Origin of the sequence: Streptomyces sp. NPDC093225 (assembly GCF_044753805.1) — a bacterium.
Taxonomy (GTDB): Bacteria; Actinomycetota; Actinomycetes; order Streptomycetales; family Streptomycetaceae; genus Streptomyces.
Map to the genome: position 1 here is coordinate 56,599 of NZ_JBIVNX010000031.1, position 42,499 is coordinate 99,097.

49 protein-coding genes and 1 pseudogene (1 of these 50 cut by a window edge) are annotated in these 42,499 nt (G+C 69.2%); 46 read left to right on the top strand and 4 right to left on the bottom strand.

The window, feature by feature from the left end; all coding sequences use genetic code 11:
• Window positions 1-2,486 carry the 3' portion of a DNA-directed RNA polymerase subunit beta' gene (locus tag ACIQCH_RS25505; protein WP_402584493.1) on the top strand. Its footprint begins 1,414 nt before the window's first position, so only the last 2,486 of its 3,900 coding nucleotides appear in the window; the start codon falls outside the window, past its left edge; it ends in the stop codon at window positions 2,484-2,486.
• 78 nt (window positions 2,487-2,564) lie between these two features.
• Here ACIQCH_RS25505 and ACIQCH_RS25510 read toward each other — a convergent pair whose 3' ends face one another.
• Window positions 2,565-5,105, bottom strand: a complete 2,541-nt coding sequence (locus ACIQCH_RS25510; RefSeq protein ID WP_402584495.1) for a YfhO family protein — start codon at window positions 5,103-5,105, stop codon at window positions 2,565-2,567.
• Between the two features lie 314 nt (window positions 5,106-5,419).
• Between ACIQCH_RS25510 and rpsL the strand changes: the two genes are divergently transcribed.
• From rpsL to truA, 35 genes are all read left to right on the top strand, one after another.
• Window positions 5,420-5,791 carry a 30S ribosomal protein S12 gene (rpsL, locus tag ACIQCH_RS25515; RefSeq protein WP_030201594.1) on the top strand — a complete coding sequence of 124 codons (372 nt, stop codon included), beginning with the start codon at window positions 5,420-5,422 and terminating at the stop codon, window positions 5,789-5,791.
• A gap of 2 nt (window positions 5,792-5,793) precedes the next feature.
• Window positions 5,794-6,264 (top strand): 30S ribosomal protein S7, encoded by a 471-nt coding sequence (gene rpsG / locus ACIQCH_RS25520; RefSeq protein WP_030201589.1) that lies wholly within the window; start codon window positions 5,794-5,796, stop codon window positions 6,262-6,264.
• A 41-nt stretch (window positions 6,265-6,305) separates the two neighbouring features.
• Entirely contained in the window at window positions 6,306-8,435 is a 2,130-nt protein-coding gene (gene fusA, locus ACIQCH_RS25525; RefSeq protein WP_402584498.1) for an elongation factor G, read from the top strand.
• Between the two features lie 151 nt (window positions 8,436-8,586).
• Complete coding sequence (gene tuf, locus ACIQCH_RS25530; RefSeq protein WP_402584500.1) at window positions 8,587-9,780, top strand: elongation factor Tu; 1,194 nt, start codon at window positions 8,587-8,589, stop codon at window positions 9,778-9,780.
• A 516-nt stretch (window positions 9,781-10,296) separates the two neighbouring features.
• A complete protein-coding gene (rpsJ, locus tag ACIQCH_RS25535) occupies window positions 10,297-10,605 on the top strand; it encodes a 30S ribosomal protein S10 (RefSeq protein ID WP_003948644.1) in 309 nt (102 codons plus the stop codon).
• A 14-nt stretch (window positions 10,606-10,619) separates the two neighbouring features.
• Complete coding sequence (gene rplC / locus ACIQCH_RS25540; RefSeq protein WP_030201586.1) at window positions 10,620-11,264, top strand: 50S ribosomal protein L3; 645 nt, start codon at window positions 10,620-10,622, stop codon at window positions 11,262-11,264.
• Between the two features lie 5 nt (window positions 11,265-11,269).
• Window positions 11,270-11,920 (top strand): 50S ribosomal protein L4, encoded by a 651-nt coding sequence (rplD, locus tag ACIQCH_RS25545; RefSeq protein WP_030201584.1) that lies wholly within the window; start codon window positions 11,270-11,272, stop codon window positions 11,918-11,920.
• Window positions 11,920-12,243: a 50S ribosomal protein L23 gene (gene rplW / locus ACIQCH_RS25550; protein ID WP_030201581.1), complete on the top strand. Its 324-nt coding sequence runs from the start codon at window positions 11,920-11,922 to the stop codon at window positions 12,241-12,243. Before rplD ends, rplW begins: the two co-directional genes overlap by 1 nt.
• A 39-nt stretch (window positions 12,244-12,282) precedes the next feature.
• Window positions 12,283-13,119, top strand: coding sequence for a 50S ribosomal protein L2 (gene rplB, locus ACIQCH_RS25555; RefSeq protein WP_030201578.1), 837 nt, complete (start codon window positions 12,283-12,285; stop codon window positions 13,117-13,119).
• 12 nt (window positions 13,120-13,131) lie between these two features.
• Entirely contained in the window at window positions 13,132-13,413 is a 282-nt protein-coding gene (gene rpsS, locus ACIQCH_RS25560; protein ID WP_007265903.1) for a 30S ribosomal protein S19, read from the top strand.
• Window positions 13,414-13,456: 43 nt separating this feature from the next.
• Window positions 13,457-13,804 carry a 50S ribosomal protein L22 gene (gene rplV, locus ACIQCH_RS25565; protein WP_030201575.1) on the top strand — a complete coding sequence of 116 codons (348 nt, stop codon included), beginning with the start codon at window positions 13,457-13,459 and terminating at the stop codon, window positions 13,802-13,804.
• Window positions 13,804-14,634, top strand: a complete 831-nt coding sequence (gene rpsC, locus ACIQCH_RS25570; RefSeq protein WP_402584503.1) for a 30S ribosomal protein S3 — start codon at window positions 13,804-13,806, stop codon at window positions 14,632-14,634. The genes rplV and rpsC overlap by 1 nt, the downstream gene beginning before the upstream one ends.
• Before the next feature lie 5 nt (window positions 14,635-14,639).
• On the top strand, window positions 14,640-15,059 hold the full coding sequence (rplP, locus tag ACIQCH_RS25575; protein ID WP_030201570.1) for a 50S ribosomal protein L16: 420 nt from the start codon (window positions 14,640-14,642) through the stop codon (window positions 15,057-15,059).
• Window positions 15,059-15,283, top strand: coding sequence for a 50S ribosomal protein L29 (gene rpmC / locus ACIQCH_RS25580; protein WP_030201568.1), 225 nt, complete (start codon window positions 15,059-15,061; stop codon window positions 15,281-15,283). The genes rplP and rpmC overlap by 1 nt, the downstream gene beginning before the upstream one ends.
• On the top strand, window positions 15,283-15,567 hold the full coding sequence (gene rpsQ / locus ACIQCH_RS25585; protein WP_135338455.1) for a 30S ribosomal protein S17: 285 nt from the start codon (window positions 15,283-15,285) through the stop codon (window positions 15,565-15,567). The genes rpmC and rpsQ overlap by 1 nt, the downstream gene beginning before the upstream one ends.
• A gap of 96 nt (window positions 15,568-15,663) precedes the next feature.
• Window positions 15,664-16,032: a 50S ribosomal protein L14 gene (gene rplN, locus ACIQCH_RS25590; RefSeq protein WP_003956455.1), complete on the top strand. Its 369-nt coding sequence runs from the start codon at window positions 15,664-15,666 to the stop codon at window positions 16,030-16,032.
• A gap of 2 nt (window positions 16,033-16,034) precedes the next feature.
• The gene (gene rplX / locus ACIQCH_RS25595; protein WP_402584506.1) at window positions 16,035-16,346 is read left to right on the top strand and encodes a 50S ribosomal protein L24; all 312 of its coding nucleotides are present in this window, start codon (window positions 16,035-16,037) and stop codon (window positions 16,344-16,346) included.
• A complete protein-coding gene (gene rplE / locus ACIQCH_RS25600; protein ID WP_030201560.1) occupies window positions 16,346-16,897 on the top strand; it encodes a 50S ribosomal protein L5 in 552 nt (183 codons plus the stop codon). Before rplX ends, rplE begins: the two co-directional genes overlap by 1 nt.
• A 5-nt stretch (window positions 16,898-16,902) precedes the next feature.
• The gene (locus ACIQCH_RS25605) at window positions 16,903-17,088 is read left to right on the top strand and encodes a type Z 30S ribosomal protein S14 (protein WP_003956452.1); all 186 of its coding nucleotides are present in this window, start codon (window positions 16,903-16,905) and stop codon (window positions 17,086-17,088) included.
• Between the two features lie 221 nt (window positions 17,089-17,309).
• Entirely contained in the window at window positions 17,310-17,708 is a 399-nt protein-coding gene (gene rpsH, locus ACIQCH_RS25610; RefSeq protein WP_030201558.1) for a 30S ribosomal protein S8, read from the top strand.
• 20 nt (window positions 17,709-17,728) lie between these two features.
• On the top strand, window positions 17,729-18,268 hold the full coding sequence (gene rplF / locus ACIQCH_RS25615; protein ID WP_030201556.1) for a 50S ribosomal protein L6: 540 nt from the start codon (window positions 17,729-17,731) through the stop codon (window positions 18,266-18,268).
• 4 nt (window positions 18,269-18,272) lie between these two features.
• Window positions 18,273-18,656: a 50S ribosomal protein L18 gene (rplR, locus tag ACIQCH_RS25620; RefSeq protein WP_402584509.1), complete on the top strand. Its 384-nt coding sequence runs from the start codon at window positions 18,273-18,275 to the stop codon at window positions 18,654-18,656.
• Between the two features lie 45 nt (window positions 18,657-18,701).
• Window positions 18,702-19,307 carry a 30S ribosomal protein S5 gene (gene rpsE, locus ACIQCH_RS25625; protein WP_030201551.1) on the top strand — a complete coding sequence of 202 codons (606 nt, stop codon included), beginning with the start codon at window positions 18,702-18,704 and terminating at the stop codon, window positions 19,305-19,307.
• Window positions 19,307-19,489: a 50S ribosomal protein L30 gene (rpmD, locus tag ACIQCH_RS25630; RefSeq protein ID WP_005313525.1), complete on the top strand. Its 183-nt coding sequence runs from the start codon at window positions 19,307-19,309 to the stop codon at window positions 19,487-19,489. Before rpsE ends, rpmD begins: the two co-directional genes overlap by 1 nt.
• A 2-nt stretch (window positions 19,490-19,491) precedes the next feature.
• The gene (gene rplO / locus ACIQCH_RS25635; RefSeq protein WP_030201548.1) at window positions 19,492-19,947 is read left to right on the top strand and encodes a 50S ribosomal protein L15; all 456 of its coding nucleotides are present in this window, start codon (window positions 19,492-19,494) and stop codon (window positions 19,945-19,947) included.
• A 186-nt stretch (window positions 19,948-20,133) separates the two neighbouring features.
• Complete coding sequence (secY, locus tag ACIQCH_RS25640) at window positions 20,134-21,447, top strand: preprotein translocase subunit SecY (protein ID WP_402584512.1); 1,314 nt, start codon at window positions 20,134-20,136, stop codon at window positions 21,445-21,447.
• The gene (locus ACIQCH_RS25645) at window positions 21,447-22,103 is read left to right on the top strand and encodes an adenylate kinase (RefSeq protein ID WP_402584514.1); all 657 of its coding nucleotides are present in this window, start codon (window positions 21,447-21,449) and stop codon (window positions 22,101-22,103) included. The genes secY and ACIQCH_RS25645 overlap by 1 nt, the downstream gene beginning before the upstream one ends.
• 171 nt (window positions 22,104-22,274) lie before the next feature.
• The gene (map, locus tag ACIQCH_RS25650; protein ID WP_402584516.1) at window positions 22,275-23,126 is read left to right on the top strand and encodes a type I methionyl aminopeptidase; all 852 of its coding nucleotides are present in this window, start codon (window positions 22,275-22,277) and stop codon (window positions 23,124-23,126) included.
• Window positions 23,127-23,299: 173 nt separating this feature from the next.
• Window positions 23,300-23,521 carry a translation initiation factor IF-1 gene (gene infA, locus ACIQCH_RS25655; protein WP_003956442.1) on the top strand — a complete coding sequence of 74 codons (222 nt, stop codon included), beginning with the start codon at window positions 23,300-23,302 and terminating at the stop codon, window positions 23,519-23,521.
• A 72-nt stretch (window positions 23,522-23,593) separates the two neighbouring features.
• Window positions 23,594-23,707, top strand: a complete 114-nt coding sequence (gene rpmJ / locus ACIQCH_RS25660; RefSeq protein ID WP_003956441.1) for a 50S ribosomal protein L36 — start codon at window positions 23,594-23,596, stop codon at window positions 23,705-23,707.
• Between the two features lie 182 nt (window positions 23,708-23,889).
• Window positions 23,890-24,270 carry a 30S ribosomal protein S13 gene (rpsM, locus tag ACIQCH_RS25665; RefSeq protein ID WP_030201533.1) on the top strand — a complete coding sequence of 127 codons (381 nt, stop codon included), beginning with the start codon at window positions 23,890-23,892 and terminating at the stop codon, window positions 24,268-24,270.
• A 66-nt stretch (window positions 24,271-24,336) separates the two neighbouring features.
• Window positions 24,337-24,741, top strand: a complete 405-nt coding sequence (rpsK, locus tag ACIQCH_RS25670; RefSeq protein ID WP_003948617.1) for a 30S ribosomal protein S11 — start codon at window positions 24,337-24,339, stop codon at window positions 24,739-24,741.
• Window positions 24,742-24,917: 176 nt separating this feature from the next.
• Window positions 24,918-25,940 (top strand): DNA-directed RNA polymerase subunit alpha, encoded by a 1,023-nt coding sequence (locus ACIQCH_RS25675; protein WP_030201531.1) that lies wholly within the window; start codon window positions 24,918-24,920, stop codon window positions 25,938-25,940.
• A gap of 117 nt (window positions 25,941-26,057) precedes the next feature.
• Complete coding sequence (gene rplQ / locus ACIQCH_RS25680) at window positions 26,058-26,522, top strand: 50S ribosomal protein L17 (protein WP_402584518.1); 465 nt, start codon at window positions 26,058-26,060, stop codon at window positions 26,520-26,522.
• 86 nt (window positions 26,523-26,608) lie between these two features.
• Window positions 26,609-27,463, top strand: a complete 855-nt coding sequence (gene truA, locus ACIQCH_RS25685; protein ID WP_402584520.1) for a tRNA pseudouridine(38-40) synthase TruA — start codon at window positions 26,609-26,611, stop codon at window positions 27,461-27,463.
• A 752-nt stretch (window positions 27,464-28,215) separates the two neighbouring features.
• On the opposite strand, the gene ACIQCH_RS25690 is transcribed toward truA, so the two are convergent.
• A complete protein-coding gene (locus ACIQCH_RS25690; RefSeq protein ID WP_402584522.1) occupies window positions 28,216-29,025 on the bottom strand; it encodes a hypothetical protein in 810 nt (269 codons plus the stop codon).
• 209 nt (window positions 29,026-29,234) lie between these two features.
• Between ACIQCH_RS25690 and ACIQCH_RS25695 the strand changes: the two are divergent.
• The 6 genes and pseudogenes from ACIQCH_RS25695 to glmM all read left to right on the top strand — a co-directional run.
• Window positions 29,235-29,639: pseudogene (locus tag ACIQCH_RS25695) on the top strand (ATP-binding cassette domain-containing protein); the annotation flags it as partial.
• Window positions 29,640-30,167: 528 nt separating this feature from the next.
• Entirely contained in the window at window positions 30,168-30,758 is a 591-nt protein-coding gene (locus tag ACIQCH_RS25700; protein ID WP_402584546.1) for an ATP-binding cassette domain-containing protein, read from the top strand.
• A 25-nt stretch (window positions 30,759-30,783) separates the two neighbouring features.
• Complete coding sequence (locus ACIQCH_RS25705) at window positions 30,784-32,028, top strand: glycosyltransferase family 87 protein (protein WP_402584523.1); 1,245 nt, start codon at window positions 30,784-30,786, stop codon at window positions 32,026-32,028.
• Window positions 32,029-32,272: 244 nt separating this feature from the next.
• Window positions 32,273-32,716: a 50S ribosomal protein L13 gene (rplM, locus tag ACIQCH_RS25710; RefSeq protein ID WP_402584524.1), complete on the top strand. Its 444-nt coding sequence runs from the start codon at window positions 32,273-32,275 to the stop codon at window positions 32,714-32,716.
• Between the two features lie 43 nt (window positions 32,717-32,759).
• Entirely contained in the window at window positions 32,760-33,269 is a 510-nt protein-coding gene (rpsI, locus tag ACIQCH_RS25715; RefSeq protein WP_402584526.1) for a 30S ribosomal protein S9, read from the top strand.
• 127 nt (window positions 33,270-33,396) lie between these two features.
• A complete protein-coding gene (gene glmM, locus ACIQCH_RS25720; protein WP_402584528.1) occupies window positions 33,397-34,755 on the top strand; it encodes a phosphoglucosamine mutase in 1,359 nt (452 codons plus the stop codon).
• A 52-nt stretch (window positions 34,756-34,807) separates the two neighbouring features.
• Here the strand turns inward: glmM and ACIQCH_RS25725 are convergent, their stop codons facing one another.
• Both ACIQCH_RS25725 and coaA read right to left on the bottom strand, forming a co-directional pair.
• The gene (locus tag ACIQCH_RS25725) at window positions 34,808-35,755 is read right to left on the bottom strand and encodes a DUF389 domain-containing protein (RefSeq protein WP_402584530.1); all 948 of its coding nucleotides are present in this window, start codon (window positions 35,753-35,755) and stop codon (window positions 34,808-34,810) included.
• Window positions 35,756-35,807: 52 nt separating this feature from the next.
• Window positions 35,808-36,797 carry a type I pantothenate kinase gene (gene coaA / locus ACIQCH_RS25730; protein WP_402584532.1) on the bottom strand — a complete coding sequence of 330 codons (990 nt, stop codon included), beginning with the start codon at window positions 36,795-36,797 and terminating at the stop codon, window positions 35,808-35,810.
• Between the two features lie 318 nt (window positions 36,798-37,115).
• Here coaA and ACIQCH_RS25735 point away from each other — a divergent pair, with 318 nt between their 5' ends.
• From ACIQCH_RS25735 to ACIQCH_RS25750, 4 genes are all read left to right on the top strand, one after another.
• Window positions 37,116-37,922, top strand: a complete 807-nt coding sequence (locus tag ACIQCH_RS25735; protein WP_402584534.1) for a hypothetical protein — start codon at window positions 37,116-37,118, stop codon at window positions 37,920-37,922.
• Window positions 37,923-38,184: 262 nt separating this feature from the next.
• Entirely contained in the window at window positions 38,185-40,032 is a 1,848-nt protein-coding gene (glmS, locus tag ACIQCH_RS25740) for a glutamine--fructose-6-phosphate transaminase (isomerizing) (RefSeq protein ID WP_402584535.1), read from the top strand.
• A gap of 198 nt (window positions 40,033-40,230) precedes the next feature.
• On the top strand, window positions 40,231-40,599 hold the full coding sequence (locus ACIQCH_RS25745; protein WP_402584537.1) for a holo-ACP synthase: 369 nt from the start codon (window positions 40,231-40,233) through the stop codon (window positions 40,597-40,599).
• Between the two features lie 127 nt (window positions 40,600-40,726).
• Window positions 40,727-42,307, top strand: coding sequence for an NAD(P)H-hydrate epimerase (locus ACIQCH_RS25750; RefSeq protein WP_402584538.1), 1,581 nt, complete (start codon window positions 40,727-40,729; stop codon window positions 42,305-42,307).
• The last annotated feature ends 192 nt before the right edge of the window (window positions 42,308-42,499 follow it).

Sequence of the window (42,499 nt, forward strand, 5' to 3'; positions counted from 1 at the left end):
CCAAGCGCATGGTCGAGCGCGGCCGCACCGTCGTGTACGACGTCCTCGAAGAGGTCATCGCCGAGCACCCGGTGCTGCTGAACCGTGCGCCCACGCTGCACCGCCTCGGCATCCAGGCCTTCGAGCCGCAGCTGGTCGAGGGCAAGGCCATCCAGATCCACCCGCTCGTCTGCACCGCGTTCAACGCGGACTTCGACGGTGACCAGATGGCCGTCCACCTGCCGCTCTCCGCGGAGGCGCAGGCCGAGGCCCGCATCCTGATGCTGTCCTCGAACAACATCCTCAAGCCCGCCGACGGCCGTCCGGTGACGATGCCGACCCAGGACATGGTCCTCGGTCTGTTCTTCCTCACCACCGACGGCGAGCTCCGCGACGTCAAGGGCGAGGGCCGTGCCTTCGGCTCCACCGCCGAGGCGATCATGGCCTTCGACGCCGGCGAGCTGTCGCTGCAGTCGCAGGTCGACATCCGCTTCCCGGTGGGCACCATCCCGCCGCGCGGCTGGGTCGCCCCGGTCGCCGAGGAGGGCGAGCAGGAGTTCCAGCCGGGTGACAGCTTCCGTCTGAAGACCACGCTGGGTCGTGCGCTCTTCAACGAGCTGCTGCCGGAGGACTACCCGTTCGTCGACTACTCGGTGGGCAAGAAGCAGCTCTCCGAGATCGTCAACGACCTGGCCGAGCGCTACCCCAAGGTCATCGTGGCGGCGACGCTCGACAACCTGAAGGCGTCCGGCTTCTACTGGGCGACCCGTTCCGGCGTCACCGTGGCCATCTCCGACGTCGTGGTCCCCGAGGCCAAGCGCGAGATCGTCGCGGGCTACGAGGCCCAGGACGAGAAGGTCCAGAAGCAGTACGAGCGCGGTCTGATCACCAAGGACGAGCGCACGCAGGAGCTCATCGCGATCTGGACCAAGGCGACCAACGAGGTCGCCGAGGCGATGAACGCGAACTTCCCCAAGACCAACCCCATCTTCATGATGGTTGACTCGGGTGCCCGAGGAAACATGATGCAGATGCGACAGATCGCCGGTATGCGTGGTCTGGTGTCGAACGCGAAGAACGAGACCATCCCGCGTCCGATCAAGGCCTCGTTCCGCGAGGGCCTCTCCGTGCTGGAGTACTTCATCTCCACCCACGGTGCCCGTAAGGGTCTCGCCGACACCGCCCTGCGTACCGCCGACTCGGGTTACCTGACCCGTCGTCTGGTGGACGTCTCGCAGGACGTGATCATCCGCGAGGAGGACTGCGGCACCGAGCGCGGTCTGAAGCTGAAGATCGCGTCCCGCGACGAGACCGGTGTGCTGCGCAAGGCCGACGACGTCGAGACGTCGGTGTACGCGCGCATGCTCGCCGAGGACGTCGTCGTCGACGGCAAGGTCCTGGCCCCCGCCAACGTCGACCTGGGCGATGTCCTCATCGACCAGCTCGTCATCGCGGGCGTCGAGGAGGTCAAGACCCGCTCCGTGCTGACCTGTGAGTCCGCCGTCGGTACCTGTGCGTACTGCTACGGCCGCTCGCTGGCCACCGGCAAGCTGGTCGACATCGGTGAGGCGGTCGGCATCATCGCCGCCCAGTCCATCGGTGAGCCCGGTACCCAGCTGACGATGCGTACCTTCCACACCGGTGGTGTGGCCGGTGACGACATCACCCAGGGTCTGCCGCGTGTCGTCGAGCTCTTCGAGGCCCGTACCCCGAAGGGTGTCGCCCCGATCTCCGAGGCCGCCGGCCGCGTGCGGATCGAGGAGACCGAGAAGACCAAGAAGATCGTCATCACGCCGGACGACGGCTCCGACGAGACCGCCTTCCCGATCTCGAAGCGTGCGCGCGTCGAGGTCGCCGAGGGCGACCACGTCGAGGTCGGCCAGAAGCTCACCGCCGGTGCGACCAACCCGCACGACGTGCTGCGCATCCTCGGCCAGCGTGCGGTCCAGGTCCACCTGGTGGGCGAGGTCCAGAAGGTCTACAACTCGCAGGGCGTGTCGATCCACGACAAGCACATCGAGATCATCATCCGGCAGATGCTGCGCCGCGTGACGATCATCGAGTCCGGCGACGCCGAGCTGCTCCCGGGCGAGCTCGTCGAGCGTTCGAAGTTCGAGACCGAGAACCGTCGCGTGGTCACCGAGGGCGGTCACCCCGCCTCCGGCCGTCCGCAGCTGATGGGTATCACCAAGGCCTCGCTCGCGACGGAGTCCTGGCTGTCGGCCGCCTCCTTCCAGGAGACGACCCGAGTCCTGACGGATGCGGCGATCAACGCCAAGTCCGACAGCCTCATCGGCCTCAAGGAGAACGTCATCATCGGTAAGCTCATCCCGGCCGGTACGGGTCTGTCCCGCTACCGCAACATCCGGGTCGAGCCCACCGAGGAGGCGAAGGCCGCGATGTACTCGGCCGTCGGCTACGACGACATCGACTACTCGCCCTTCGGCACCGGCTCCGGCCAGGCGGTCCCGCTGGAGGACTACGACTACGGCCCGTACAACGGCTAAGAGTCACCGAGAAGCCCCCCGTCGCTCCGTGGAGCGGCGGGGGGCTTCCGCGTACCCGGAGGTCCCGGGCCGCGGCGGTCAGGGCAGTCGGGCCGCGCGTCGGCGGCGCAGCAGCGGGGCCGCGGCCACGGCGGTGAGGGCCAGCAGGCCGAGGGCGGCGCCGGCGAGGGCGGGGGCGAGGCCGGGCGGGGTGAAGGAGCAGGAGACCCGGTCGGTGCCGGGGGCGAGGCGCACGGCGAGGAGGCCGTGGAAGGGGGTGGCCGGGCCGGAGCAGTGCCAGCCCGGTACGGCCGTGGTGGCGACGACCGCGACGGCCGGGGCGGACGCGGGGCGGGCCGCGGTGACGGCGGTACGGGCGGGCACGGCCGTGCTGCCGGCGGTCCGCGGCGGCAGCGTCGCGGTGAGGGAGTGGCCGGCGACGGCGACGCGGGTGGCGCCGGTGGCGGTCAGGTGCCGGACGGCCCGCCCGAGCGCGGCCGGGTCCAGGCAGGCCAGCGGGTGCGCGGGGGTCCCGCCGCGGGCCCGTACGGAGACCACCACGCGGCCCGAGGCCGGCACCGTGCCCAGCCGCAGGACGCCCGTCTGCCGGGCGGCGAGCGGGTGGGAGGCGCCGGCCGCGGTCAGGGTGCCGGTCAGGCCGGGGGAGTACCAGAAGGCCTCGGTGCCGGGGGCGCAGCGGGCGGTGTACGCCGGCAGGTGCGCGGGGCCCGCCGGGACCTCGTAGACCGTGGCGCCCAGGACGTCCTCCCGGCGGGACCAGACGCCCGCCGGGTGGGGGGAGGCGTACGGGGCGGCGCGCACGGTCACCAGCGGGGGAGCGGGGAAGACCGAGCCGGTCCAGGCCTCCGGGGCGCCGGCCGCGGGACGGACCCGGGCGCCGATCGAGAAGACCGCGTCCAGGACGGGGTCGTCGGCGCCGAAGAAGGTGCGCCCGTCGTTCTTGAAGCCGTAGCCCAGCGGCTCCAGCGCCCGGTACGTGGCCGAGGAGAGGTAGCTGCTGTAGTACTGCGGCCCCTCCGCCCGGAAGGCGAGGGCGTCGTTGTACGCGCTCTGCGGCAGGCCCGAGTCGGTCCGGTAGCGCGGCCAGCCGTCGACCCGGTCCACGGCGGCCAGCCGGTGGTCGAAGGAGGCCCCGGCGGTGGCGGCCGGCTGCGCCCACCGCTCCCGCGCCCGGCGGGTGTCCGCCTCGGTGGCCGCGAGGGCGGACTCGGCCAGCACGACCGCGGCCATGAGGACGGCGGCGACCGGCAGCAGCCGCCGCCCCCCGCGCAGGTACAGGAGCAGTGCGGCCAGCGAGAGCGCGCCGCCGCCGAGCACCGCGACCCAGGTGGCGGACCCGAAGTCGTCCGTGCGGCGGAGCAGGACGGTCGCGCCGACGAGGACGCCCAGGCCGGCCGCGAGCTGCGCGGGGCGCGGCCGGCCGGCCAGGGCCAGCCAGGCCACGATCACGACCAGGGCGCTGAAGACGAAGGCCTCGCGGTACGGGTTGCCGTTCGGCACCGCCAGTCCGTGCCACACGAACTGGGTGGGCGGGAACTGGAAGGAGGCGGCGACCAGCACCAGCGCCGCTCCCCAGACCAGCCGGGTGCGGCCGGCCGTGCGCCGGTCGAAGAAGAACGAGAGGGCCAGGACCAGCGCGAGCGAGGCGACGTACAGCCGGGGCCGGCCGCCCCACAGGTGGGTGGCCGGCAGCATCCCGGTGAGGAAGACGTCCAGGGGCTGCGGGTCGAAGCTGCCGACCCGGGTCGGCTGGGAGGCCTTGCTGGCGAGGTAGGAGGGCAGCAGCAGCGGCAGGACCAGCAGGATGCCGGTGCCGGCCGCGGTGTACGCGCGGACGAGCGCCCGGCCCCGCTCGCGCCCGGTCAGCGGCAGCGTCAGCAGGCGGACGGCCAGCAGCACGGTGGCGGCGATCGTGGCCATCATCCCGGTGTAGAAGTTGCCGGCCCAGGCGAGCGCCACCAGCAGTGCGGCGGCCGGCCAGCGCCGGCCCTCCACGCACCACTCGACGGCGATGCCCAGCAGCGGGAGCGCGGCCAGGCCCCAGAGCCACATGGGGATGTACGAGGCGTCGCTGAGCGCCCAGCCGCACAGGCCGTAGCAGGCGCCGAGGACGCCGCGCTGCCACCAGGAGCCGGGAGCGAGGCGGCCCAGGTAGACGGCCATCAGGGCGGCGGCCAGGCCCATGGTCAGGGGGCTCAGGGCGAAGACGGCGACGTCGACGTGGCGGCGGGGGACCAGGACGGTCAGCCACGAGAAGGGGTTGCCCAGGTAGGTGGCGTAGTCGGCCAGGTACTGCTGGCCGAAGCCGCCGCGCCAGTTGAGGAACAGGTCTCCGGCGCCGTGGCCGTGGACGAGGTCCCACAGCCCCTTGTGGAACGGGACGTACTGGTTCGCCTGGTCGTTGACGGCGCGCGGCCGGGAGCCGAAGGGGGTCTGGCCGCGCAGCGCCCAGGAGGTGCAGAAGGCGGCCGTGGTGAGCACGAAGGCGAGGGCGGGGGCGTACAGCGGCTCCGCCGCCGGGGGTGACCAGCGGCGGCGGGGATCGTTGGGTCTTGTCGGGAGGGCCGGATCCAGCGGTGCGGACCCGGCCCGACGGGCCCCTGACGTCGTGATCCCCACGATGTTCCCCTCCGTAGCCCTTTATGGCATGCGATAGGGGAGTCTAGGGTGTTATGTCCGGCGGACGCTGTGGCTCCTGTGGGGCGTGGGCATTTGTTTTGACCGGAGTGGATGGGATAGGTACGCTCAGACCTTGTGCCTGGGGTGTGCCTGGGCTCCTGTGCGTGTCCATCACCGCACACGAGGAGCCGCAGCCACCGCGATCTGTACGTCCCCGCCACCTGCGGAGACCTACAGCATTCGACACGCCCGACCGCGTGGGTCGGAGATGTTCCAGGTTAGTTTTACGACGGCACACAGAAACCGGAGAAGTAGTGCCTACGATCCAGCAGCTGGTCCGAAAGGGCCGGCAGGACAAGGTCGAGAAGACGAAGACGCCCGCGCTGAACGCCTCGCCGCAGCGCCGTGGCGTCTGCACGCGTGTCTTCACCACCACCCCGAAGAAGCCGAACTCGGCCCTCCGTAAGGTCGCGCGTGTGCGTCTGACCTCGGGCATCGAGGTCACGGCCTACATCCCGGGTGAGGGTCACAACCTGCAGGAGCACTCGATCGTGCTCGTGCGTGGTGGCCGTGTGAAGGACCTGCCGGGTGTTCGTTACAAGATCATCCGCGGTGCGCTTGACACGCAGGCTGTCAAGAACCGCAAGCAGGCCCGCAGCCGCTACGGCGCCAAGAAGGAGAAGTAAGAATGCCTCGTAAGGGCCCCGCCCCGAAGCGCCCGGTCATCATCGACCCGGTCTACGGCTCTCCTCTGGTGACGTCGCTGATCAACAAGATCCTGCTGGACGGCAAGCGCTCCACCGCCGAGCGCATCGTCTACGGCGCCATGGAAGGCCTCCGTGACAAGACCGGCAACGACCCGGTCATCACGCTGAAGCGCGCGCTGGAGAACGTCAAGCCGTCCCTCGAGGTCAAGTCCCGCCGTGTCGGTGGCGCGACCTACCAGGTCCCGGTCGAGGTCAAGCCGGGTCGCCAGTCGACCCTGGCCCTCCGCTGGCTCGTGGGTTACTCCCGCGCCCGCCGCGAGAAGACCATGACCGAGCGCCTCATGAACGAGCTGCTGGACGCCTCGAACGGCCTCGGCGCTGCGGTCAAGAAGCGCGAGGACACGCACAAGATGGCCGAGTCCAACAAGGCCTTCGCGCACTACCGCTGGTAGTCGCAACCCACATCGAGAGACCGAGAGAAGACTGAAGCCTTATGGCTACCACTTCGCTTGACCTGGCCAAGGTGCGCAACATCGGCATCATGGCCCACATCGACGCGGGCAAGACGACCACCACCGAGCGCATCCTGTTCTACACCGGTGTGTCTTACAAGATCGGTGAGGTCCACGACGGCGCCGCCACGATGGACTGGATGGAGCAGGAGCAGGAGCGCGGCATCACCATCACGTCCGCCGCGACGACCTGCCACTGGCCGCTCGAGGACGTCGATCACACGATCAACATCATCGACACCCCGGGCCACGTGGACTTCACGGTCGAGGTGGAGCGTTCGCTCCGCGTCCTCGACGGTGCCGTCACGGTGTTCGACGGTGTTGCCGGTGTCGAGCCGCAGTCCGAGACGGTGTGGCGCCAGGCCGACCGTTACGGCGTCCCGCGCATCTGCTTCGTCAACAAGCTCGACCGCACCGGTGCCGAGTTCCACCGCTGCGTCGACATGATCAAGGACCGCCTGGGCGCGGTTCCGATCGTGATGCAGCTTCCCATCGGTGCCGAGGCCGACTTCCAGGGTGTCGTCGACCTCGTCACGATGAAGGCGTTCGTCTGGTCCGCCGAGGCGACCAAGGGCGAGATGTACGACATCGTCGACATCCCGGCCACGCACGCCGAGGCCGCCGAGGAGTGGCGCGGCAAGCTGGTCGAGACCGTCGCCGAGAACGACGACGAGATCATGGAGCTGTACCTGGGCGGCGAGGAGCCGTCCGTGGAGCAGCTGCACGCCGCCGTCCGTCGCATCATCCTCAGCTCGGGCAAGGGTGGCGGCACGACCGTCACCGCGGTGTTCTGTGGCACGGCGTTCAAGAACAAGGGTGTTCAGCCCCTGCTCGACGCCGTCGTCCGCTACCTGCCGTCGCCCCTGGACATCGAGGCCATCGAGGGCCACGACGTCAAGGACGCCGAGGTCGTCGTGAAGCGCAAGCCGTCCGACGAGGAGCCCCTCGCGGCGCTGGCGTTCAAGATCATGAGCGACCCGCACCTCGGCAAGCTCACCTTCGTCCGGGTTTACTCGGGCCGCCTGGAGGCCGGCACCTCGGTGCTGAACTCCGTCAAGGGCAAGAAGGAGCGCATCGGCAAGATCTACCGCATGCACGCGAACAAGCGTGAGGAGATCGACTCGGTGGGCGCCGGCGACATCGTCGCCGTCATGGGCCTGAAGCAGACCACCACCGGTGAGACGCTGTGCGACGAGAAGCAGCCGGTCATCCTGGAGTCCATGGACTTCCCGGCGCCGGTCATCCAGGTCGCCATCGAGCCCAAGTCCAAGGGTGACCAGGAGAAGCTGGGTGTCGCCATCCAGCGTCTCGCGGAGGAGGACCCCTCCTTCCACGTTCACTCGGACGAGGAGACGGGCCAGACCATCCTCGGCGGTATGGGCGAGCTGCACCTCGAGGTGCTGGTCGACCGTATGAAGCGCGAGTTCAAGGTCGAGGCCAACGTCGGCAAGCCGCAGGTCGCGTACCGCGAGACGATCCGCAAGGCCGTCGAGCGCATCGACTTCACCCACAAGAAGCAGACCGGTGGTACCGGTCAGTTCGCCAAGGTGCAGATCGCGATCGAGCCGATCACGGACGCCGATGGTCCGGCGTACGAGTTCGTGAACAAGGTCACCGGTGGCCGCATCCCGAAGGAGTACATCCCTTCGGTCGACGCCGGTGCGCAGGAGGCCATGCAGTTCGGCATCCTGGCCGGCTACGAGATGACCGGCGTCCGCGTCATCCTCCTCGACGGTGGCTACCACGAGGTCGACTCCTCCGAGCTCGCCTTCAAGATCGCCGGTTCGCAGGCGTTCAAGGAGGGTGCGCGCAAGGCCAGCCCCGTGCTGCTCGAGCCGATGATGGCCGTCGAGGTCACCACGCCCGAGGACTACATGGGTGAGGTCATCGGCGACATCAACTCCCGCCGTGGCCAGATCCAGGCCATGGAGGAGCGTCACGGCGCCCGTGTCGTGAAGGGCCTCGTGCCGCTTTCGGAGATGTTCGGCTACGTCGGCGACCTCCGCAGCAAGACCTCGGGTCGCGCAAGCTACTCGATGCAGTTCGACTCCTACGCCGAGGTTCCGAGGAACGTCGCCGAGGAGATCATCGCGAAGGCCAAGGGCGAGTAACTCTTCCGAGTACACGCTTTAGGCTTGTCACCGGAGTCCCTGGGGCAACAACGGCAACCGTCGACGTTGCCCCGGGGGAGCCGGCATCCCAGCAAAGATCACCTGGCGCCGATGAGTAAGGCGTACAGAACCACTCCACAGGAGGACCCCAGTGGCGAAGGCGAAGTTCGAGCGGACTAAGCCGCACGTCAACATCGGCACCATCGGTCACATCGACCACGGTAAGACGACCCTCACGGCCGCCATTACCAAGGTGCTGCACGACGCGTACCCCGACCTGAACGAGGCCTCGGCCTTTGACCAGATCGACAAGGCTCCTGAGGAGCGCCAGCGCGGTATCACCATCTCCATCGCGCACGTCGAGTACCAGACCGAGGCGCGTCACTACGCCCACGTCGACTGCCCGGGTCACGCGGACTACATCAAGAACATGATCACCGGTGCCGCGCAGATGGACGGCGCCATCCTCGTGGTCGCCGCCACCGACGGCCCGATGCCGCAGACCAAGGAGCACGTGCTCCTGGCCCGCCAGGTCGGCGTTCCGTACATCGTCGTCGCCCTGAACAAGGCCGACATGGTGGACGACGAGGAGATCCTGGAGCTCGTCGAGCTCGAGGTCCGTGAGCTGCTCTCCGAGTACGACTTCCCGGGCGACGACCTTCCGGTCGTCCAGGTCTCCGCGCTCAAGGCCCTCGAGGGCGACAAGGAGTGGGGCGAGAAGCTCCTCGGCCTCATGGCGGCCGTGGACGAGTCCATCCCCACCCCGGCGCGCGCGACCGAGCTGCCCTTCCTGATGCCGGTCGAGGACGTCTTCACCATCACCGGTCGCGGTACGGTCGTCACCGGCCGCATCGAGCGTGGTGTCCTGAAGGTCAACGAGACCGTTGACATCATCGGCATCAAGCAGGAGAAGACCACCACCACGGTCACCGGCATCGAGATGTTCCGCAAGCTGCTCGACGAGGGCCAGGCCGGTGAGAACGTCGGTCTGCTGCTCCGCGGCATCAAGCGCGAGGACGTCGAGCGCGGCCAGGTCATCATCAAGCCCGGTTCGGTCACGCCGCACACCGAGTTCGAGGCCCAGGCCTACATCCTGTCCAAGGACGAGGGTGGCCGCCACACGCCGTTCTTCAACAACTACCGTCCGCAGTTCTACTTCCGTACCACGGACGTGACGGGCGTTGTGACCCTCCCCGAGGGCACCGAGATGGTCATGCCGGGCGACAACACCGAGATGTCCGTCCAGCTGATCCAGCCCATCGCCATGGAGGAGGGCCTGAAGTTCGCCATCCGTGAGGGTGGCCGGACCGTCGGCGCCGGCCAGGTCACCAAGATCACGAAGTAATTCGTGCTCTGACCTGGTAGCTCCCCGGAGCATCCACCGAGGGCCCCGGCCCACCGCGCGAGCGGTGGACCGGGGCCCTTCGGCATGTCGCATGCGCCTGCGAAATGTGACTTGGAGTACCCTTCCCGCTTGCGATTGGCGCCCTCTGCGTCATGTATGGCAGACTGTTCAAGTTGCTCGGTTGAGTACCGATGCTGCGCGCCTCCCGCCGGGAGGACCGGAAGCGAGTCCCACAGTACTCGTCGCCTTTATCTGCCCCAGGGCAGCAATGGGGCGGACGTACGGGAATCTTCCGGGAAGCGTGGGCGGGGTGCACACCAGGCACTCGGTGGGTGTTTCTCCCCCGAAGCGTGATCCGGGAAAGGATCGCAAACCCTCAAGCAGGGAATTTCCGTATGGGAATTTTCGAAGAGGGGGCGCGACACGCCCGACCGCGTGGGTCGGAGAGAAGCCGCGGAAACGCAAGCGCACCGAGTACCAGAGCGTTCCATTGAGACAAAGGACTACGAAGTAGCCATGGCGGGACAGAAGATCCGCATCCGGCTCAAGGCCTACGACCACGAGGTCATCGACTCCTCGGCGAAGAAGATCGTCGAGACGGTGACCCGCACTGGTGCGTCGGTCGCGGGCCCGGTGCCGCTGCCCACTGAGAAGAACGTGTACTGCGTCATCAAGTCGCCGCACAAGTACAAGGACTCGCGCGAGCACTTCGAGATGCGCACGCACAAGCGCCTGATCGACATCCTCGACCCGACCCCCAAGACCGTTGACTCGCTGATGCGCCTGGACCTTCCGGCCGGCGTTGACATCGAGATCAAGCTCTGAGAGGCGTCGAGAAGATGGCTAAGCAGATCAAGGGCGTCCTGGGCGAGAAGCTCGGCATGACCCAGGTCTGGGACGAGAACAACCGTGTCGTCCCGGTGACCGTCGTCAAGGCCGGACCCTGCGTTGTCACCCAGGTCCGTACGAACGACATCGACGGCTACGAGTCGGTCCAGATCGCCTTCGGCGAGATCGACCCGCGCAAGGTGAACAAGCCCCTCAAGGGCCACTTCGCCAAGGCCGACGTGACCCCGCGCCGCCACCTGGTGGAGATCCGCACCTCCGACGCCAGCGAGTACACGCTGGGCCAGGAGGTCACTGCCGAGGTGTTCGAGTCCGGCGTCAAGGTTGACGTCACGGGCACGAGCAAGGGCAAGGGCTTCGCCGGTGTCATGAAGCGCCACAACTTCCGTGGTGGCAAGGCTTCGCACGGTGCCCACCGCGTGCACCGCAAGCCCGGTTCGATCGGTGGCTGCGCCACCCCGGGCCGTGTCTTCAAGGGCATGAAGATGGCCGGCCGCATGGGTAACGACCGAGTCACCACCCAGAACCTGACCGTTCACGCCGTTGACGCGGAGAAGGGCCTGCTGCTCATCAAGGGCGCGGTTCCTGGTCCGAACGGCGGCCTCGTCCTGGTCCGCACTGCGGCCAAGGGGGCCTGAGGACTATGAGCACCATTGACATTCTGTCGCCTGCCGGCGACAAGACCGGGACCGTTGAGCTCCCGGCCGAGATCTTCGACGCCAAGGTCAGCGTTCCGCTGATCCACCAGGTCGTCGTCGCGCAGCTGGCCGCCGCCCGTCAGGGTACGCACAAGGTCAAGTCGCGTGGCGAGGTCCGCGGTGGTGGTAAGAAGCCGTACCGCCAGAAGGGCACCGGCCGCGCCCGTCAGGGTTCGACCCGTGCGCCGCAGTTCGCCGGCGGTGGCGTCGTGCACGGCCCCGTGCCGCGTGACTACTCGCAGCGGACCCCGAAGAAGATGAAGGCCGCCGCCCTCCGCGGTGCCCTCACCGACCGGGCCCGTCACTCCCGCATCCACGTCGTCTCCGGCGTGGTCGAGGGTGCCGCTTCCACCAAGGCCGCCAAGACGCTGTTCGGCAAGATCTCGGAGCGCAAGAACCTGCTCCTGGTCGTCGACCGTGCCGACGAGGCCGCGTGGCTGTCCGCCCGCAACCTGCCCCAGGTGCACATCCTGGAGCCGGGCCAGCTGAACACGTACGACGTGCTCGTCTCGGACGACGTGGTCTTCACCCAGGCCGCCTTCGAGTCCTTCGTGTCTGGCCCCAAGGCCGCTGAGACCGAAGGGAACGAGGGCTGATGTCTGAGGCCACGATCACCAGCAAGACCTTCACGGACCCGCGCGACATCCTTGTCCGCCCGGTCGTCTCCGAGAAGAGCTACGCGCTGCTGGACGAGAACAAGTACACGTTCATCGTCGACCCCCGTGCCAACAAGACCCAGATCAAGCAGGCCGTCGAGGCGGTCTTCTCGGTCAAGGTCACCGGGGTGAACACGATCAACCGCCAGGGCAAGCGCAAGCGCACCCGCACCGGTTTCGGTAAGCGCGCCAACACCAAGCGCGCCATCGTCACCCTTGCCGAGGGCGCCCGTATCGACATCTTCGGCGGCCCGGTCTCCTAACGGAGTCCGAGTCGTCCGGAATCGGACGAGGACTGAGAAATGGGTATCCGCAAGTACAAGCCGACGACCCCGGGCCGTCGTGGCTCCAGCGTCGCCGACTTTGTCGAGATCACGCGGTCCACGCCGGAGAAGTCGCTGGTCCGCCCCCTGCACAGCAAGGGCGGCCGTAACAACGCCGGTCGTGTGACCGTTCGCCACCAGGGTGGTGGCCACAAGCGCGCCTACCGCGTGATCGACTTCCGTCGTCACGACAAGGACGGCGTGCCGGCCAAGGTCGCTCACATCGAGTACGACCCCAACCGCACCGCCCGCATCGCCCTCCTGCACTACGCGGACGGCGAGAAGCGCTACATCATCGCTCCGCGCGGCCTGAACCAGGGCGACCGGATCGAGAACGGCCCGACGGCCGACATCAAGCCCGGTAACAACCTGGCGCTCCGCAACATCCCGGTCGGTACCACGATCCACGCGATCGAGCTCCGTCCCGGTGGCGGTGCCAAGTTCGCCCGTTCTGCGGGCGCCTCCGTGCAGCTGCTGGCGAAGGAGGGCACGCACGCCCACCTTCGTATGCCGTCCGGTGAGATCCGCCTGGTCGACGTGCGCTGCCGCGCCACCGTCGGCGAGGTCGGCAACGCCGAGCAGTCGAACATCAACTGGGGCAAGGCCGGCCGCATGCGCTGGAAGGGCGTTCGCCCGACCGTCCGCGGTGTCGCGATGAACCCGGTTGACCACCCGCACGGTGGTGGTGAGGGCAAGACCTCCGGTGGTCGCCACCCGGTCTCCCCGTGGGGTCAGAAGGAGGGTCGTACTCGTTCGCCGAAGAAGGCTTCGAACAAGTACATCGTCCGCCGCCGCAAGACGAACAAGAAGCGCTAGGAGCGGGTTTAGATGCCGCGCAGTCTCAAGAAGGGGCCCTTCGTCGACGACCACCTCGTAAAGAAGGTGGACGCCCAGAACGAAGCCGGCACCAAGAACGTCATCAAGACCTGGTCCCGTCGCTCGATGATCATCCCCAGCATGCTGGGTCACACCATCGCGGTGCACAACGGCAAGACCCATGTCCCGGTGTTCGTCACCGAGTCCATGGTCGGCCACAAGCTCGGCGAGTTCTCGCCGACTCGCACCTTCCGCGGCCACGTCAAGGACGACCGGAAGTCGAAGCGCCGCTAATCGCGGGGTGGGAACGACTATGACTTACACCGAAGGGACAACCATGGAAGCCAGGGCCCAGGCGCGGTACATCCGCGTCACGCCCATGAAGGCCCGCCGTGTGGTGGACCTCATCCGTGGCATGGACGCCACGGAGGCCCAGGCGGTCCTGCGTTTCGCCCCGCAGGCCGCATCTGTGCCGGTCGGCAAGGTGCTCGACAGCGCCATTGCCAACGCCGCGCACAACTACAACCACACGGACGCCTCCTCGCTCTTCATCAGCGAGGCGTTTGTTGACGAGGGCCCGACCCTGAAGCGGTTCCGTCCGCGTGCCCAGGGCCGTGCCTACCGGATCCGCAAGCGGACCTCCCACATCACCGTGGTCGTCAGCAGCAAGGAAGGAACCCGGTAATGGGCCAGAAGGTAAACCCGCACGGGTTCCGGCTCGGCATCACCACCGACTTCAAGTCGCGCTGGTACGCCGACAAGCTGTACAAGGACTACGTCAAGGAAGACGTCGCCATCCGTCGGATGATGACGTCCGGCATGGAGCGCGCCGGCATCTCGAAGGTTGAGATCGAGCGCACCCGTGACCGTGTCCGCGTGGACATCCACACCGCCCGTCCGGGCATCGTCATCGGCCGTCGTGGCGCCGAGGCCGACCGCATCCGCGGCGACCTCGAGAAGCTCACGGGCAAGCAGGTCCAGCTGAACATCCTCGAGGTCAAGAACCCCGAGGTCGACGCTCAGCTCGTGGCCCAGGCCGTTGCCGAGCAGCTCTCCTCCCGCGTCTCCTTCCGTCGGGCCATGCGCAAGAGCATGCAGTCCGCCATGAAGGCCGGCGCCAAGGGCATCAAGATCCAGTGTGGTGGCCGTCTCGGCGGCGCCGAGATGTCCCGCTCGGAGTTCTACCGCGAGGGTCGTGTGCCGCTGCACACGCTGCGCGCGAACGTCGAGTACGGCTTCTTCGAGGCCAAGACCACCTTCGGCCGCATCGGCGTGAAGGTCTGGATCTACAAGGGCGACGTCAAGAACATCGCCGAGGTCCGCGCCGAGAACGCTGCCGCCCGTGCCGGCAACCGTCCGGCCCGTGGCGGCGCTGACCGCCCGGCCGGCCGCGGTGGCCGTGGTGGCGAGCGTGGCGGTCGCGGCCGCAAGCCGCAGCAGAACGCCGCTGCCGAGGCCCCCAAGGCCGAGGCCGCTGCCGCTGCTCCGGCCGAGAGCACCGGAACGGAGGCCTGACCGACATGCTGATCCCCCGTAGGGTCAAGCACCGCAAGCAGCACCACCCGAAGCGCAACGGTATGGCCAAGGGCGGTACTGAGGTCGCATTCGGCGAGTACGGCATCCAGGCCCTCACCCCGGCCTACGTGACGAACCGTCAGATCGAGTCCGCTCGTATCGCGATGACCCGTCACATCAAGCGTGGCGGCAAGGTCTGGATCAACATCTACCCGGACCGTCCGCTGACGAAGAAGCCCGCCGAGACCCGCATGGGTTCCGGTAAGGGTTCCCCGGAGTGGTGGATCGCGAACGTCAAGCCCGGCCGGGTGATGTTCGAGCTGTCCTACCCGAACGAGAAGATTGCGCGTGAGGCTCTGACTCGTGCGGCCCACAAGCTGCCGATGAAGTGCCGGATCGTCAAGCGCGAGGCAGGTGAGTCGTGATGGCGGCCGGTACCAAGGCGTCGGAGCTGCGCGAGCTGGGCAACGAGGAGCTCGTTGCCAAGCTTCGTGAGGCCAAGGAAGAGCTGTTCAAGCTCCGTTTCCAGGCGGCCACGGGTCAGCTGGAGAACAACGGTCGGCTCAAGTCCGTCCGTAAGGACATCGCCCGGATCTACACCCTGATGCACGAGCGCGAGCTCGGCATCGAGACGGTGGAGAGCGCCTGATGAGCGAGAACAACGTGACTGAGAACAAGACCGAGCGCGGCTTCCGCAAGACCCGCGAGGGTCTGGTCGTCAGCGACAAGATGGACAAGACCGTCGTCGTCGCCGTCGAGGACCGCGTGAAGCACGCCCTGTACGGCAAGGTCATCCGCCGTACGAACAAGCTCAAGGCGCACGACGAGCAGAACGCTGCGGGCGTCGGCGACCGCGTCCTCCTCATGGAGACCCGGCCGCTGTCCGCGACGAAGCGCTGGCGCGTCGTCGAGATCCTCGAGAAGGCCAAGTAATTACCTGAGGGGTTTCCCTCAGGTCAGTTCCGCCAGGCTCGGCAGGGGCTTCGCTGAAGCCCCTGCCGGGAACCGGCAGACAAACAGGAGATAGACGTGATCCAGCAGGAGTCGCGGCTTCGTGTCGCCGACAACACTGGTGCCAAGGAGATCCTTTGCATCCGTGTTCTCGGTGGCTCCGGCCGCCGCTACGCGGGCATCGGTGACGTCATCGTCGCCACCGTCAAGGACGCGATCCCCGGTGGCAACGTGAAGAAGGGTGACGTCGTCAAGGCGGTCATCGTTCGCACCGTCAAGGAGCGCCGCCGCCAGGACGGCTCGTACATCCGCTTCGACGAGAACGCCGCCGTCATTCTGAAGAACGACGGCGACCCTCGCGGCACCCGCATCTTCGGCCCGGTCGGCCGTGAGCTGCGCGAGAAGAAGTTCATGAAGATCATCTCGCTCGCGCCGGAGGTGCTGTAAGCATGAAGATCAAGAAGGGCGACCTGGTCCAGGTCATCACCGGTAAGGACAAGGGCAAGCAGGGCAAGGTCATCCAGGCCCTGCCGACTGAGAACCGCGTCCTGGTCGAGGGTGTCAACCGGGTCAAGAAGCACACCAAGGCTGGTCCGAACCAGGCCGGCGGCATCGTGATCACCGAGGCCCCCGTCCACGTTTCGAACGTCCAGCTGGTCGTGGAGAAGGACGGCAAGAAGGTCGTCACCCGCGTCGGTTTCCGCTTCGACGACGAGGGCAACAAGATCCGCGTTGCCAAGCGCACGGGTGAGGACATCTGATGGCTACCACTCCGCGTCTGAAGACGAAGTACCGCGAGGAGATCGCGGGCAAGCTGCGTGACGAGTTCAAGTACGAGAACGTCATGCAGACGCCCGGCCTCGTGAAGATCGTGGTCAACATGGGTGTCGGCGACGCCGCCCGTGACTCGAAGCTGATCGAGGGCGCTGTCCGCGACCTCACCACGATCACCGGTCAGAAGCCGGCCGTGACCAAGGCCCGCAAGTCCATCGCGCAGTTCAAGCTGCGTGAGGGTCAGCCGATCGGCTGCCACGTCACCCTCCGCGGTGACCGCATGTGGGAGTTCCTGGACCGTACGCTGTCGCTCGCGCTGCCGCGCATCCGCGACTTCCGTGGTCTGTCGCCGAAGCAGTTCGACGGCCGTGGCAACTACACCTTCGGTCTCACGGAGCAGGTCATGTTCCACGAGATCGACCAGGACAAGATCGACCGTACCCGGGGTATGGACATCACCGTGGTCACCACGGCGACCAACGACGCTGAGGGCCGCGCGCTCCTTCGTCACCTCGGCTTCCCCTTCAAGGAGGCGTGAGCGAGATGGCGAAGAAGGCTCTCATCGCGAAGGCTGCCCGCAAGCCCAAGTTCGGCGTGCGCGCGTACACCCGCTGCCAGCGCTGCGGTCGTCCGCACTCCGTGTACCGCAAGTTCGGCCTGTGCCGCGTGTGCCTCCGTGAGATGGCTCACCGTGGCGAGCTGCCGGGCGTGACCAAGAGCTCCTGGTAAATCCCTTCACCCACTGGGTGTTGAGGGTTTCCGAGCGCTCTCGGTAAGCAACTGGTCGGCGGACCGCCCGTCCCGCATGCCGTAGGCTTGTGGGGTTGGGCGTCCGCCGCCCTACCGACTTACTACGCCGTAGGTCCCCGCGCCGCACCCGTCCCGCCTCTGAGTGGGGAGAGGGATGGCGCATACAGGAAACCCCGGCGAGAGAGGCCGAAGGCCAATTCATGACCATGACTGACCCCATCGCAGACATGCTCACGCGTCTGCGTAACGCTAACTCGGCGTACCACGACACCGTCGTGATGCCGCACAGCAAGATCAAGTCGCACATCGCGGAAATCCTCAAGCAGGAGGGTTTCATCACCGGCTGGAAGGTCGAGGACGCCGAGGTCGGTAAGAACCTCGTTCTCGAGCTGAAGTTCGGTCCGAACCGCGAGCGCTCGATCGCCGGCATCAAGCGCATCTCGAAGCCGGGTCTGCGCGTGTACGCGAAGTCCACCAACCTGCCGAAGGTCCTCGGCGGCCTGGGCGTGGCGATCATCTCCACGTCCCACGGTCTCCTGACCGGCCAGCAGGCGCAGAAGAAGGGCGTGGGTGGGGAAGTCCTCGCCTACGTCTGGTAGTCGGGAACGGAGGAAAAGCTATGTCTCGTATTGGCAAGCTCCCCATCCCGGTTCCCGCCGGCGTGGACGTCACCATCGAGGGCCGCACGGTCACCGTCAAGGGCTCCAAGGGCTCCCTGACCCACACCGTTGCCGCTCCGATCGAGATCGTTAAGGGCGAGGACGGCGTTCTCAACGTCACCCGCCCGAACGACGAGCGTCAGAACAAGGCCCTTCACGGCCTGTCCCGCACGCTGGTGGCCAACATGATCACCGGTGTGACCCAGGGATACACCAAGGCGCTCGAGATCAGCGGTGTCGGTTACCGCGTGGCCGCGAAGGGCTCCGACCTGGAGTTCCAGCTCGGCTACAGCCACCCGATCCTGGTGGAGGCCCCCGAGGGGATCTCCTTCAAGGTCGAGTCGCCGACCAAGTTCTCGGTCGAGGGCATCGACAAGCAGAAGGTCGGCGAGGTCGCCGCCAACATCCGCAAGCTGCGGAAGCCCGACCCGTACAAGGCCAAGGGTGTCAAGTACGCGGGCGAGGTCATCCGCCGCAAGGTCGGAAAGGCTGGTAAGTAAAGCCATGGCATACGGTGTGAAGATCGCCAAGGGCGACGCTTACAAGCGGACCGCTAAGCAGCGCCGCCACATCCGCATCCGCAAGACCATCTCCGGTACGGCCGAGCGTCCGCGCCTGGTCGTCAACCGGAGCAACCGCGGCATCACCGCCCAGGTGATCGACGACATCCAGGGCCACACCCTGGCGTCGGCGTCCCACCTGGACGCGTCGATCCGCGGTGGCGAGGGTGACAAGTCCGCGCAGGCCAAGCAGGTCGGTGCCCTGGTCGCTGAGCGCGCCAAGGCCGCCGGCGTCGAGGCCGTCGTGTTCGACCGTGGTGGCAACAGGTACGCCGGGCGCATTGCCGCTCTGGCTGACGCCGCCCGCGAAGCCGGGCTGAAGTTCTAAGCCCCGGTTCCGGGACTAACGGACGTAACAGAGAGAGGTAATCCAATGGCTGGACCCCAGCGCCGCGGAAGCGGTGCCGGTGGCGGCGAGCGGCGGGACCGGAAGGGTCGCGACGGTGGCGCTGCTGCCGCCGAGAAGACCGCGTACGTTGAGCGCGTAGTCGCGATCAACCGCGTCGCCAAGGTTGTCAAGGGTGGTCGTCGTTTCTCCTTCACCGCGCTGGTCGTGGTGGGTGACGGTGACGGCACCGTGGGTGTCGGTTACGGCAAGGCCAAGGAGGTGCCGGCCGCCATCGCCAAGGGTGTTGAGGAGGCCAAGAAGCACTTCTTCAAGGTCCCCCGCATCCAGGGCACCATCCCCCACCCGATCCAGGGTGAGAAGGCTGCGGGCGTCGTCCTGCTGAAGCCTGCTTCCCCCGGTACCGGTGTTATCGCCGGTGGCCCGGTGCGCGCCGTCCTGGAGTGCGCCGGCGTTCACGACATCCTGTCGAAGTCGCTCGGCTCCGACAACGCGATCAACATCGTGCACGCGACCGTGGAGGCCCTGAAGGGCCTGCAGCGTCCCGAGGAGATCGCGGCCCGCCGCGGTCTGCCGCTCGAGGACGTCGCCCCCGCGGCCCTGCTTCGTGCGCGTGCGGGAGCGGGTGCGTAATGGCTCGCCTCAAGATCACGCAGACGAAGTCGTACATCGGTAGCAAGCAAAACCACCGCGACACCCTGCGTTCGCTCGGGCTCAAGCGCCTGAACGACGTGGTCGTCAAGGAGGACCGCCCCGAGTTCCGCGGCATGGTGCACACCGTCCGCCACCTCGTGACGGTTGAGGAGGTCGACTGATCATGGCGGAGAACAACCCGCTCAAGATCCACAACCTCCGTCCCGCCCCGGGCGCCAAGACCGCCAAGACCCGTGTGGGTCGTGGTGAGGCGTCGAAGGGTAAGACGGCCGGTCGTGGTACCAAGGGCACGAAGGCCCGTTACCAGGTTCCGGAGCGCTTCGAGGGTGGCCAGATGCCGCTCCACATGCGCCTCCCGAAGCTGAAGGGCTTCAAGAACCCGTTCCGCACCGAGTTCCAGGTCGTGAACCTGGACAAGCTCGCGGCCCTGTACCCGCAGGGTGGCGAGGTCACCGTGGCCGACCTGGTCGCCAAGGGTGCCGTGCGCAAGAACCAGCTCGTCAAGGTCCTGGGCCAGGGCGAGATCTCCGTGGCGCTGCAGGTTTCGGTTGACGCCGTTTCCGCCTCCGCCAAGGAGAAGATTGCCGCCGCCGGCGGCACCGTCACCGAGCTCGTCTGAGACGAGTTCCGTGGCTAGAAGCTAGAAACTCCGACCGGGGATGCCTCACATATGGGGCATCCCCGGTTGGTCGTTCCTAGGGGGGCGCTGTCGCCGGTAAGGTGGCCTGCACCTTTGCTTGTACACATACGTCGATCCTCAGACCGTCACCTCTGACGCAGTAGCGCGGGGGTCGCAGGAGGCACCGTGCTCACCGCGTTCGCCCGGGCGTTCAAGACGCCCGACCTGCGCAAGAAGCTGCTCTTCACGCTCGGCATCATCATGCTGTTCCGGCTCGGGTCGCACGTACCCGTCCCGGGCGTGGACTACAAGGCCGTCCAGTTCTGCGTGAACCAGGCGGGTTCGAGCAACAGCCTGTTCGGGCTGGTCAACATGTTCAGCGGCGGCGCGCTGCTGCAGATCACGATCTTCGCGCTCGGCATCATGCCGTACATCACGGCGAGCATCATCCTGCAGCTGCTGACCGTGGTCATTCCCCGGCTGGAGAACCTCAAGAAGGAGGGTCAGGCCGGCACTGCCAAGATCACGCAGTACACCCGGTACCTGACCGTCGCGCTCGCGATCCTGCAGGGCACCGGCCTCGTCGCCACCGCCCGCAGCGGCGCGCTCTTCTCCGGCTGCGCCCAGGCGGGCCAGATCGTTCCTGACCAGTCGATCTTCAGCACCGCCGTCATGGTCATCACGATGACCGCCGGTACCTGTGTCGTCATGTGGCTCGGCGAGCTCATCACCGACCGCGGCGTCGGCAACGGCATGTCGATCCTGATGTTCATCTCGATCGCGGCCGGCTTCGTCGGCGCCCTCTGGCAGATCAAGCTCCAGGGCAAGATCGCCGACGGCTGGGTCGAGTTCGGCGTGGTGATCCTCGTCGGCCTCGCGATGGTGGCCCTCGTGGTCTTCGTCGAGCAGGCCCAGCGCCGCATCCCGGTCCAGTACGCGAAGCGCATGATCGGTCGCCGCGCGTACGGCGGCACCTCGACCTACATCCCGCTGAAGGTCAACCAGGCGGGTGTGATCCCGGTCATCTTCGCTTCGTCGCTGCTCTACATCCCGGCACTGATCGTCCAGTTCTCCGGCTCGACCGCGGGCTGGGCCACCTGGATCCAGAAGCACTTCGTCAAGGGCGACCACCCGTACTACATCGCCGCCTACTTCCTCCTGATCGTTTTCTTCGCGTTCTTCTACGTGGCGATTTCTTTCAACCCCGAGGAAGTAGCCGACAACATGAAGAAGTATGGTGGCTTCATCCCGGGCATCCGGGCTGGCCGACCTACTGCCGAGTACCTGAGCTACGTGCTCAACCGGATCACCTGGCCGGGGTCGCTGTACCTGGGTCTCATCGCTCTTGTGCCGACGATGGCGTTGGCGGGCTTCGGCGCGAACCAGAACTTCCCGTTCGGCGGGACGAGCATCCTCATCATCGTGGGTGTGGGCCTGGAGACCGTGAAGCAGATCGAGAGCCAGCTCCAGCAGCGCAATTACGAAGGGTTCCTCCGCTGATGCGTATCGTCCTCGTCGGGCCGCCTGGTGCGGGCAAGGGAACGCAGGCCGCGTTCCTCGCGAAGAATCTGTCGATCCCGCACATCTCCACGGGCGACCTCTTCCGCGCCAACATCAGCCAGGGCACCGAGCTCGGCAAGAAGGCGAAGGCGTACATGGACGCCGGCGACCTGGTGCCGGACGAGGTCACCATCGGCATGGCCAAGGACCGCATGGAGCAGGCGGACGCCGTGAACGGCTTCCTGCTCGACGGCTTCCCGCGCAACGTGTCGCAGGCCGAGGCCCTCGACTCGATGCTGCAGGGCGCCGACATGAAGCTGGACGCCGTGCTCGACCTGGAGGTCCCCGAGGACGAGGTCGTCAAGCGCATCGCCGGCCGCCGGATCTGCCGCAACGACTCGGCGCACGTCTTCCACGTGTCGTACAAGGCGCCGAAGACCGAGGGCGTCTGCGACGCCTGCGGCGGCGAGCTGTACCAGCGTCCGGACGACACCGAGGACACCGTGCGCAACCGGCTGGACGTGTACCACACCCAGACCGAGCCGATCATCGACTACTACAAGGCCCAGGGCCTCGTCGTCACGATCTCGGCGCTGGGCGAGGTCCAGGACGTCACGCGGCGCGCGATGGGCGCCCTGAACAAGTCCGAGGGCTGATCTCGCGATCGCCCGACCGGGTGAGCTCCCGGTGGTGCGGTCCGCGACCGGAGTACCCGCTCGCCTCCGATCGCCCGTAGTACCCCGTACGGCCGCGGTGTCCGCTGGACGCCGCGGCCGTACTGTTGAGCAGAGCAGCCGAGACACCCGTCACACCCGGAAGGCAAGGGCATGGTCCAGATCAAGACCCCGGAGCAGATCGCGAAGATGCGCGAGGCGGGGCTGGTCGTCGCCGCCATCCACGCGGCCACCCGTGAGGCGGCCGTGCCCGGCGCCACCACGAAGGACCTGGACGAGGTCGCCCGCAAGGTGATCGCCGATCACGGCGCGAAGTCGAACTTCCTGGGGTACGGCGGCTTCCCCGCGACCATCTGCACCTCCGTGAACGAGGTCGTGGTCCACGGCATCCCCGACGAGAAGACCGTCCTCAAGGACGGCGACATCATCTCGATCGACTGCGGCGCGATCGTGGACGGCTGGCACGGCGACGCGGCGTACACCGCCTTCGTGGGCACGGGCCACGCGCCGGAGCTGATCGAGCTGTCCCGGGTGACCGAGGAGTCCATGTGGGCCGGCATCGCGGCCATGAAGCTGGGCAACCGGCTGGTGGACATCTCCAAGGCCATCGAGTCGTTCATCAAGCGCCAGCCGCGGCCGGCCACCGGTGACCACAGCCTCGGCCGGTACGGGATCATCGAGGACTACGGCGGCCACGGCATCGGTTCCGAGATGCACATGGACCCGCACCTGTTGAACTACGTCTCGCGCAAGCGGGGCAAGGGCATCAAGCTGGTCCCGGGCGTGTGCCTGGCCATCGAGCCGATGGTCTCGCTGGGCACCGCGCAGACCGAGGTGCTCGCGGACGACTGGACCGTCATCACCACGGACGGCACCTGGTCCTCGCACTGGGAGCACTCGATCGCCCTGACCGAGGCCGGCCCGATCGTCCTGACCTCGCCCGACTGCGGCAAGGCGAAGCTGGCGGAGTACGGCGTGACGACCGCGCCCGATCCGCTGGGCTGAAGCCCGCCCCGCCGGGCCGAGCAGGCCGCTTAGTGATCTATGTTGGTGGGCAAACTCTCCGGATTCGTCTTTCTGGGTGCCCTGACGTAGACTGACTCGTCGGCTCCTTTGCACCCGCATGTCCGCATGCGTCGCGAGGAGCTGATCAAGGTAGCCGATTCGAAAGGCGAAGCGTGGCCAAGAAGCAAGGTGCCATCGAGATCGAGGGCACCGTGATCGAGTCTCTCCCGAACGCCATGTTCAAGGTGGAGCTCCAGAACGGTCACAAGGTCCTCGCGCACATCTCCGGAAAGATGCGGATGCACTACATCCGAATCCTCCCGGACGACCGGGTCGTGGTGGAGCTCTCTCCCTACGACCTGACGCGTGGCCGGATCGTCTACCGGTACAAGTAGATCTTGTCGCACTCCCGTGCGGGCATTCGCCCCTGCGGGGTGGTGGCACTGACCCGGAGAACCTCACATCCCATGAAGGTCAAGCCGAGCGTCAAGAAGATCTGCGACAAGTGCAAGGTGATCCGCCGTCACGGCCGGGTCATGGTCATCTGCGACAACCTGCGCCACAAGCAGCGCCAGGGCTGACGCACGCCGACCTGCACTTCGCAGTTCTTCGCGCGACGTAAGTAACAACGTAAAAACGCAGAGCCCGCCCAGCCCGCAAGGGTCGGCGGCACCTCCGGCGGGGGCCGGGGACCCGATACGTACCTCATACGGCGGTCGGGAGCGGCTCTGTGGCAGACCCCCGAACACACAGGAGCCATTGAATGGCACGCGTTTCCGGTGTTGACATCCCGCGCGAAAAGCGTGTGGAGATCGCACTCACCTACGTCTTCGGTATCGGGCGCACCCGGTCCAAGGAGATCCTCGCCTCCACCGGCGTGGACCCGAACACCCGCGTTCGCGACCTGGCCGAAGAGGACCTCGTCAAGATCCGCGAGTACGTGGACGCCAACCTCCAGACCGAGGGTGACCTCCGCCGCGAGATCCAGGGCGACATCCGCCGCAAGATCGAGATCCAGTGCTACCAGGGCATTCGGCACCGCCGTGGCCTGCCGGTCCACGGTCAGCGCACCAGCACGAACGCCCGTACCCGCAAGGGCCCGCGTCGCGCCATCGCCGGTAAGAAGAAGCCGGGCAAGAAGTAGTCCTCAGCGGACTCGCTTTCCAGCGGTCTTGCTATAGGACCGACCACCTCCCTGTAGGAGTAAGAGATGCCCCCCAAGGGTCGTCAGGGCGCTGCCAAGAAGGTGCGCCGCAAGGAAAAGAAGAACGTCGCTCACGGCCACGCCCACATCAAGAGCACGTTCAACAACACGATCGTGTCCATCACGGACCCGACCGGCAACGTGATCTCCTGGGCCTCCGCCGGCCACGTCGGCTTCAAGGGCTCGCGCAAGTCCACCCCGTTCGCCGCGCAGATGGCCGCCGAGTCGGCCGCCCGTCGCGCGCAGGAGCACGGCATGCGCAAGGTCGACGTCTTCGTCAAGGGTCCCGGCTCCGGCCGTGAGACCGCGATCCGCTCCCTCCAGGCCACCGGCCTCGAGGTGGGTTCGATCCAGGACGTCACCCCCACCCCGCACAACGGCTGCCGCCCGCCGAAGCGCCGCCGCGTCTGACCCCGTTCTGCGGGTTCGACCAGCGCGTTTCGACGCACTGAGCTGAGTGTTCGGGCGGTACGGCCCCTCCGGGGGGTGTACCGCCCGTACGCTTGCAGTACCGCTGTCGCGCCGTACGGCGCGCAGCGACCCGTCGGACGTCAAATAGTGGGCGTCCACGACTGAAGGAAACAGACATGCTTATCGCTCAGCGTCCTTCGCTGACCGAAGAGGTCGTCGACGAGTACCGCTCGCGGTTCGTGATCGAGCCGCTGGAGCCGGGCTTCGGCTACACCCTCGGCAACTCCCTGCGCCGTACCCTCCTGTCCTCCATCCCGGGTGCCGCCGTCACCAGCATCCGCGTGGACGGCGTCCTGCACGAGTTCACCACCGTGCCGGGTGTCAAGGAGGACGTCACCGACATCATCCTGAACATCAAGCAGCTGGTCGTCTCCTCGGAGCACGACGAGCCCGTCGTGATGTACCTGCGCAAGCAGGGCCCCGGTCTGGTGACCGCCGCCGACATCGCGCCCCCGGCCGGTGTCGAGGTGCACAACCCGGACCTGGTCCTCGCCACGCTGAACGGCAAGGGCAAGCTGGAGATGGAGCTGACCGTCGAGCGCGGTCGCGGCTACGTCTCCGCCGTCCAGAACAAGCAGGTGGGCCAGGAGATCGGCCGCATCCCGGTCGACTCCATCTACAGCCCCGTGCTCAAGGTCACCTACAAGGTCGAGGCGACCCGTGTCGAGCAGCGCACCGACTTCGACAAGCTGATCGTCGACGTCGAGACCAAGCAGGCCATGCGCCCGCGCGACGCCATGGCGTCCGCCGGTAAGACCCTGGTCGAGCTGTTCGGTCTGGCCCGCGAGCTCAACATCGACGCCGAGGGCATCGACATGGGCCCGTCCCCGACGGACGCCGCCCTGGCCGCCGACCTGGCGCTGCCGATCGAGGAGCTCGAGCTCACGGTCCGCTCGTACAACTGCCTCAAGCGCGAGGGCATCCACTCCGTGGGTGAGCTCGTCGCCCGCTCCGAGGCCGACCTGCTCGACATCCGCAACTTCGGTGCGAAGTCGATCGACGAGGTCAAGGCGAAGCTGGCCGGCATGGGCCTGGCCCTGAAGGACAGCCCGCCCGGGTTCGACCCGACGGCCGCCGCCGACGCGTTCGGCGCGGACGACGACGCCGACGCCGGCTTCGTCGAGACCGAGCAGTACTGATTCACGCTTGCGGGAGGCCCGGGCGCTGTCCGGGCCCTCCGTACACCCGCCGGCAAAAGTCGGTAGGGACTGCCACCGGTACCTGATACGGCCGGTGCAGCACAGAGGAGAAACACCATGCCGCGTCCCGCTAAGGGCGCCCGCCTCGGCGGCTCCGCCGCGCACGAGAAGCTGCTGCTCGCCAACCTGGCGAAGTCGCTCTTCGAGCACGGCCGCATCACCACGACCGAGGCCAAGGCCCGCCGCCTGCGTCCGGTCGCCGAGCGCCTGATCACCAAGGCGAAGAAGGGCGACATCCACAACCGTCGCCTGGTGCTGCAGACGATCACCGACAAGGGCATCGTCCACACGCTCTTCACCGAGATCGCGCCGCGCTACTCGGAGCGTCCGGGTGGTTACACCCGCATCACGAAGATCGGCAACCGTCGTGGCGACAACGCCCCGATGGCCGTGATCGAGCTGGTCGAGGGCGAGATCGCCAAGAAGGCGACCGTCGCCGAGGCCGAGGCCGCCACCAAGCGCGCCGTCAAGGAGGCCGACGAGGCCACCGAGACCGCCGCTGAGGAGACCACGGAGGCCTGAGCCCCCTAGGTCGCCGCGAGGCTGGTGAACGGGCCCGTCCCCCTTCCGGGGGCGGGCCCGTTCCGCTGTTCTGAGAGGATTCAGGGGTGAGTGACGAGGTGGAGCCCGGTTTCGTCCGGGTGCGGCTGGACCTGTCGTACGACGGCAAGGACTTCTCCGGCTGGGCGAAGCAGGCGACGCGCCGGACGGTGCAGGGCGAGCTGGAGTCCGCCCTGCAGACCGTGATGCGGCTGGCCGAGCCGGTGGGCCTGACGGTGGCCGGCCGTACGGACGCGGGCGTGCACGCGCGCGGGCAGGTGGCGCACTTCGACCTGCCGGAGGCGGTGTGGGCCGAGCACGCCGACAAGCTGCTGCGGCGGCTCGCCGGACGCCTCCCGCACGACGTGCGGGTGTGGAAGGTGGCCGAGGCCCCGGCCGGCTTCAACGCCCGGTTCTCGGCGATCTGGCGCCGCTACGCCTACCGCGTGGGCGACCAGAAGGGCGGGGTGGACCCGCTGCGCCGCGGGCACGTGCTGTGGCACGACTGGACGCTGGACGTGGACGCCATGAACGAGGCCTCGAAGGCGCTGCTCGGCGAGCACGACTTCGCGGCGTACTGCAAGAAGCGCGAGGGCGCGACGACCATCCGCACGCTGCAGCGGCTGAGCTGGGAGCGGGCCGAGGACGGGATCGTCACCGCCACCGTGCGCGCCGACGCCTTCTGCCACAACATGGTGCGCTCGCTGGTGGGCGCGCTGCTGCACGTCGGTGACGGGCACCGGCCGGTGGAGTGGCCCGGGAAGGTGCTGGCCGCGGGCGTTCGGGACTCCTCCGTCCACGTCGTACGGCCGCACGGGCTGACCCTGGAGGAGGTCGGCTACCCGGCCGACGACCAGCTGGCCGAGCGCAGCCGGCAGGCGCGCAACGTGCGGACGCTGCCGGGGGCGGCGGGCTGCTGCTGAGGGGCTTACTGCCGAGGTGGGCTCGCCCCGTGGGAGGTCCGTCTTCGATCGCTTGAGGCGTGGCCTGTGGGTTCTGTGGGGGCCGGTGTCGGGGTGGTCCCCGCGCTTCGGGGGTGGGTCCCGTGATGTGTGGGTCCCCTCGGCGCTTGACAGCCCGTGGCCTGCAGGCCCTGCGGCAGGCCCACCCCGGAGGCTTTGGGGCTTCGCCCTGGCCTTCGGCCACCTCCGGCCCGGGCCTGCCTCCGGTCCAGCCTGCCACGGGCTGTCAAGCGCCTCCCCCACACACCACGGGACCCACCGGGCACCGCCAAGGAGACGTGCGGCCGTCGCACGCTCCGGGCAAGTCACCAGGCCAAAGTCACCAGGACCGCGTCACCAAGTCCGGGTAGCCGACGCTGAGCCGCCACGGCCGGGTCGCGCGCAGCCGGGCCGCCATCACCCGGGTCGTCGTCTCGCGAGGGAGTGGGCCGTCCCGTGGTGTGTGGGGGAGCCTCTTGAGGCGTCATGGCAGGCTGGTCCGGAGGCAGGCCCGGGCCTGGGGTGGCCGAAGGCCAGGGGCGGAGCCCCCTTGCCCCAGGGGTGGGCCTGCCGCAGGGCCTGCAGGCCATGGCGGGTCAAGAGGCGAGGGGACCCACACACCACGGGACGGCCCCACGAAGCGAGAGCAAGCCCCGACACCGATCCACCCAACGCAGCCCAGGCCCAGCCCCGCCCCGCCCGCCGCCCGCCCCACCCCGGACGGAGCGCCCCGGTCAGCCCTGGTGGCCGTCCGCCTCCGCGGCGGCGTAGCCGCGGCGGAGGATGCGCTGGAAGGTGCGTTCGGCCAGGTCGTTGCCGGCTCGGCGCACCTGCTCGTCCTTCTTGGTGGCGTTCTTGTTGCCGGTGAAGCCGGTGAGCGTGACGTACAGGTAGCGGCCGTAGGCGTTGGCCGTGCGTCGGCAGACGACCTTCGGGGCGCAGAACGGCTTGCTCTTGGACGCGGGCAGGGCCTCGACCCCGCCGTGCGCGTCGGCCTTGGCCGCGGCGGCCTGGGCGGCCGTGTCGAAGACGGCCACGCCCACGGTGACCTGGACGTCGGAGCGGGTGTAGTTCGCCCGCATGAAGAGCGTGCAGTGGTGCGCCGCGAGCACCTTGCCGAGGCCGGCGTCGGTGTTGCGGGTGCAGTCCTTGGTCGTGTCGCCGTCGCTCAGGGCGTACGTGCGGTCGGCGACCTTCGCGGCGCTGGTGCCGAAGAGCAGCCCGCCCCGCAGCGGGGCGGTGTCCTTGCGGGCGTCGGACAGGTACACCAGCGGATCGGGCATCTGCGAGGGGTCTCCGAAGGACGGCATGGCGTCCGCCGCCGCGGACCGGTCGTCGGTCCCGTCCTTCGCCCCGGGCTCCTCCGCGCCGCCGGTGGCGAGCAGGACGGCCACCACGGCGGCCACGGCGGTGGCGCCCGCGGCCCCGCCGCCCCACAGCAGCCGCTTCCTGCGCCGGTGCTGGGCCGCGTTCGCCTCGGCCAGCGCCTCCCAGTCCGGATGCGGCGGCAGCGGCTCCGGAACCTGTCCCTCCCCATAGGTCATGCGGCGCATACTAGGCGGCCGTCCGCGGGCGCCGGTACGGGCGGTGGGGGCCGGGACGGATATCGGGTTGGGCGGGAGCGGGGCGGCCCGTCACAATGCCGGGCATGGGACATCTGGAAGCCGGCCACCTCGAGTACTACCTCCCGGACGGACGCGTGCTGCTGCCGGACGCCTCCTTCCGCGTGGGGGAGGGCTCCGTGGTCGCCCTCGTCGGCGCGAACGGCGCGGGCAAGACGACGCTGCTCAAGCTGCTCTCGGGCGAGCTGCAGCCGCACGGCGGTTCGGTGACGGTGAGCGGCGGGCTCGGCGTGATGTCGCAGTTCGTGGGCTCGGTGCGGGACGAGACGACCGTGCGGGACCTGCTCGTGTCGGTGGCGCAGCCGCGGATCCGGGCGGCGGCGAAGGCCGTGGACGAGGCCGAGCACCTGATCATGACGGTCGACGACGAGGCCGCGCAGATGAAGTACGCGCAGGCCCTGTCCGACTGGGCGGACGTGCAGGGGTACGAGGCCGAGACGCTGTGGGACGTGTGCACGACGGCCGCGCTGGGGGTGCCGTACGACCGGGCCCAGTTCCGCGAGGTGCGCACGCTCTCCGGCGGTGAGCAGAAGCGGCTGGTGCTGGAGGCGCTGCTGCGCGGCCCGGACGAGGTGCTGCTGCTCGACGAGCCGGACAACTACCTCGACGTGCCGGGCAAGCGGTGGCTGGAGGACCAGCTGCGGGCGACCCGCAAGACGGTCCTGTTCATCTCGCACGACCGGGAGCTGCTCTCCCGGGCCGCCCAGAAGATCATCGCGGTCGAGCCGGGCGTCGACGGGTCGGACGTGTGGGTGCACGGCGGCGGCTTCGACACCTTCCACGACGCCCGCAAGGAGCGCTTCGCCCGCTTCGAGGAGCTCAAGCGGCGCTGGGAGGAGAAGCACGCCCAGCTGAAGAAGCTGGTGGTCACGCTGCGTCAGGCGGCCGCGGTAAGCCACGAGATGGCCTCGCGGTACGCGGCCGCCCAGACGCGGCTGCGGAAGTTCGAGGAGGCGGGTCCGCCGCCGGAGCCGCCGCGGGAGCAGGAGATCACGATGCGGCTGCGCGGCGGCCGTACCGGGGTGCGGGCGCTGACCTGCGAGAAGCTGGAGCTCACCGGTCTGATGAAGCCCTTCGACCTGGAGGTCTTCTACGGCGAGCGGGTGGCGGTGCTGGGCTCGAACGGCTCGGGCAAGTCGCACTTCCTGCGGCTGCTGGCCGGGGACGTCGAGCGGCCGGTGGCGCACGAGGGCCTGTGGAAGCTGGGTGCGCGCGTCGTGCCGGGGCACTTCGCGCAGACCCACGCGCACCCGGAGCTGTTCGGCCGCACGCTCGTCGACATCCTGTGGACGGAGCACTCCAAGGACCGGGGCGGGGCCATGTCGGCGCTGCGCCGGTACGAGCTGGACCGGCAGGGCGACCAGCCCTTCGACCGGCTCTCCGGCGGCCAGCAGGCGCGTTTCCAGATCCTGCTGCTGGAGTTGGCGGGCACCACGGCGCTGCTGCTGGACGAGCCGACGGACAACCTGGACCTGGAGTCGGCCGAGGCCCTCCAGGACGGGCTGGAGGCGTACGAGGGCACGGTGCTGTGCGTGACGCACGACCGCTGGTTCGCGAAGTCCTTCGACCGGTACCTGGTCTTCGGTTCGGACGGGGTGGTCCGGGAGACCACGGAGCCCGTCTGGGACGAGCGCCGTGTCGAGCGCAAGAGGTGATTCCGGGGCGCCCTAGTCTCTGCGCATGCGCTGGGAGAAGAGGGGCGAGGGCGCCTTCGGGGCGTGGCTGCTGAGGCCCGCCCCGCCGATCTGGCAGCTGGCCGCGGCGGGCGTGCTGGTGGCGGTGGCCGTGTCGGTCTCAGTGCGCACCGCCGACGGGGGGATGGACAACGCCATCGTGGTCCGGGCGGCGGACGCGCTGCTGGACGGCAGGTCCCCGTACGCCGACAAGCGCTTCCTGTACTTCCCGAGCGCGGTGCTCATGGCCGTGCCGGAGGCGCTGGTGCCGGTGGGCGTCCAGCGGGTCCTGGTTCCGCCGGGGACGTCGGCGCTGCTCGCGGTCGGCTGGTGGGCGGCGCTGCGGATCTTCTCGGTGCCGCTGCGCAGCCGGTTCGGGGTGCTGGGCCTCGCCGTTCTGGCGGCGGCCTACCAGCCGTACGCCAACCTGGTGCTGCTGGGGAACTGGACGTGCCTCTCCGCCGCCGCCCTGCCGCTGGCCCTGCTGGCCGCGCACCGGGGCCGCTGGGTGCGGGCCGGGCTGATCGTCGGCGCGGCCGTCGCGGCGAAGCCGATGCTGGTGCCGGTGGGGCTGCTCTTCGTCTTCGCCCGGCGGTGGCGCGGGCTGGCCGCCGTGGTGCTGGTGCCGCTGGGGGCCTCGCTGCTGGGCGCGGCCCTGATGCCGCGGCCCTCGCTGTTCTTCACCGGGACGCTGCCCTTCCTGCTCCGGGGCCAGGACTCCTTCGCGCTGCCCTGGGACGCCTCGCCGGTCGCGGTCCTGCCACGGCTCGGCGTACCCCAGCCGGCGGCGGTGGCCGTCGCCGGGCTGCTGGCGGCCGCGGGGCTCGGGTGCGCGTGGCGGCGCTGGCGGCGTGCGGACGAGGGGCCCCAGCGGCTGGTGGAGACGGCCTGCATGGTGATGCTCGCCGCATTCCTGGTCTCGCGGCCGTCCTTCGACCACTACCTCCTGGTGGTGCTCCCGCTGCTGCTGGCCTCGGGGGTCCGGGACGGCTCGATGCCGCGCTCCCCTTGGTTCTGGCTGGCGTTGGTGCCCCAGACCGCGGGCATTCCGTGGCCCTCGGAGTTCGAGAACAAGAAACGGGCGTTCCGGGACATGGCGACCCTCTGCTCGCTCGCCGGTCTGCTGGCCGGTCGTGCGCTGCGCGGGCGTCGGGTTACTCTGGAGCCCGTAACAACTGCGGGGTCCCCACCCAGGACCGAACCGGAGTGCGCCGCGACGCCAGTTCCATCGGCATCGCGGACCGCGTTTTGACCCGTATGGGTCCTCTTGGGTATCCTGCTGGTTTGTTATGCGTATGGGCTTTTTCATTCTCACGTGACAGGTCCCTACGCCGGTCCACCGGACCGATGACCAGCAGTTCAAGCCGTTCGTACGGGTTGCGTCCCCGATGCGAACGAGGGCTGTCGTGATCGTCCGTGGTGACCCTGTCAGGACCCGTCTCGCGGGGCTAGCGCCCCAGGGGACGACCCACCACTGAAGAAGCGAAGGCATACGCGTGCGTACGTTCAGCCCCAAGCCCGGCGACATCTCGCGCCAGTGGCTCGTCATCGACGCCCAGGACGTCGTCCTCGGCCGTCTGGCGACCCAGGCCGCCACCCTCCTGCGCGGCAAGCACAAGCCGACCTATGCCCCTCACATGGACATGGGCGACTTCGTGATCATCGTCAACGCCGACAAGGTTCACCTGTCCGGCAACAAGGCCTCGCAGAAGATGGCCTACCGCCACTCCGGCTACCCGGGCGGTCTGCGCAGCGTCCGCTACGACGACCTGCTCCAGAACAACCCGGAGAAGGCCGTCGAGAAGGCCATCAAGGGCATGCTCCCGAAGAACTCGCTGGGCCGCCAGATGCTCTCGAAGCTGAAGGTCTACCGTGGCGCCGAGCACCCCCACGCTGCGCAGCAGCCGGTGGCGTTCGAGATCACCCAGGTCGCGCAGTAATCCCGGCCACCACCTAAGACCGCAAAGAATTCTGAGGAGCATCGTGGCCGAGACCACCCCTGAGACCCCCGTCGAAGAGTTCGAGGGCGTCGAGGAGTACACCACCGAGACCGTCGTCGAGTCGGAGTACACCTCCGAGTCGCTCGCTTCCCGCTTCGGCGACCCGCAGCCGGCCGCCGGCCTGGGCCGTCGCAAGAACGCCATCGCCCGCGTCCGGATCGTCCCGGGCACCGGCAAGTGGAAGATCAACGGTCGCACCCTCGAGGACTACTTCCCGAACAAGGTGCACCAGCAGGAAGTCAACGAGCCCTTCAAGGTGCTCGAGCTCGACAACCGCTACGACGTCATCGCCCGCATCGCGGGTGGCGGCGTGTCCGGCCAGGCCGGCGCCCTGCGCCTCGGCGTGGCCCGTGCGCTGAACGAGGCGGACGTCGAGAACAACCGCCCGGCGCTGAAGAAGGCCGGCTTCCTCTCCCGCGACGACCGTGCGGTCGAGCGCAAGAAGGCCGGTCTCAAGAAGGCCCGTAAGGCCCCGCAGTACAGCAAGCGCTAATCTCCGCCTGCTGCTCTGTACGTATCCGCCCCGGCGGCACGCTCTGTGCTGCCGGGGCGGTTCGTTTAGCGCCACAAGCGTCGTATATCTGTTCCAAAGCTCCACAGCGCGAACTCGGAGGACAAAAGTGGGACGACTCTTCGGCACCGACGGTGTACGCGGCGTCGCCAACGCGGACCTGACGGCTGAGCTTGCGCTCGGCCTGTCCGTGGCGGCCGCACACGTGCTCGGCGAGGCGGGCACGTTCGAGGGCCACCGCCCGACCGCCGTGGTCGGCCGCGACCCGCGGGCCTCCGGCGAGTTCCTGGAAGCCGCCGTCGTCGCGGGCCTGGCCAGTGCCGGCGTGGACGTCCTGCGCGTCGGTGTGCTGCCCACCCCCGCGGTGGCGTATCTCACCGGTGCGCTGGGTGCCGACCTCGGCGTCATGCTCTCCGCCAGCCACAACGCCATGCCCGACAACGGCATCAAGTTCTTCGCCCGCGGCGGCCACAAGCTGGCCGACGAGCTGGAGGACAAGATCGAGACCGTCTACGAGCAGCACCGCACCGGTGCTCCCTGGGAGCGCCCCACCGGCGCCGGCGTCGGCCGCGTCCGCTCGTACGACGAGGGCTTCGACCGGTACGTCGCCCACCTGATCGGCGTGCTGCCCAACCGCCTCGACGGCCTGAAGATCGTCCTGGACGAGGCGCACGGCGCCGCCGCCCACGTGTCCCCCGAGGCCTTCGCCCGGGCCGGGGCCGAGATCGTCACCATCGGTGCCGAGCCCGACGGCCTGAACATCAACGACGGCTGCGGCTCCACCCACCTCGACCTGCTCAAGCGCGCGGTCGTCGAGCACGGGGCGGACCTGGGCATCGCCCACGACGGCGACGCGGACCGCTGCCTCGCGGTGGACGCCGACGGCAACGAGATCGACGGCGACCAGATCCTCGCGGTGCTCGCCCTCGCCATGCGCGAGGCCGGCCACCTGCGCGGGAACACGGTCGTGGCCACCGTCATGTCGAACCTGGGCTTCAAGCTGGCCATGGAGTCCGAGGGCGTCGAGCTCGTCCAGACGGCGGTCGGCGACCGGTACGTCCTGGAGTCGATGAAGGAGCACGGCTACGCGCTCGGCGGCGAGCAGTCCGGCCACGTGATCATCCTCGACCACGCCACCACCGGCGACGGCACCCTGACCGGCCTGATGCTGGCCGCCCGGGTCGCGGCCACCGGCAAGTCGCTGGCCGAGCTGGCCGGGGTCATGACGCGGCTGCCGCAGGTGCTGGTGAACGTCAAGGACGTCGACAAGTCCCGCGTCGCCACCTCCGGCGAGCTGGCCGCGGCCGTCACCGAGGCCGAGCGCGAGCTGGGCTCCACCGGGCGGGTGCTGCTGCGTCCCTCCGGCACCGAGCCGCTCGTCCGGGTGATGGTGGAGGCCGCCGACATCGAGCAGGCCCGCGCCGTCGCCGGGCGGCTGGCGGACGTGGTGAAGTCCGCGCTGGGTTAGTCCGTGCCGGGTCAGCCCGCGCCGGCGTGATCCGGGCCGGGCCGGGCCCGGATCACGCCTTGTTCTGGCGCACCCAGCGGCCCCGCTGGGTGCGCCAGAGCAGTTTCTGGGCGTAGAGCGTCAGCACGCCGGCCAGCATGATGCCGCCCAGGTTGAGCGCGAGCTGGATACCCGAGCCCCACATCTGCCCGTATTCGCCGTAGCTGAGCGCGACGGCGGCGTTGGCGGCGGCGGGCACGGTGGTGACCGAGATCGCCACGCCGACGAGGGCACCGGATTTCGCCGAGGTCAGGGACAGCACACCGGCGACGCCGGCCAACAGGGCCACGACGAACGAGAACGGGTCGGGCTGCCAGATGAAGCTGGTGTTCGGCCGCGGATTGTCGAGCATCGCCCGGCTGAAGAGGCCGAGCGCGTCCATGACCAGGCTGAACACGGTCGTGGCCACGATCCCCACGGTGAAACCCACGACCAGCGCCAGCAGCGAGCGTGCGGCCATCTTCGGTACCCGCTGCACCAGCGCCGTGCAGATGCCCGCGAGCGGACCGAACTCCGGGCCGACGGCCATGGCACCGACGATGAGGACGGCGTTGTCGAGGACCACGCCGCAGGCCGCGATCATCGTCGCGAGGATCATGAAGGCGGCGTAGGTGATGGTGAGGGTCGACTCCTCGTGGGTCGCCCCGGTCAGCTCCTCCCACAGCACCGCGTCGGCGGCCTCGCCCGGGGCCTCCTCCTCCGCGGCCTCGGCCCGGGAGGACAACGAGATGTCGATGTTCTCGACGGCGATCGAGCCGTCCTGGTCGATGCCCAGCCCGCGCAGCGCGTGCAGCAGCTCGTCGCCGGCTTCGCGGGCGACGTCGCACAGCACCAGGTCGCCCTGCGGATCGCGGGCGGCGCCGGGTAGGACCACCACGTGGGTCGTCCCGACCGTCTTCTCGATCACGGCGATCGCGCTGTCGGTCCGGTCGGACGGAGTGATGATCCGCAAGTGCAGCATGGCCGCACCCTAATGGCTCCCCAGCACCCCCGGGCCTCCTCGGGGCGTCTCCCTAGAGCTTGCGCAGGCTCAGTCGTTGCACCTTGTGGTCGGGGCCCTTGCGGATGATCAGGTTGGCGCGGCCGCGGGTCGGGGCGACGTTCTCCAGCAGGTTGGGGCGGTTGATGGTGCGCCACATCGTGCGGGCGTAGTCCAGCGCCTCCTCCTCCGAGACCTGGGTGTACTTCCGGAAGTAGGAGAAAGGATTCTGGAAGGCGGTCTCGCGCAACTTGCGGAAGCGGTTGAGGTACCAGCGCTCGATGTCCTCCGGACGGGCGTCCACGTACACGCTGAAGTCGAAGAAGTCCGCGAGCCCGACCCGGGTGCGGCCGTCCTTGCCGGGCAGGGCCGGCTGCAGGACGTTCAGTCCCTCCACGATCAGGATGTCGGGGCGGCGCACCACCAGGCGCTCGCCCGGCACGATGTCGTAGATCAGGTGCGAGTAGACGGGCGCCGTGACCTCGTCCTTGCCCGCCTTGATGTCGGCGACGAAGCGGGTCAGGGCGCGCCGGTCGTACGACTCGGGGAAGCCCTTGCGGGAGAGCAGTCCGCGCTCCGCCAGCTCCTTCATCGGGTAGAGGAAGCCGTCGGTGGTGACCAGCTCCACGCGCGGGTGCTCCGGCCAGCGGGCCAGCAGCGCCTGGAGCAGGCGGGCGACGGTGGACTTGCCGACGGCGACGGAGCCGGCCACCCCTATGACGAAGGGGGTGCCCTGTTGGGCGCCATGGCCGTTGCCGGCGTCACCGAGGAAGGTGTTCAGCGCCCCGCGCAGGTTGCTCGTGGCGCCGACGTAGAGGTTGAGCAGGCGGGACAGGGGGAGGTAGACGTCCCGGACCTCGTCGAGGTCGATGACGTCGCCCAGGCCACGCAGCCGCTCGACCTCCTCGGCGGTGAGGGGGAGGGGGGTGCGTTCGCGCAGGGCGCTCCACTCGGCGCGGGTGAGGTCGACGTAGGGGGAACCCTCTGCCCGGCGCGCGGTGCTTCGTGGCGGCGAAGTGATCACACTCCATTGTCGGCGCTGCGGGGCCCGCGTGGGTGGTGGGCTCGGTCACGTGGAGCGGCTCCCGTGGCCGCCCGGGAGCGGGTTTCGCGGGGCTGGTGGGGGTTCGTGTCACTGCGGGGGCCGGAGGGTTGTACGGGAACGTGTTGCGATCGGGCGCAGGTGCTGTGTCACGGTGGTCACGATTGGCCGTGGCGGCCGGAATTCGCGGGCGGACCGGGCGCCGATTGGTGATCATTACGGGGTCCGCGTGTGGGGGCTCCACTACTCCGAAGCGTCGCGCGGGGGGGATTTTTTCAGCACTTCGGGAGAGATGCAGCCATGCGCACCGCCGTTCGCCGTACCACCGCGCGCCGTACCGCCGTTCGCCGTACCGCCGTCGCCGCCACCGTGGCCTCGCTGGCCCTGGTCGTCACGGCCTGCGGTTCCTCCGACAAGTCGGCCGACGAGAAGGCCGACGCCGGCACCGGCAAGGCGGCGGCGAGCAGCGCGCCGGCCGAGCCGGCGGCCCGTCCGCTGTCCGCCTCCGAGCTGGAGCAGCTCGCCGTCGCGCAGGCCGACCTCCCGGGCTACAAGGTCGAGGACAAGGTGAAGAACCCGCCGGCGGAGGCGGGCAAGGCCGTCTCGGACAAGCCGGCCTGCCAGCCGTACGCGGACGCGATCGCGGGCGTCATCGGGAAGCCCGCCGCCAAGGCGCTGCGCTCGGCCGTGGCGCTGCCCAAGGACGCCGGCAAGGCGCAGACCCCGGAGCAGAAGGCCCTGGCGGGCCTGAACGCCCTCAAGTCGCCCGCGACCCGCGTCATCCTCGCCTCGTACGAGGGGGAGAAGGCGGCCGAGCACGTACTGACCCTGAAGAAGTCGGGCGCCGACTGCACGCAGGGCTTCACCGTGACCCAGGACGGCGAGAAGACCAAGATCAAGTCGATGGCGCCGATGGCGCTGGACGCCGGTGACGAGGCCTCGTCCTGGTCCTTCGTCATGGACATGGACGGCCAGCCCGCCGAGTTCAACATCGCCCTGATGAGCAAGGGCACCACGCTGGCCAGCTTCTACACCTTCAGCCTCGGCGGCTCGGTCAAGGAGCTGCCGAAGCCGATCATCGACGCGCAGGAGAAGAAGCTCGCCTGAGTGGGGCGTCGGATGTGATGCGCGCTGCGCGCTGCGCGCCGCGGGCCCACGGGGGTGGCTCGCGGCGTGCTTTGCGTGCTGTGCGTGCTGTGCGTGCTCTGCGTGCTCTGCGCGCTTTGCGCATGAGGGGGATCCTGCTCCGGGTGCCCGGTCGGCGGGTGCGTCCTGCGGGGCCCGTGCGGAGTGAGGGGCGCGCAACGGCGCACGGCGCGGGTTCGCGCGCTCCCCGGTGACGGCCCGAGCGCGGCGTAGGCTGCGGCCCATGTGCGGAATCGTCGGTTACGTAGGAGCGCAGTCCGCGCTCGAAGTCGTCATCGCAGGACTCAAGCGGCTCGAATACCGGGGCTACGACTCGGCCGGGGTCGCCGTGCTCGCCGACGGCGGACTGGCCGCCGCCAAGAAGGCGGGCAAGCTCGTCAACCTGGAGAAGGAGCTGGTCAGCCGTCCGCTGCCGAGCGGCTCCACCGGTCTCGGGCACACCCGTTGGGCCACGCACGGCGCGCCCAACGACGTCAACGCCCACCCCCACCTCGACAACTCCGGCCGGGTCGCGGTGGTCCACAACGGCATCATCGAGAACTTCGCCGCCCTGCGCGCCGAACTCGCCGAGCGCGGCCACAAGCTCTCCTCCGAGACCGACACCGAGGTGGTCTCCCACCTGCTGGCCGAGGCCTTCTCCTCCGTGGGCGACCTGGCCGAGGCCATGCGCCAGGTCTGCCGCCGGCTGGAGGGCGCGTTCACCCTGGTCGCCGTGCACGCCGACGAGCCCGACGTGGTCGTCGGGGCCCGCCGCAACTCCCCGCTGGTGGTCGGCGTCGGCGAGGGCGAGGCCTTCCTCGCCTCCGACGTGGCGGCCTTCATCGCGCACACCCGGTCCGCGATCGAGCTGGGCCAGGACCAGGTCGTCGAACTGCGCCGCGACGGCGTGACGGTGACGGACTTCCACGGCGCGCCGGCCGACGTGCGCGCGTACCACGTGGACTGGGACGCCTCCGCCGCCGAGAAGGGCGGCTACGACTACTTCATGCTCAAGGAGATCGCCGAGCAGCCGAAGGCGGTGGCCGACACCCTGCTGGGCCGCATCGACGCCGACGGCGTGCTCTCCCTCGACGAGCTGCGGATCCCCGACTCGGTGCTCCGCGAGGTCGACAAGGTGGTCATCGTCGCGTGCGGCACGGCGTACCACGCCGGCATGATCGCGAAGCTGGCCATCGAGCACTGGACCCGCATCCCCTGCGAGACCGAGCTGGCGAGCGAGTTCCGCTACCGCGACCCGATCCTCGACCAGCGCACCCTGGTCATCGCCATCTCGCAGTCCGGCGAGACGATGGACACCCTGATGGCGCTGCGGCACGCCCGCGAGCAGGGCGCGAAGGTGCTCGCCGTCTGCAACACCAACGGCTCGACCATCCCGCGCGAGTCGGACGCCGTGCTCTACACCCACGCCGGTCCGGAGGTCGCGGTCGCGTCGACCAAGGCGTTCCTGACGCAGCTGGTGGCCTGCTACCTGGTCGCGCTGTACCTGGGACAGGTGCGGGGCACCAAGTGGGGTGACGAGATCCAGGCCGTGATCCGGGAGCTGTCGGCCGCCGAGGGCGCGGTGGAACGGGTCCTGGAGACCATGGAGCCGGTACGGGAACTGGCCCGGTCGCTCGCGGACAAGGACACGGTGCTGTTCCTGGGGCGGCACGTGGGCTACCCGGTGGCCCTGGAGGGCGCGCTCAAGCTCAAGGAGCTCGCGTACATGCACGCCGAGGGGTTCGCGGCGGGCGAGCTCAAGCACGGGCCGATCGCGCTGATCGAGGACGACCTGCCGGTGGTCGTGGTCGTGCCGTCGCCGCGGGGGCGCTCGGTGCTGCACGACAAGATCGTCTCGAACATCCAGGAGATCCGGGCCCGCGGCGCCCGCACGATCGTGATCGCGGAGGAGGGTGACGAGGCGGTGGTCCCGTACGCCGACCACCTCGTCCGGGTCCCGGCGACGCCGACCCTGCTCCAGCCGCTGGTGGCCACGGTGCCGCTGCAGGTGTTCGCGTGCGAACTGGCGACGGCCCGGGGCAACGAGGTGGACCAGCCGCGCAACTTGGCCAAGTCGGTGACGGTGGAGTGATTTTGTGGGTGGCTTGATGTTGGTGGGTGGTCGGGCTTTGTCGGGTGGCGGGGCTTTGTCGGGTGGCGCGGCCTTGTCGGGTGGCGCGGCTTTGCTGGGTGGGGCGGCTTTGCCGGGTGGGGCTTGCGTGGGTGGCGTGTGCTCTGGTGGGGCGTGCTCGGGTGGGGCGTGCGTCGACGCGGCGCGGGGGTGCCACGCGTGATCATCGGCGTGGGTATCGACGTCGCGGAGATCGACCGTTTCCAGGAGGCGCTGAACCGCCATCCCGGGATGGCCACCCGGCTCTTCCTTGACCGGGAGCTCATGCTGCCCAGCGGTGAGCGGCGCGGGATCGCGTCGCTCGCCGCCCGGTTCGCGGCGAAGGAGGCGCTGGCGAAGGCCCTGGGCGCGCCGCCCGGGCTGCTGTGGACCGATGCGGAGGTGTTCGTGGAGGAGACCGGGCAGCCGCGGCTGCGCGTCTCGGGGACGGTGGCGGCTCGGGCGGAGGTGCTGGGGGTGAAGTCCTGGCACATCTCGCTCAGCCATGACGCGGGTGTCGCGTCGGCGGTGGTCATTGCTGAGGGGTGAGGTTCGGGGTGGGGTGAGGTGGGGGGTGGGTTGAGGTTGGGGGTGGGTTGAGGTTCGGGGCCCGTTGAGGCTCGGGGTGGTGCGGTGCGCCCCGCCGCTGCGGGCCGTGCGTGGCAGGCTGGCTGGCATGCGTACCGCTTACAGCGTGGAGACCGTACGGGCCGCCGAGCGCGTGCTGATGGACCGGTTGCCGGAGGGGGCCCTGATGCAGCGGGCGGCCGCGGGCCTGGCTGCCGCCTGCGCCGGGTTGCTGGGACGGGTGTATGGGGCCCGGGTGGCCCTGTTGGTGGGCACGGGCGACAACGGCGGGGACGCGCTGTACGCGGGCGCCCGCCTGGCCCGGCGCGGTGCCGGGGTGACGGCCGTTCTCATGGACCCGGAGCGCGTGCACGCGGGTGGGCTCGCGGCGCTGCGCGCGGCCGGTGGGCGGGTCGCGGAACGGGTGCCCGCGCGGGCGGACCTCGTCGTGGACGGCCTGTTGGGCATCGGCGGCCGCGGCGGACTGCGGCCCGCGGCCGCGGAGTTGGCCGGTCAGGCCGCCGCGGCCCGGGCGGCCGGGGCGACCGTGGTCGCGGTGGACCTGCCGAGCGGGGTGGACGCGGACACCGGCGAGGTGGCCGGGGCTGCGGTGACGGCCGACGCCACGGTCACCTTCGGGGCGTACAAGCCCGGCCTGTTGGTGGACCCGGGGGCCGGGCACGCGGGCGCGGTGCGGCTGGTGGACATCGGTCTCGTGCTGCCGGCCGCGGCGGACCTGGAGGCCCTGCAGTACGCGGACGTGGCGGCCCGGCTGCCGGTGCCGGGGGCGGCCAGCGACAAGTACCGGCGGGGGGTCGTGGGCGTGGTCGCCGGTTCGGCCCGCTATCCGGGCGCGGCCGTCCTGGCCGTCGCGGGCGCGCTGCGCGGGGGTGCCGGGGCCGTGCGGTACGTCGGCCCGGCCGCGGACGCGGTGCTGGCGCGCTATCCCGAGACGCTCGTGCACGACGGCCCCCCGTCCAGGGCCGGCCGGGTGCAGGCCTGGGTCGTCGGTCCGGGGCTCGGCGAGGACCGCTCGGCGGTCGTGGACGTGCTGGGCGCCGCGGACGTGCCGGTGCTGGTGGACGCCGACGGGCTGCGCGGGCTCGACCCGGCCCTGTTGCGGGCCCGGCGGGCCCCGACCCTGCTGACTCCGCACGCGGGCGAGGCGGCGGCGCTGCTCGGCGTGGCGCGCGAGGACGTGGAGGCGGGGAGGGTCCGGGCGGTCCGCGAACTGGCCTCCCGCTTCGGGGTGGTGGCCCTGCTCAAGGGGTCCACGACGCTTGTTTGTGGGGGTGTGGCGGGTGGCGTGGGTGGCGTGGGTGGCGTGGGTGGGGTGCGTGGTTTGGGTGGCGCGGATGGTGCGGGTGCTGATGAGGTGCGGCTGCGCGTGAATCCGACGGGGACGGCTTGGCTCGCCACCGCGGGCAGTGGGGACGTCCTGTCGGGGCTGGCCGGATCGCTGCTGGCCGCGGGGTTGTCCGCGCTGGACGCGGGGTCGGTCGCGGCTCATCTCCACGGGCTCGCGGCGCGGCTGGCCGCGGTGGGGCGGGGGGTTCCGGGTGCTCGGGGTGCGGCGGGTGCCGGGGGTTCTGCGGGTGCCGTCGGTTCGGTGCCCGGGGGCGGTCCGGTTCTGGCGCATCAGGTGGCGGAGGCGCTTCCGGACGCGTGGCGGGAGGTTTCGCGGGGCTGAGCCCTGGTGCGGCGGTGCCCGGTGTCGGGGGTGGGCTCGCTCTGCGGGCCGCCCGTGGTGTGTGGGCCGGTGTCGGGGCGCCGTGGGTGGCGGCCGGCCCGTGGTGTGTGGGTCCCCTCGGCGCTTGACAGGGGCGGCCTGCAGGCCCTGCGGCAGGCCCACCCCAGGGGCAAGGGGCTTCGCCCTGGCCTT

Coding starts and splice junctions, on each gene's coding strand:
- rplC (WP_030201586.1), top strand. CDS start 10,620: ATGGCTAAGCAGATCAAGGGCGTCCTGGGCGAGAAGCTCGGCATGACC.
- rpsK (WP_003948617.1), top strand. CDS start 24,337: ATGCCCCCCAAGGGTCGTCAGGGCGCTGCCAAGAAGGTGCGCCGCAAG.
- ACIQCH_RS25605 (WP_003956452.1), top strand. CDS start 16,903: ATGGCGAAGAAGGCTCTCATCGCGAAGGCTGCCCGCAAGCCCAAGTTC.
- map (WP_402584516.1), top strand. CDS start 22,275: ATGGTCCAGATCAAGACCCCGGAGCAGATCGCGAAGATGCGCGAGGCG.
- ACIQCH_RS25735 (WP_402584534.1), top strand. CDS start 37,116: ATGCGCACCGCCGTTCGCCGTACCACCGCGCGCCGTACCGCCGTTCGC.
- ACIQCH_RS25725 (WP_402584530.1), bottom strand. CDS start 35,755: ATGCTGCACTTGCGGATCATCACTCCGTCCGACCGGACCGACAGCGCG.
- fusA (WP_402584498.1), top strand. CDS start 6,306: ATGGCTACCACTTCGCTTGACCTGGCCAAGGTGCGCAACATCGGCATC.
- rpsQ (WP_135338455.1), top strand. CDS start 15,283: ATGAGCGAGAACAACGTGACTGAGAACAAGACCGAGCGCGGCTTCCGC.
- rplP (WP_030201570.1), top strand. CDS start 14,640: ATGCTGATCCCCCGTAGGGTCAAGCACCGCAAGCAGCACCACCCGAAG.
- rplW (WP_030201581.1), top strand. CDS start 11,920: ATGTCTGAGGCCACGATCACCAGCAAGACCTTCACGGACCCGCGCGAC.
- ACIQCH_RS25750 (WP_402584538.1), top strand. CDS start 40,727: ATGCGTACCGCTTACAGCGTGGAGACCGTACGGGCCGCCGAGCGCGTG.
- rplB (WP_030201578.1), top strand. CDS start 12,283: ATGGGTATCCGCAAGTACAAGCCGACGACCCCGGGCCGTCGTGGCTCC.
- rplX (WP_402584506.1), top strand. CDS start 16,035: ATGAAGATCAAGAAGGGCGACCTGGTCCAGGTCATCACCGGTAAGGAC.
- ACIQCH_RS25690 (WP_402584522.1), bottom strand. CDS start 29,025: ATGACCTATGGGGAGGGACAGGTTCCGGAGCCGCTGCCGCCGCATCCG.
- rplQ (WP_402584518.1), top strand. CDS start 26,058: ATGCCGCGTCCCGCTAAGGGCGCCCGCCTCGGCGGCTCCGCCGCGCAC.
- rpsM (WP_030201533.1), top strand. CDS start 23,890: ATGGCACGCGTTTCCGGTGTTGACATCCCGCGCGAAAAGCGTGTGGAG.
- rplO (WP_030201548.1), top strand. CDS start 19,492: ATGGCGGAGAACAACCCGCTCAAGATCCACAACCTCCGTCCCGCCCCG.
- rpsJ (WP_003948644.1), top strand. CDS start 10,297: ATGGCGGGACAGAAGATCCGCATCCGGCTCAAGGCCTACGACCACGAG.
- rpsS (WP_007265903.1), top strand. CDS start 13,132: ATGCCGCGCAGTCTCAAGAAGGGGCCCTTCGTCGACGACCACCTCGTA.
- rplD (WP_030201584.1), top strand. CDS start 11,270: ATGAGCACCATTGACATTCTGTCGCCTGCCGGCGACAAGACCGGGACC.
- rpsC (WP_402584503.1), top strand. CDS start 13,804: ATGGGCCAGAAGGTAAACCCGCACGGGTTCCGGCTCGGCATCACCACC.
- rpsH (WP_030201558.1), top strand. CDS start 17,310: ATGACCATGACTGACCCCATCGCAGACATGCTCACGCGTCTGCGTAAC.
- ACIQCH_RS25675 (WP_030201531.1), top strand. CDS start 24,918: ATGCTTATCGCTCAGCGTCCTTCGCTGACCGAAGAGGTCGTCGACGAG.
- rpmJ (WP_003956441.1), top strand. CDS start 23,594: ATGAAGGTCAAGCCGAGCGTCAAGAAGATCTGCGACAAGTGCAAGGTG.
- ACIQCH_RS25705 (WP_402584523.1), top strand. CDS start 30,784: ATGCGCTGGGAGAAGAGGGGCGAGGGCGCCTTCGGGGCGTGGCTGCTG.
- ACIQCH_RS25700 (WP_402584546.1), top strand. CDS start 30,168: ATGAAGCCCTTCGACCTGGAGGTCTTCTACGGCGAGCGGGTGGCGGTG.
- rpmC (WP_030201568.1), top strand. CDS start 15,059: ATGGCGGCCGGTACCAAGGCGTCGGAGCTGCGCGAGCTGGGCAACGAG.
- rplV (WP_030201575.1), top strand. CDS start 13,457: ATGGAAGCCAGGGCCCAGGCGCGGTACATCCGCGTCACGCCCATGAAG.
- rplF (WP_030201556.1), top strand. CDS start 17,729: ATGTCTCGTATTGGCAAGCTCCCCATCCCGGTTCCCGCCGGCGTGGAC.
- rpsG (WP_030201589.1), top strand. CDS start 5,794: ATGCCTCGTAAGGGCCCCGCCCCGAAGCGCCCGGTCATCATCGACCCG.
- rplR (WP_402584509.1), top strand. CDS start 18,273: ATGGCATACGGTGTGAAGATCGCCAAGGGCGACGCTTACAAGCGGACC.
- glmS (WP_402584535.1), top strand. CDS start 38,185: ATGTGCGGAATCGTCGGTTACGTAGGAGCGCAGTCCGCGCTCGAAGTC.
- rpmD (WP_005313525.1), top strand. CDS start 19,307: ATGGCTCGCCTCAAGATCACGCAGACGAAGTCGTACATCGGTAGCAAG.
- rplE (WP_030201560.1), top strand. CDS start 16,346: ATGGCTACCACTCCGCGTCTGAAGACGAAGTACCGCGAGGAGATCGCG.
- ACIQCH_RS25645 (WP_402584514.1), top strand. CDS start 21,447: ATGCGTATCGTCCTCGTCGGGCCGCCTGGTGCGGGCAAGGGAACGCAG.
- rpsE (WP_030201551.1), top strand. CDS start 18,702: ATGGCTGGACCCCAGCGCCGCGGAAGCGGTGCCGGTGGCGGCGAGCGG.